This window comes from Burkholderia sp. AU28863 (assembly GCF_002223195.1).
Lineage (GTDB): Bacteria > Pseudomonadota > Gammaproteobacteria > Burkholderiales > Burkholderiaceae > Burkholderia > Burkholderia sola.
Genome location: NZ_NKFE01000005.1, coordinates 511801 through 569471, shown reverse-complemented (window position 1 = coordinate 569471; position 57671 = coordinate 511801). Strand labels below are relative to the sequence as shown.

General features: G+C 67.0%; 51 protein-coding genes and 1 tRNA gene (2 of these 52 only partly in view). 29 read left to right on the top strand and 23 right to left on the bottom strand.

All coding sequences use genetic code 11. The features are described from left to right. The 10 genes from CFB81_RS19065 to CFB81_RS19010 all read left to right on the top strand — a co-directional run. A protein-coding gene (locus CFB81_RS19065) for an MDR family MFS transporter (RefSeq protein ID WP_089436174.1) crosses the window boundary here: on the top strand, positions 1-92 show its end. The gene continues 1498 nt to the left of window position 1, outside the view; the window shows 92 of its 1590 coding nt (coding positions 1499-1590); its start codon lies beyond the left edge, outside the window; its stop codon occupies positions 90-92. Between the two features lie 13 nt (positions 93-105). Further along, positions 106-1593 (top strand): efflux transporter outer membrane subunit, encoded by a 1488-nt coding sequence (locus tag CFB81_RS19060; RefSeq protein ID WP_089436173.1) that lies wholly within the window; start codon positions 106-108, stop codon positions 1591-1593. Positions 1594-1827: 234 nt separating this feature from the next. After that, positions 1828-3363, top strand: a complete 1536-nt coding sequence (locus CFB81_RS19055; protein ID WP_089436172.1) for a catalase — start codon at positions 1828-1830, stop codon at positions 3361-3363. 78 nt (positions 3364-3441) lie between these two features. Continuing rightward, positions 3442-4053 (top strand): ankyrin repeat domain-containing protein, encoded by a 612-nt coding sequence (locus CFB81_RS19050; RefSeq protein ID WP_069618497.1) that lies wholly within the window; start codon positions 3442-3444, stop codon positions 4051-4053. A gap of 387 nt (positions 4054-4440) precedes the next feature. Beyond that, positions 4441-5601, top strand: a complete 1161-nt coding sequence (locus tag CFB81_RS19040) for an efflux RND transporter periplasmic adaptor subunit (protein ID WP_089436170.1) — start codon at positions 4441-4443, stop codon at positions 5599-5601. Between the two features lie 20 nt (positions 5602-5621). After that, positions 5622-8765, top strand: a complete 3144-nt coding sequence (locus CFB81_RS19035; RefSeq protein WP_089436169.1) for a multidrug efflux RND transporter permease subunit — start codon at positions 5622-5624, stop codon at positions 8763-8765. A gap of 4 nt (positions 8766-8769) precedes the next feature. Beyond that, positions 8770-10200 (top strand): efflux transporter outer membrane subunit, encoded by a 1431-nt coding sequence (locus tag CFB81_RS19030; protein ID WP_089436168.1) that lies wholly within the window; start codon positions 8770-8772, stop codon positions 10198-10200. A 102-nt stretch (positions 10201-10302) separates the two neighbouring features. Next, positions 10303-10995, top strand: a complete 693-nt coding sequence (locus CFB81_RS19025; RefSeq protein ID WP_089436167.1) for a response regulator — start codon at positions 10303-10305, stop codon at positions 10993-10995. Between the two features lie 63 nt (positions 10996-11058). After that, entirely contained in the window at positions 11059-11481 is a 423-nt protein-coding gene (locus tag CFB81_RS19020) for a hypothetical protein (protein WP_256976262.1), read from the top strand. Between the two features lie 627 nt (positions 11482-12108). Continuing rightward, entirely contained in the window at positions 12109-13944 is a 1836-nt protein-coding gene (locus CFB81_RS19010; RefSeq protein WP_089436166.1) for a protease pro-enzyme activation domain-containing protein, read from the top strand. A 152-nt stretch (positions 13945-14096) separates the two neighbouring features. Here the strand turns inward: CFB81_RS19010 and CFB81_RS19005 are convergent, their stop codons facing one another. Next, positions 14097-14747 (bottom strand): pyridoxamine 5'-phosphate oxidase family protein, encoded by a 651-nt coding sequence (locus tag CFB81_RS19005; protein WP_089436165.1) that lies wholly within the window; start codon positions 14745-14747, stop codon positions 14097-14099. Between the two features lie 237 nt (positions 14748-14984). Between CFB81_RS19005 and CFB81_RS19000 the strand changes: the two genes are divergently transcribed. Continuing rightward, positions 14985-16466, top strand: coding sequence for a PLP-dependent aminotransferase family protein (locus CFB81_RS19000; RefSeq protein ID WP_089436164.1), 1482 nt, complete (start codon positions 14985-14987; stop codon positions 16464-16466). Positions 16467-16473: 7 nt separating this feature from the next. Here the strand turns inward: CFB81_RS19000 and CFB81_RS18995 are convergent, their stop codons facing one another. From CFB81_RS18995 to CFB81_RS18965, 7 genes are all read right to left on the bottom strand, one after another. Beyond that, the gene (locus CFB81_RS18995; protein ID WP_089436163.1) at positions 16474-18024 is read right to left on the bottom strand and encodes a phospholipase D family protein; all 1551 of its coding nucleotides are present in this window, start codon (positions 18022-18024) and stop codon (positions 16474-16476) included. Between the two features lie 301 nt (positions 18025-18325). After that, a tRNA-Ile gene (locus CFB81_RS18990) sits at positions 18326-18404 on the bottom strand. A gap of 138 nt (positions 18405-18542) precedes the next feature. Beyond that, positions 18543-20960 carry an RNA polymerase sigma factor RpoD gene (rpoD, locus tag CFB81_RS18985; protein WP_081083182.1) on the bottom strand — a complete coding sequence of 806 codons (2418 nt, stop codon included), beginning with the start codon at positions 20958-20960 and terminating at the stop codon, positions 18543-18545. Between the two features lie 88 nt (positions 20961-21048). Then, positions 21049-22923, bottom strand: coding sequence for a DNA primase (gene dnaG / locus CFB81_RS18980; protein WP_089436162.1), 1875 nt, complete (start codon positions 22921-22923; stop codon positions 21049-21051). Positions 22924-22993: 70 nt separating this feature from the next. Then, complete coding sequence (locus CFB81_RS18975; RefSeq protein ID WP_050011331.1) at positions 22994-23440, bottom strand: GatB/YqeY domain-containing protein; 447 nt, start codon at positions 23438-23440, stop codon at positions 22994-22996. A gap of 194 nt (positions 23441-23634) precedes the next feature. Beyond that, positions 23635-23847, bottom strand: coding sequence for a 30S ribosomal protein S21 (gene rpsU, locus CFB81_RS18970; protein ID WP_006479415.1), 213 nt, complete (start codon positions 23845-23847; stop codon positions 23635-23637). Positions 23848-23951: 104 nt separating this feature from the next. Continuing rightward, positions 23952-25181 (bottom strand): NAD(P)/FAD-dependent oxidoreductase, encoded by a 1230-nt coding sequence (locus CFB81_RS18965; RefSeq protein WP_256976333.1) that lies wholly within the window; start codon positions 25179-25181, stop codon positions 23952-23954. Between the two features lie 121 nt (positions 25182-25302). On the opposite strand from CFB81_RS18965, the gene tsaD reads away from it, so the two are divergent. Beyond that, positions 25303-26343, top strand: a complete 1041-nt coding sequence (gene tsaD / locus CFB81_RS18960; protein WP_069618507.1) for a tRNA (adenosine(37)-N6)-threonylcarbamoyltransferase complex transferase subunit TsaD — start codon at positions 25303-25305, stop codon at positions 26341-26343. A 90-nt stretch (positions 26344-26433) separates the two neighbouring features. On the opposite strand, the gene folE2 is transcribed toward tsaD, so the two are convergent. The 4 genes from folE2 to CFB81_RS18940 all read right to left on the bottom strand — a co-directional run bounded on the left by folE2 (position 26434) and on the right by CFB81_RS18940 (position 30557). Continuing rightward, positions 26434-27243, bottom strand: coding sequence for a GTP cyclohydrolase FolE2 (folE2, locus tag CFB81_RS18955; RefSeq protein WP_069618508.1), 810 nt, complete (start codon positions 27241-27243; stop codon positions 26434-26436). A gap of 153 nt (positions 27244-27396) precedes the next feature. After that, the gene (gene dxs, locus CFB81_RS18950; protein ID WP_069618509.1) at positions 27397-29301 is read right to left on the bottom strand and encodes a 1-deoxy-D-xylulose-5-phosphate synthase; all 1905 of its coding nucleotides are present in this window, start codon (positions 29299-29301) and stop codon (positions 27397-27399) included. 81 nt (positions 29302-29382) lie between these two features. Then, positions 29383-30267 carry a polyprenyl synthetase family protein gene (locus tag CFB81_RS18945; RefSeq protein WP_050011336.1) on the bottom strand — a complete coding sequence of 295 codons (885 nt, stop codon included), beginning with the start codon at positions 30265-30267 and terminating at the stop codon, positions 29383-29385. Next, positions 30264-30557, bottom strand: coding sequence for an exodeoxyribonuclease VII small subunit (locus CFB81_RS18940; protein ID WP_006479428.1), 294 nt, complete (start codon positions 30555-30557; stop codon positions 30264-30266). Before CFB81_RS18940 ends, CFB81_RS18945 begins: the two co-directional genes overlap by 4 nt. A 269-nt stretch (positions 30558-30826) precedes the next feature. Between CFB81_RS18940 and CFB81_RS18935 the strand changes: the two genes are divergently transcribed. Together CFB81_RS18935 and CFB81_RS18930 are read left to right on the top strand one after the other, a co-directional pair. Further along, a complete protein-coding gene (locus CFB81_RS18935; protein ID WP_069618510.1) occupies positions 30827-31933 on the top strand; it encodes an aromatic ring-hydroxylating dioxygenase subunit alpha in 1107 nt (368 codons plus the stop codon). 117 nt (positions 31934-32050) lie between these two features. Then, positions 32051-32920: a sulfurtransferase gene (locus tag CFB81_RS18930; protein ID WP_089436160.1), complete on the top strand. Its 870-nt coding sequence runs from the start codon at positions 32051-32053 to the stop codon at positions 32918-32920. Between the two features lie 84 nt (positions 32921-33004). Here CFB81_RS18930 and CFB81_RS18925 read toward each other — a convergent pair whose 3' ends face one another. The 3 genes from CFB81_RS18925 to polA all read right to left on the bottom strand — a co-directional run bounded on the left by CFB81_RS18925 (position 33005) and on the right by polA (position 38568). Then, a complete protein-coding gene (locus tag CFB81_RS18925; RefSeq protein ID WP_069618512.1) occupies positions 33005-33880 on the bottom strand; it encodes a dienelactone hydrolase family protein in 876 nt (291 codons plus the stop codon). Positions 33881-34202: 322 nt separating this feature from the next. Next, positions 34203-35537: an NAD(P)/FAD-dependent oxidoreductase gene (locus tag CFB81_RS18920; protein WP_089436159.1), complete on the bottom strand. Its 1335-nt coding sequence runs from the start codon at positions 35535-35537 to the stop codon at positions 34203-34205. Between the two features lie 277 nt (positions 35538-35814). After that, positions 35815-38568 (bottom strand): DNA polymerase I, encoded by a 2754-nt coding sequence (polA, locus tag CFB81_RS18915; protein WP_089436158.1) that lies wholly within the window; start codon positions 38566-38568, stop codon positions 35815-35817. A 1-nt stretch (position 38569) separates the two neighbouring features. On the opposite strand from polA, the gene CFB81_RS18910 reads away from it, so the two are divergent. Together CFB81_RS18910 and CFB81_RS18905 are read left to right on the top strand one after the other, a co-directional pair. Then, complete coding sequence (locus tag CFB81_RS18910) at positions 38570-39328, top strand: TIGR00730 family Rossman fold protein (RefSeq protein ID WP_059237322.1); 759 nt, start codon at positions 38570-38572, stop codon at positions 39326-39328. A 381-nt stretch (positions 39329-39709) separates the two neighbouring features. Then, positions 39710-40000, top strand: coding sequence for a hypothetical protein (locus tag CFB81_RS18905; protein ID WP_069618515.1), 291 nt, complete (start codon positions 39710-39712; stop codon positions 39998-40000). Positions 40001-40185: 185 nt separating this feature from the next. Here CFB81_RS18905 and CFB81_RS36615 read toward each other — a convergent pair whose 3' ends face one another. The 3 genes from CFB81_RS36615 to CFB81_RS18890 all read right to left on the bottom strand — a co-directional run bounded on the left by CFB81_RS36615 (position 40186) and on the right by CFB81_RS18890 (position 42738). Continuing rightward, entirely contained in the window at positions 40186-40491 is a 306-nt protein-coding gene (locus tag CFB81_RS36615; protein WP_256976261.1) for a hypothetical protein, read from the bottom strand. A gap of 244 nt (positions 40492-40735) precedes the next feature. Further along, the gene (locus CFB81_RS36400) at positions 40736-40933 is read right to left on the bottom strand and encodes a hypothetical protein (RefSeq protein ID WP_124502739.1); all 198 of its coding nucleotides are present in this window, start codon (positions 40931-40933) and stop codon (positions 40736-40738) included. A 278-nt stretch (positions 40934-41211) separates the two neighbouring features. Next, entirely contained in the window at positions 41212-42738 is a 1527-nt protein-coding gene (locus tag CFB81_RS18890; protein ID WP_089437061.1) for an AMP nucleosidase, read from the bottom strand. A 129-nt stretch (positions 42739-42867) separates the two neighbouring features. Between CFB81_RS18890 and CFB81_RS18885 the strand changes: the two genes are divergently transcribed. The 5 genes from CFB81_RS18885 to CFB81_RS18865 all read left to right on the top strand — a co-directional run bounded on the left by CFB81_RS18885 (position 42868) and on the right by CFB81_RS18865 (position 46380). Then, positions 42868-43263, top strand: a complete 396-nt coding sequence (locus tag CFB81_RS18885; protein WP_006479446.1) for a hypothetical protein — start codon at positions 42868-42870, stop codon at positions 43261-43263. Positions 43264-43361: 98 nt separating this feature from the next. Then, complete coding sequence (locus tag CFB81_RS18880) at positions 43362-44360, top strand: homoserine kinase (protein ID WP_069618517.1); 999 nt, start codon at positions 43362-43364, stop codon at positions 44358-44360. Next, the gene (locus tag CFB81_RS18875; protein ID WP_069618518.1) at positions 44351-45160 is read left to right on the top strand and encodes a BPSS1780 family membrane protein; all 810 of its coding nucleotides are present in this window, start codon (positions 44351-44353) and stop codon (positions 45158-45160) included. The genes CFB81_RS18880 and CFB81_RS18875 overlap by 10 nt, the downstream gene beginning before the upstream one ends. A 191-nt stretch (positions 45161-45351) precedes the next feature. After that, complete coding sequence (locus CFB81_RS18870; protein ID WP_069618519.1) at positions 45352-45804, top strand: MarR family winged helix-turn-helix transcriptional regulator; 453 nt, start codon at positions 45352-45354, stop codon at positions 45802-45804. Between the two features lie 156 nt (positions 45805-45960). Then, positions 45961-46380, top strand: a complete 420-nt coding sequence (locus tag CFB81_RS18865; protein WP_069618520.1) for an organic hydroperoxide resistance protein — start codon at positions 45961-45963, stop codon at positions 46378-46380. A 115-nt stretch (positions 46381-46495) separates the two neighbouring features. On the opposite strand, the gene CFB81_RS18860 is transcribed toward CFB81_RS18865, so the two are convergent. Then, positions 46496-46672 carry a DUF3563 family protein gene (locus CFB81_RS18860; protein ID WP_069618521.1) on the bottom strand — a complete coding sequence of 59 codons (177 nt, stop codon included), beginning with the start codon at positions 46670-46672 and terminating at the stop codon, positions 46496-46498. Between the two features lie 80 nt (positions 46673-46752). Further along, a complete protein-coding gene (locus tag CFB81_RS18855) occupies positions 46753-47862 on the bottom strand; it encodes a PHB depolymerase family esterase (protein WP_089436157.1) in 1110 nt (369 codons plus the stop codon). 257 nt (positions 47863-48119) lie between these two features. On the opposite strand from CFB81_RS18855, the gene CFB81_RS18850 reads away from it, so the two are divergent. From CFB81_RS18850 to CFB81_RS18835, 4 genes are all read left to right on the top strand, one after another. After that, positions 48120-48818, top strand: coding sequence for a phosphatase PAP2 family protein (locus CFB81_RS18850; RefSeq protein WP_089436156.1), 699 nt, complete (start codon positions 48120-48122; stop codon positions 48816-48818). Positions 48819-48944: 126 nt separating this feature from the next. Further along, positions 48945-49739: a molybdate ABC transporter substrate-binding protein gene (gene modA, locus CFB81_RS18845; RefSeq protein WP_089436155.1), complete on the top strand. Its 795-nt coding sequence runs from the start codon at positions 48945-48947 to the stop codon at positions 49737-49739. 10 nt (positions 49740-49749) lie between these two features. After that, positions 49750-50427 (top strand): molybdate ABC transporter permease subunit, encoded by a 678-nt coding sequence (gene modB / locus CFB81_RS18840; protein WP_089436154.1) that lies wholly within the window; start codon positions 49750-49752, stop codon positions 50425-50427. 64 nt (positions 50428-50491) lie between these two features. Further along, a complete protein-coding gene (locus CFB81_RS18835) occupies positions 50492-51193 on the top strand; it encodes a sulfate/molybdate ABC transporter ATP-binding protein (RefSeq protein ID WP_069618526.1) in 702 nt (233 codons plus the stop codon). A 181-nt stretch (positions 51194-51374) separates the two neighbouring features. Here CFB81_RS18835 and CFB81_RS18830 read toward each other — a convergent pair whose 3' ends face one another. The 3 genes from CFB81_RS18830 to CFB81_RS18820 form a co-directional block, all read right to left on the bottom strand. Continuing rightward, complete coding sequence (locus tag CFB81_RS18830; RefSeq protein ID WP_089437060.1) at positions 51375-52211, bottom strand: TOBE domain-containing protein; 837 nt, start codon at positions 52209-52211, stop codon at positions 51375-51377. A gap of 54 nt (positions 52212-52265) precedes the next feature. After that, positions 52266-53882, bottom strand: a complete 1617-nt coding sequence (locus CFB81_RS18825) for a CHAD domain-containing protein (protein WP_089436153.1) — start codon at positions 53880-53882, stop codon at positions 52266-52268. 139 nt (positions 53883-54021) lie between these two features. Further along, positions 54022-54405 (bottom strand): tautomerase family protein, encoded by a 384-nt coding sequence (locus CFB81_RS18820; protein ID WP_069618528.1) that lies wholly within the window; start codon positions 54403-54405, stop codon positions 54022-54024. A gap of 113 nt (positions 54406-54518) precedes the next feature. On the opposite strand from CFB81_RS18820, the gene CFB81_RS18815 reads away from it, so the two are divergent. The 4 genes from CFB81_RS18815 to CFB81_RS18800 form a co-directional block, all read left to right on the top strand. Beyond that, positions 54519-55376 (top strand): LysR family transcriptional regulator, encoded by an 858-nt coding sequence (locus CFB81_RS18815; protein ID WP_069618529.1) that lies wholly within the window; start codon positions 54519-54521, stop codon positions 55374-55376. 37 nt (positions 55377-55413) lie between these two features. After that, positions 55414-56337 (top strand): DMT family transporter, encoded by a 924-nt coding sequence (locus tag CFB81_RS18810; protein WP_069618530.1) that lies wholly within the window; start codon positions 55414-55416, stop codon positions 56335-56337. 67 nt (positions 56338-56404) lie between these two features. Beyond that, entirely contained in the window at positions 56405-57184 is a 780-nt protein-coding gene (locus CFB81_RS18805) for a sensor histidine kinase KdpD (protein WP_089436152.1), read from the top strand. 76 nt (positions 57185-57260) lie between these two features. Further along, positions 57261-57671, top strand: the start of a protein-coding gene (locus tag CFB81_RS18800; protein WP_069618532.1) for a hemolysin family protein. The gene runs 933 nt beyond the window's last position; only the first 411 of its 1344 coding nucleotides appear in the window; it begins with the start codon at positions 57261-57263; its stop codon lies off the right edge, out of view.

The window sequence follows — 57671 nt, the reverse complement described above, 5'->3', positions numbered from 1 at the left end:
TGCTCGGCCTCGCGCTGCTCGCCTGCGTGCCGCTCGCGCTGCTGCTGAGAACGCCGCCGCGCGGCCCGCAACCGATGTCGTCCGGCCATTGACCCGTCATACGCGATGAAATCCTTCCCCCTGCCCCGCCGCCCCGCGCTCACGCTGTGCGCGGCCGCGTGCCTGCTCGCCGGCTGCACGGTCGGCCCCGACTATCGCGGCGCGCCCGCCGCGCCGGATGCGCCGACCTTCGTGCGTGCGCCGGCCACCGGCGTCGACACCGCCGCGCCGGCGCCGAGCGCCTGGTGGCACGCGTTGAACGATCGCCAGCTCGACGCGCTGATCGTTGCCGCGCTTGTATACAACCCCGATCTGCACGCCGCGCAGGCGCGCTTGCGCGCGGCACGCGCGCAGCTCTCGCAACAGCGCGCCGCGCAGATGCCGAAATCGTCGGCCACCGCCGCGGCCATCCGCATGCGCGAACCGGACGTCGGCGCGCTCGGCTCGCTGCTGCCGTCGAACGGCTCGGGCCAGTCGGGCGGCACGTCGCCGTCGCTCGGCGGCTCGGGCCCGCTGCAACTCTATTCCGCGGGCTTCGACGCGACGTGGGAAATCGACCTGTTCGGCGGCACGCGCCGCGCGGTCGAAGCCGCTTCCGCGCAGGCCGAAGCGGTCGACGCCGATCTCGCCGATACGCAGGTGTCGATCGCGGCCGAAGTCGCGAATGCGTATGTCGACCTGCGCGACCAGCAGCAACGGCTCGCGTTGTCGCGACGCACCGCGCAATTGCAGCAGCAGATGCTCGAACTCACGCAGCAGCGCCGCGCGCGCGGCGTCGCGGCCGATGCGGACATCGAGCGGCTGACGACCCAGGTCGAAAACACGCGCGCGTCGTTGATCCCGCTCGATGCCCAGGTGACCGAATCGCTCGACCGGCTCGCGATCCTGACGGGCCGCGCGCCGGGCGCGCTCGACGCCGCGCTGTCGACCCCGGACGCGGCATTGCCGACGCTGCCCGGCAGCGTCGCGATCGGCGATCCGGCCACGCTGCTGAAACAGCGCCCCGACATCCGCGCGGCCGAACGCCGGCTTGCGTCGAGCAATGCGCAGATCGGCGAGCATGTCGCCGATTATTTCCCGAAGGTGACGTTGCTCGGCGATCTCGGCTTCAGCGCGACCGACCCCGGCCACCTGTTCCGCAAGCAGAATTTCACCTGGGTAGGCGCGCCATACCTGCAATGGAACATTCTCGATTTCGGACGCACGCGCGGCGCGGTGCGCGCAGCCGAAGCGTCGCGCGACGAAGCGGAAGCGAATTATCAGAAGGCCGTGCTCGGCGCGTTGCAGGACGCCAATACCGCACTGCAGCGTTACGGGCATCAGCGCGAGCATGTCGTCGCATTGACGAAAGTGCAGACGTCGGCCGTGCATTCGCGCACGCTGATGGACCAGCGCTATCGTGCGGGCGTCGCGTCGATGATCGACCTGCTCGATACGCAACGCGAAGCGCTGTCCGCGCAGCAGAACGTGATCGCCGGGCAAGCCGAACTGATCAAGGACTATGTGTCGGTGCAGAAGAGCCTCGGGCTCGGATGGCAGGCAAGCGCCGGTTGACGGCGCGGCCGCAAATCATGCACGACCGTTGCATCATGCTCGCCGAAACAATCCGGCAACAACTCATTGCGCGCGCAACAATACGCTTCGTTTCCTGCGCAACGAACGGGCTCGCGCCGCATCGCCCCGCGGCTATCGAAAACATATCGAATATCAATTAGCCAATCGTCTGACGATCTCTTCTAATTCAGTCGGCTTCCCCACCACCGATCGGATTCAAGGAGTTCCATCGTCATGTCCTCATCTTCCCCTCGCGTGCTGCGGCACGCAGTCGCCGCGATCTGCGTCGCGCTCTCCGCCTCTCCGTACGCCGCCGAACTCACGCGCGACACCGGCGCGCCGGTCGGCGACAACCAGAATTCGCAGACGGCCGGCCCCGCCGGCCCGGTGCTGCTGCAGGACTCCGCGCTCATCGAGAAACTGCAGCGCTTCGATCGCGAACGCATTCCGGAACGCGTCGTGCATGCGCGCGGCACCGGCGCCTTCGGCGAGTTCGTGCCGAGCGCCGACATCTCCGACCTGACGAAAGCGAAAGTCTTCACGCCGGGCACCCGCACGCCGGTGTTCGTGCGCTTCTCCACCGTGATGGGCTATCGCGGCTCGCCGGAGCAGGCGCGCGACCCGCGCGGCTTCGCGGTGAAGTTCTATACGCAGCAGGGCAACTGGGACATGGTCGGCATCAATTGGCCGGTGTTCTTCATTCGCGACGGCATCAAGTTTCCCGACTTCGTGCACGCGAACAAACCGAGCGCCGTGACCGGCGTGCAGGACCCGAACCTCGCGTTCGACTTCTTCGCGCACACGCCCGAAGCGACCCACATGCTGACGCGACTGTACACGGACGAAGGCATGCCCGATTCGTATCGCCACATGGACGGCTTCGCGGTGCATGCGTTCAAGTTCGTCAATGCGCAAGGCGACGTGCACTACGTGAAGTTCCACTGGAAGAGCCAGCAAGGCGTGCACGGCCTGCGCCCGCAAGAAATCGCCGCATCGATCGGCCGCGACTGGAACCTGATGACGAACGACCTGTACGGCGCACTGAAACAGGGCGATTTCCCGAAGTGGGACCTGTACGTGCAGGTGCTCACGCCGAAGGACCTGAACCGTTTCGACTTCGACGCGCTCGACGACACGAAGGTGTGGACCGGCGTACCTGAACGCAAGATCGGCACGATGACGCTCAACCGCGTGCCCGACAACTACTTCCAGTCGACCGAGGAATCGGCGTTCGCGCCGTCCCGGCTCGTGCCGGGGATCGAGCCGTCCGAAGACCGGATGCTGCAGGATCGCCTGTTCGCATACGCCGACACGCAGCTGTACCGGCTCGGCGCGAACTACATGGATCTGCCGATCAACCGCCCGGTCGTGCCGGTCGTCAACAACAACCAGGACGGCGCGATGAATGCCGGCAGCCGCAAGGGTGAGGTGAATTACGAGCCGTCGACGCTGAACGAACTCGCGCAGGATCCTCAGTACAAGTCGGTCCGCATGGCGCTCAGCGGCACGACGCAGCAGGAGGCGATCCGCAAGAAGCTGCCGTTCCGTCAGGCGGGCGAGTACTACCGCAGCCTGTCGCCGCAGGACAAGGACGACCTCGTCACCGCGCTCTCCGGCGACCTCGGCCAGGTGAAGAACGCGCAGAACCAGTACGCGATGCTGTCGTACTTCTACAAGGCCGACGCGGACTACGGCACGCGCCTCGCCCAGGCCGTTCACGCGAACGTCCAGCAAGTGCAGTCGCTCGCGGCGAAGCTGAACGACAACTGATATCGCGACACCGGTCGCCGCCGACGTGTGCGCTCCCGCCGCGCACGTCGGCCCGATCCTTTCATCTGGACTTCCCCCATGCGATCCGAACGCTTCACCCACGCGATTCGCGCGGCCGCGGCGGCGCTCGCGCTGACCGCACTCGCCGGCTGCGCGCACCTGCCCGACCGGCCGGCGTACGGCAAGGCCGACCCTGCCGCGCTGCGCCGCTATGACGACGACTGGTTCGACGCCGCGCGCGTCGGCCGCGTCGATATCCTTCGCGCGTTGCACGACGCCGGCTATCCGGTCGACGCGACCGACAGCCACGGCTATACGGCCGTGATCCTCGCGTCGTACGACGGCCAGCCCGCGGCGCTCGAGTACCTGTTGTCGGCCGGCGCCGATGCGTGCGTCGGCGATCGTCACGGCAACACCGCGCTGATGGGCGCGCTGTTCAGGAACGAACCCGACATCGCGCGGCGCCTGATCGACACGCGCTGCCCGATCGACCAGACGAACGGCGCCGGCGAAACCGCGCTGGGGTTCGCGACGCTGTTCAACCGCTTCGAGCTGATTCCGCTGCTCGTCGCGCATGGCGCGAATCCGAACCACGTCGACCGGCGCGGCCAGTCGCTGCTTCAGCTCGCGCTGACGCACGACAATACGTATGCCGCGGACGCACTGCGGGATGCCGGCGCAAAACAGTAGCGCGGCTACGCGTCAAATGGCGCGCCCCATTCGCTGACCCGATCCGCGTCGCCATCGCGCGATGCCGGCGCCGCGTCGCGCCCGTTGTGCGCCAAGTGGCCCCGTCATGGCCAGCCAGCGCAGACGCGCCGCCTCGTCGGGCAGTTCGCCCAGCGACCCTGCCGGCTCGATCTTCAAACACCGGCGCGGGCCCACGCGCGCATCGAGCCGAAACACCGCGCGTGACACCGCGCCGCGCCCCTTCCTCCGAGCATTCCGCTGCGGCTCCCCCTCCTTTCGCCGCCTCCATCGAATCTCCATCTTTCCGCATGAAAGCCGCCAACTAATCCAAGCAAACTCCGCTCCGTCAAAGCAGGCAGTGGGCTGCCTGCGCTTCCTGGAGTTGCTATGAACAATCAGAAACGATGCTGCCACGGCGCCGTATGCGCGCTGATGGCGGCCATGCTGGCCGGTTGCGGGCGGTCCGGGCAGCAGGCCGCCGCACCGGCCACCCCGGTCGCGGCCATGACCGTGGCCGCCACGCGCGTCGACGTGGCCGAAGACCTGCCGGGCCGCGTCGCGGCCGTGCGGGTGGCCGAGATCCGGCCGCAGGTGAGCGGCATCGTGCAGCGCCGGCTGTTCGAACAAGGCACCGAAGTGCGCGTTGGCCAGCCGCTGTTCCAGATCAATCCGGCGCCGTTCAAGGCCGAGATGGACACGGCCGCCGCGTCGCTGCAGCGGGCGCAGGCCGCACTCGAGCGCGCGAAGGTGCAGACCGCACGCTTCAAGCCGCTCGTCGAGGCCGATGCGATCAGCCGCCAGGTATACGACGACGCCGTGTCGCAGCGCGACCAGGCCGCGGCCGACGTCGCACAGGCTCGCGCGACGCTCGCGCGCCGCCAGCTGGACCTGAAGTTCGCGACCGTGGAAGCGCCGATCGCCGGCCGCATCGACCAGGCGCTCGTGACGGAAGGCGCGCTGGTATCGAGCAGCGACAGCCAGCCGATGGCGCGCATCCAGCAGATCGACCAGGTGTACGTGGACGTGCGCCAGCCGGCCGCGTCGCTCGAAGCGCTGCGCGGCGCGCTCGCGTCGCAGCCGCAAGCGTCGGACAGCAACAGCCTGCCGGTCGACGTGCTGCGCGACGACGACACGCGCTACGACGTGAAGGGCCGCATGCTGTTCTCGGGCGTCAACGTCGATCCGGGCACCGGCGACGTGTTGCTGCGCGTGCTGGTCGACAACCCGAAGCGCCAGTTGCTGCCGGGCATGTACGTGCGTGCCCGGATTCCGCGCGCGCACTACGCGAACGCGGTGATGGTGCCGCAACAGGCGATCGTGCGCGCCGGCGGCAAGCCGCAGGTGTGGGTGCTCGACGCAAAGGGCACCGCGCACCTGAAGGCCGTCGAAGTCGGCGAGCTCGCGAATCGCAGCTACCGCATCAAGTCGGGCCTGCAGGCCGGCCAGAAGATCGTCGTCGAAGGCATGGAACGCCTGACCGACGGCGCGCCAGCCGCCGCGACCGACTGGAAGTCGCCTGACGCGGCCGCCACCGCGTCCGCGCACTGAGTCACGAGGAGCCTCCAGCCATGGCTGAATTCTTTATCCGACGCCCGGTGTTTGCGTGGGTGATCGCGCTCTTCATCATCCTGACGGGGCTGATCGCGATCCCGCAACTGCCGGTCGCGCGCTATCCGTCGGTCGCGCCGCCGTCCGTCACGATCACCGCAACCTATCCCGGCGCCACGCCCCAGACGATGAACGACGGCGTGCTGAGCCTCATCGAGCGCGAACTGTCCGGCGTCAAGAACCTGCTGTACTTCGAATCGTCGGCCGACACGTCCGGCGGCGCGCAGATCACCGTCACGTTCAAGCCCGGCACCCATCCGGAGATGGCGCAGGTCGACGTGCAGAACAAGATCAAGTCGATCGAGCCGCGCCTGCCTGCCGCGGTGCGCCAGAACGGGCTGATCGTCGAATCCGCGTCGTCCGGCTTCCTGATGCTGATCGGCCTGCGCTCCGACAACGGCCGCTTCGACGAAGGCGCGCTCGCCGACTACATGGCGCGCAGCGTGTCCGAAGAGTTGCGGCGCATCGACGGCGTCGGGCGTGTGCTGCAATTCGGCTCCGAGCGCGCGATGCGCATCTGGGTCGATCCGCAGAAGCTGATCAACTTCGGCCTGTCGATGAACGACCTGACGACCGCGATCGGCCAGCAGAACGTGCAGATCGCGCCGGGCAGCCTCGGCGCGCTGCCCGCGCTGCCGGGCCAGCGCGTGACCGTGCCGCTGACCGCGCAGGGCCAGCTCACGACGCCGGAGGAATTCGCGAAGGTCGTGCTGCGCGCGAACGTGGACGGCTCGAAGGTCGTGCTCGGCGACGTCGCGCGCGTCGAACTCGGCTCGCAGAACTACATGTTCGTGAGCCGCGAGAACAGCAAGCCGGCCACCCTCGCCGGCGTGCAGCTCGCACCGGGCGCCAATGCGGTGAAGACCGCGGACGCGATCCGCACGCGCATGGCCGAACTGAGCAAGTCGATGCCGTCGGGCATGAGCTATTCGATCCCGCTCGACACGTCGCCGTTCGTGAAGATCTCGATCGAGAAGGTGCTGGCCACGCTGTTCGAGGCGATGGTGCTCGTGTTCCTCGTGATGTACCTGTTCCTGCAGAACGTGCGCTATACGCTGATCCCGGCCATCGTCGCGCCGGTCGCGATGCTCGGCACCTTTGCGGTGATGCTGCTGACCGGCTTCTCGATCAACGTGCTGACGATGTTCGGCATGGTGCTCGCGATCGGCATCATCGTCGACGATGCGATCGTCGTCGTCGAGAACGTCGAGCGTCTGATGGCCGAGGCAGGGTTGTCGCCGAAGGACGCGACGTCGAAGGCGATGAAGGAAATCACCGGCGCGATCATCGGCATCACGCTGGTGCTGACCGCGGTGTTCCTGCCGATGGCGATGGCGAGCGGCTCGGTCGGCGTGATCTACAAGCAGTTCACGCTGTCGATGGCCGTGTCGATCCTGTTCTCCGCGCTGCTGGCGCTGACGCTCACGCCGGCCCTGTGCGCGACGATGCTCAAGCCGCTCGCACCGGGCCATCACGAGAAGCGCGGCTTCTTCGGCTGGTTCAACCGCCGCTTCGATCGCCTGACGACCTGGTACGAGACGCGCGTCGGCCGCCTGGTCGGCCGCACCGGCCGCGTGATGCTCGTGTTCGTCGCGATCGCGGGCGCGCTGGTGTTCGGTTTCCGCAGCCTGCCGTCGTCATTCCTGCCGGACGAGGACCAGGGCTACTTCATCACCAGCTTTCTGCTGCCCGCGGACGCTACCGCCGAGCGCACGCATGACGTGGTCAACACGCTGGAGAAGCATCTTGCTTCGCGTCCGGCAATCCAGTCGAGCATTTCCGTGATCGGCTACGGCTTCTCGGGCCAGGGTCCGAACGCGGCGATCAACTGGTCCGTGATGAAGGACTGGAAGAACCGCGGCGGCGCGTCGACGCTCGAGGAAGGCATGCTCGCGCAGCAGGCGATGGCCGGCGTGACCGAAGGCACGGTGATGAGCCTGCTGCCGCCCGCGATCGACGAACTCGGCAACAGCTCGGGCTTCTCGATGCGCCTGGAAGACCGCGCGAACCGGGGCACGGCCGCGCTCAAGGCAGCGGAAGTCAAGCTGCTCGAACTCGCCGCGCAAAGCAAGGTCGTGACCGGCGTGTACCCGGACAGCTTGCCGGCCGGCACGAGCATTCGCCTCGAGATCGACCGCGCGAAGGCGCAGGCGCTCGGCGTGTCGTTCACGACGCTCAGCGACACGCTGTCGACCGCGATGGGCTCGACCTACGTGAACGACTTCCCGAACGCCGGCCGCATGCAGCAGGTGATCATCCAGGCCGACGCGCCGGCGCGCATGCAGATCGACAACGTGATGAAGCTGTACGTGCGCAACGCGGCTGGCGGCATGGTGCCGCTGTCCGAAGTGGTGCGCCCGGTGTGGGCCGACACGCCGCTGCAGATGGTGCGCTTCAAGGGCTATCCGTCCGCGCGGATCTCGGGCACCGCGGCCCCCGGCCAGTCGAGCGGCGCGGCGATGGCCGAGATGGAACGGCTCGCCGCGCAACTGCCGCCGGGCTTCGCGGTCGAGTGGACCGGCCAGTCGCTGCAGGAACGCCAGTCGGCGTCGCAGGCGCCGATGCTGATGGCGCTGTCGATGATCGTCGTGTTCCTGGTGCTCGCCGCGCTGTACGAAAGCTGGTCGATTCCGCTGTCGGTGATGCTGGTGGTGCCGCTCGGCCTGATCGGCGCGATCGGCGCGGTGCTGCTGCGCGGCTTGCCGAACGACGTGTTCTTCAAGGTCGGGATGATCACGGTGATCGGCCTGTCCGCGAAAAACGCGATCCTGATCGTCGAGTTCGCGAAACAGTTGCGCGAGGAAGGCAACGGGTTGATCGAGGCCGCCGTGCAGGCGTCGAAGCTGCGCCTGCGCCCGATCCTGATGACCTCGCTCGCGTTCGGCCTCGGCGTCGTACCGCTGATGATCGCGACCGGCGCCAGCGCCGAGACGCAGCACGCGATCGGCACCGGCGTGTTCGGCGGCATGGTGACCGCGACGGTCCTGGCCATTTTCTTCGTCCCTGTTTTCTTTGTGTTCGTGACGAGCATCCAGGAGCGCATCGGCGCATGGCGGGCTTCCCGCAAGCAGCCGGCCGCCCCGACTCACGGACAGGAAGGTTGATGCCATGCGATCGCTTATTCTTCCCTTCGTCCTCGCGCTGTCGGCGTGCTCGCTGGCACCGACGCTGGTCAAACCCTCGATGCCGGTGCCGACGGCCTACACCGCCGCCGCTGCCGCCGACCGCGACGCGAACGCCGCCGACCTCGGCTGGCGCACGATGTTCGGCGACCGCCGCCTGCAGCGCCTGATCGAGCTCGCGCTCGACAACAACCGCGACCTGCGCGTGGCGGCGCTGAACGTCGAGGCCGCCGAAGCGCAGTACGGCATCCAGCGCGCCGCGCGTCTGCCTGCGATCGGCGCCGGCGCGGACTTCACGCGCCAGCGTACGTCGGACGACACGCAATCGAATCCGCCGTTGTTCGGCACGACGCAGAACCAGTACGGCGTGAACGTCGGCATCAGCGCGTTCGAGATCGACCTGTTCGGCCGCGTGAAGTCGCAGTCGGATGCCGCGTTCGCGCGCTACCTCGCGACCGATCACGGCCGCCGCGCGGTGCAGATCTCGCTCGTCGGCGGCGTGGCGGACGCGTACTTCGCGGAACGCCTCGCGCACGAGCAACGCCAGTTGGCCGAGCGCACGCTCGCCGATTGGCGGCAGTCGCTCGATCTCGCGCGCCGCCTGAAGGAAGCGCATCAGGCGAGCGGCGTCGACATCGCGCAGGCCGAAGGCCAGGTCGCGAGCGCGACGGCCGATCTCGAAGCACGCACGCGCGCCGTCGAGCGGGCGCGCAACGCGCTGCGCCTGCTGGTTGGCGCCGAGCTGCCGAAGGATCTGCCCGAGCCCCTGCCGCTGCAGCAGCAACCGGTGATGACGCAACTGCCGGCCGGCCTGCCGTCCGAACTGCTGTTCCGTCGCCCGGATATCCAGCAGGCCGAACAAAATCTCGTCGCCGCGAATGCGGACATCGGCGCCGCGCGCGCCGCGTTCTTTCCCCGCCTGTCGCTGACGTCGTCGATCGGCTTCCTCAGCCCCGCGATGGGCAGCCTGTTCGACGGCGGCCAGCGCGTGTGGAGCTTCGCGCCGCAGGTCACGGTGCCGATCTTCCAGGGCGGGCGGCTGCGCGCCGAGCTGCGTCTCGCGGAAGTGCGCAAGTCCGGAGCGGTCGCCGAATACGAACGCGCAATTCAGGCCGCGTTCCGCGAAGTGGCCGACGGCATCGCCGGACGCGAAACCTTCGGCCGCCAGATCGACGCGCAGACGCGCGTGGTCGGCTCGGCCGAACGCCGCACCGACCTGTCGAACCTGCGCTATCGCGCGGGGGTCGAGGGGCGGCTGGAGTTGCTCGATTCGCAGCGGCAGCTCTATGCGGCACGGCAGGCGTTGCTCGACCTGCGCCGCAGCGAGCTCGGCAACGCCGTTGCGCTGTACAAGGCGCTCGGCGGCGGCCTGACGGACCAGGACGTCGCACCGTCGACGCGCGTGGCGCAGAACTGAACGAACGGCGCCGTTTCGTCCTCCGCGGCAGCGTGGCGGAACGGCGCGCCCCGCGCCCGGCAACGGGCCGCCCCGATGGTTCGACATCGCACGGCACACTCCATGACGAATTCCCTGATACTGATTGCAGAAGACGAGCCCGACATCTCGGACATCCTCGATGCGTACCTGAAGCGCGACGGCTTTCGCACCTACCGCGTCGTCGACGGCCGAGCGGTGCTCGACATGCAGCCGCACCTGAAGCCCGACCTGATCCTGCTCGACGTGAAGATGCCGCATAAAAACGGCTGGGACGTGCTCGCCGAACTGCGACGGCGCGACAACACGCCCGTCGTCGTCGTCACCGCGTTCGACCGCGACCTCGACCGGCTGCAGGCGCTGCACGCCGGCGCGGACGACTACATCGTCAAGCCGTTCAACCCGGCCGAGGTCGTCGCGCGGTTGCGCGCGATCCTGCGCCGGTCCACCGCGCCGCCGAGCTTGCGCGTGCTGCGCGTCGGCGACCTGGAGATCGACACCGACAGCTATCTGGCCCGCGTCCGCACGGCGGGCGCCGAGGTGCCGATCACGCTGACGCTGACGGAGTTCCGGCTGCTCGCGCACATGGCGAGATCGCCGAGCCGCGTGTTTACGCGCGGCGAGTTGCTCGATGCGTGCATGGCCGACGTGAGCGCGCTGGAGCGCACGGTCGACAGCCACATCTGCAGGCTGCGCAAGAAACTCGAACAGGCCGGCGCACCGGGCATGCCGGAAGTGATGCGCGGCGTCGGCTACCGGCTGCGAGGCGTGCGGTGATGCTGGCGGCACGGCCCGGCCGGCAAACTCGGGCGAACGATCGGCCTCGTCGCGATCATCGCCGTGCTGCTCGCCTGCATCGCCGCCTTCTTCATCTACGCACTGCATGCGCCGGCCGCGTTGCCGCATGACGCGACCGGCGCGATGCTCCGCAGTGCGTCCACTTACCTGGTGCTCGCGACGGCGCTGTTCGCCTGCCAGCTGGCCGCCGCGTTCGAACTCGTCACGTTGATCCGCCGCATGCTCGCGATGCTCGACGCGACGGCGGATACCGCCGGCCGGATCGTCGCCGCCAGCAGTCGCGTCTCGCACACCCAGCTCGCTGAACTCGAAACCCGGCTCGACGCCATCAAGGTGCTCGCCACCGATGCGGACGCTGCCTCTCACAACGCGCTGCTTCAGCATGTCGACGCACTGTTCCGGTTCGTCGAAGATCTTCAGGCAGCCGAACGACAGGCGCCGGCGATTCGAACATTTCCTCGATAACGAACGGCCGTTTCAACACGCATCGGAAAGGATCGGCGAGTCGCTTTCGGCATTACCTGCTTTACCGGTTTCGAACATTACAAAATGCCGCCGATCTTTCAAAATCATTGCATCTTATTCGATTTAATTTTGTTTCATATAATCAGAAAAAGTTTGACACCGCGCTTTCGTTCTTGATACCGTCCGATGCAAGCAATCCGACGGATTGCCCGCCACGCAATCGATTCCGCTCTACGTTTTTCGCTTCCGCTGCACCGAAGTACGCGTCGCCGAATGATTCGTTCGTCCGCCGGCGCGTGCAGTATCCCGATGCATTTCACTGGACGGCTGCCATCCGGCAGCGGGCCGAAGGACCGAATCAAATGAGCAGGACAACGAAGCTGTTGCTCTAGCAATCCCGCCCGCGCCGACTCCGGCGCGACTGCCCCGCCCTGCGGCGCAGCCTTCCCGTTACCGCGTTTTCCGTATTTCGCCCCCGGAGAAAAACCGCTTTCCGGATCGGGCGAAAGGCCCTGTCGCGTCCGTGCCATCCGCCCGCATGCGACAGAAAACGGCGGTGCATGACCCGCACCGCTGTCGACCGTTGTTGTTCGTGCCGTTCGTTGTTCAACCGGAGGGGTAATTCAAATGAATCAGGTTGCAAACAAGAAACAAAAGCACATTCGCGCCGTCAATCTCGCACTCGCCGCCGCGGCCGCTGCCGCTTCGTTCGGCATGGCTGCCGCCCATGCCGCGCCTGCGGCCGGCTGGACGGAAACGCGCACCAAAGGGTTCCTGCCGCTCGTGCAGCAGAACGAAGCCGGCACGGCCGGCGCGCCCGCCGCAAGCACGGCAGCCGCTGCCGCGTCGGCCGTCGACATGGCGCCCGGCGAATCGGTGGACATCGTGCTCGGGCTGAACCTGCGCAACGAAGCCCAGCTCGACCAGTACCTGCGCGACCTGCACACGCCCGGCTCGCCGCACTACCGGCAGTTCCTCACGCCTGCGCAATTCGCCACGCAATACGCACCGACCGACCAGCAGGTCGCGTCCGTCGTCGCCCACCTGCGCAAGGCCGGCTTCGTGAATATCGTGGTCGCGCCGAACCGGCTGCTGGTCTCCGCGTCCGGCACCGCGGGGACCGTCCAGTCCGCATTCCGCACGACCCTCAAGCGCTTCACGCGCAACGGCCGCAGCGTCTATGCGAACACCGACGCCGCGCAAGTGCCGAACGCGATCGGCAACGTTGTCGGCGCGGTGCTCGGCCTGCAGAACGTCGAACTGATGCATACGGGCGCGGGCAGCAAGCCGCAAGGCGATACCAGCAACCTGACGATCCCGGCCGGCGCGTCGGCGGTGCCGCACAACCCGACCGAGTTCTCGTCGATCTACGGCGGCGACGGCACGCCGACGGCCTCGCAAACCACGGTCGGCATCATCTCCGAAGGCGACCTGTCGCAGACGGTGAGCGACCTCAATACGTTCGCCGCGAACAACGGCCTCGGCACGATCAACAGCAGCATCGTGAAGACGGGCCCGGCCGGCAGTTCGTACACCGACACCGACGGCACCGTCGAGTGGAACCTCGACAGCCAGTCGATCGTCGGCACGGCTGGCGGCAGCGTGAAGCAGGTCGTGTTCTACGTCGCGCCGTCGATGACACTCACCGCGATCACGGCCGCGTACAACAAGGCCGTGACCGACAACGTCGCGAAAGTGATCAACGTATCGCTCGGCGTATGCGAGTCGTCCGCGTACAGCACCGGCTCGCAGGCAACCGACGACACCATCTTCAAGCAGGCGGTCGCGCAAGGGCAGACCTTCTCGGTTTCCGCCGGCGATCACGGCGCGTACGAATGCGCGAGCGGCAAGCCGTCGCGCTCGACCTACACGGTGAGCGAGCCGGCCACGTCGCCGTACGTGATCGCCGTCGGCGGCACGACGCTGTTCACGAATACGTCGACCAATGCGTACAACAGCGAAATCGTCTGGAACGATCCGAGCTGGCAGTCGGGCACCGTGTGGTCGACGGGCGGCGGGTACAGCAAGTACGAGGCCGCGCCGACGTGGCAATCGTCGACTCTCACCGGATCGACCAAGCGCGCGCTGCCGGACATCGGCTTCGACGCCGATCTCCGCACGGGTGCGATTCTCGTCGTGAACGGCCAGACGTCCGACACGCTGTGGGGTTCGGGCTACCTGAACAACGAAGGCGGCACGAGCCTCGCCGCGCCGATCTTCACCGGCATCTGGGCGCGGCTGCAGTCGGCCAACAACAATGCGCTCGGGTTCCCCGCGTCGAGCATCTACAAGTACTTCCCGACCAACGCGGCGCTGCTGCACGACGTCACGTCCGGCAACAACGGCAGCGGCACCTACGGCTACAAGGCGAAGGCCGGCTGGGATGCGACGACGGGCTTCGGCAGCGTGAACATCTCGAAGTTGAACGCGTTCATCCAGAGCACGTCGGATTTCGCGCGCTGATAGGCCACTGACCGAACCGGGTGCGGGAGCGCGACGTATCGCACGCAACCGCGTCCAACAGCCCGCGAAGGCTGCGAAGCCGTCGCGGGTTTTCTGCATGCCGCGTGATCTCGCCTCCGCCGATGCGGCCCCGCCGCGCCGCACCGCACCGCTCAATCGGCCCAGTTCCGGACATAGTCCGGCATCGGCGCGTTGCCACCTGCATGAACCGGCGCGCCGCGTGTCGTCTTCAACGGCAGGATCCCGGTCCACACCGCCAGCCCGAGATCCTCTTCCTTGTCGGACGGCAGCGAATCGCTGATTTTCACGGCCGCTTCCGCCATCGAAATCCGCAGGACGCTGGTCGCATTGATTTCCTTCGAATTGCCCGGTCGCGCTTCGTGCTTGCGGCCCGGCGCGATCTTGTCCATCAACGCATCCAGCGCGGCGAGTTTTTCCACGCTGCCTTCGATCACGTCGAACTGCCCGTAGATCACCGCGGATCGATAATTCATCGAATGGTTGAAGGCGGACCTGGCCAGCACGAGACCGTCCAGCAGCGTCATCGCGACGCTAGCTTGCACGCCGGCCGACAGCGCCTTGATCATCCGACTGCCGTTGGACCCGTGGATATAGAGCGCGTCGCCCCTCCTCCAGTGCGCGGTCGGGATGCAGTGCGTGTTCTGTCCGTCGCCGAATGCGACGTGACAGACGTACGCGTCGTCCACGACGCGGTAGAGCATCGTGCGATCGTGACACGCCAGTTCAGGCAGGCGGCGAATGGTCGTGCGCGGCGTGGAAGAGAGAGTGGTCTGTTCGCTCATATATATCTGGACTACGAAGTGAATTGCATCGGCATCATGCCGTATCCGTGTCTCAGCGCGTGGTTGCCCCGCCGATCGACAATCGCGCGCCGAATCGAGCAAAATACGCGCACATCGCAAGTCGCGCCGATCGCTCGCCATGTGCGCGAACCTGCCTGCGCCGCGAAAGCATGAACGATACGATGCGCGCCGCGTCTTCGAAAGAACCAGCACAAGGAAAATTTCTGGAACCAGCCCATGGATCTCGCGCTGCTCATCTCATCGCTTGCCAGACAGGACGGCGCGACAACGCATAGTCAGCAGGAAGCGCTCTACCGGAGCCTGCGTGACATGCTGCTGGACGGGCAGCTTCCGCCCGGCACGCGGCTCGCGTCGACGCGCGTGCTCGCGGCGGAGCTGGGCATCGCGCGCAATTCCGCGGTCTATGCGTACGAGCGCCTTGCCGAGGAAGGCTTCGTGGCGGCCACGCGCAACGGCACGATCACGCTATGGGACGGATGCCGCCGGCCGGACGCCGGAAAGGAAGACGGCTCCGCACCGGTTCACCTGTCGGCGCGCGTGCACGGGCTGGAGAACGCCGATCCCGAGCCCGAACGCATGCTGCCGTTCGTTCCCGGCCTCCCGTCTCTCGACGAATTCCCGGTTGCCCAGTGGCGCCGCTGCATCGAGCGCGCATGGAAGACCATCACGCCCGCCCGGCTGGCGTACGGTCCGGTCGAAGGACTGCCCGAATTGCGGCGCGCGGTGGCCGCGTACATTCGCGTGTCGCGCGGCGTGCGCTGCGACATGGAGCAGGTATTCATCACCGACGGCACGCAGGGCAGCCTCGAACTGTGCGCGCGGATGCTGGCGAATCCCGGCGAATACGGCTGGCTCGAGAACCCTTGTTACAACGGCGCGAGGACCGCGTTCCGCTCGACCGGCCTGAATCCCGTGCCGATCGAGGTCGATCGCGAGGGGATGGCGCCGACCGACGCGCAGTGGCGCACCCACCCGCCCCGGCTGATCTATACGACCCCGTCGCACCAGTACCCGCTCGGCGCACTGATGAGCCCACGGCGGCGCGCGGCGCTCATCGAACATGCCCGTGCATGCGGCGCGTGGATCCTCGAGGACGACTACGACAGCGAGTTCCGTCACGGCGGCCAGCCGCTGCCCGCGATCCAGGGTCTGCAAGCGGACGCGCCGGTATGCTATCTCGGCACGTTCAGCAAGACGATGTTCCCGGCCCTTCGGCTCGGTTTCATGGTGGTACCGCCGGTGCTGGTCGAACGCTTCACGCGCACGCTGCGCGAACTCGTCCATCGCGGTCATTCGGCCGACCAGCTGGCGATGGCGGAATTCATCGATACCGGCCTGTTTGCGCGGCACCTGCGCAGAATGCGGGCGCTTTATGCGGACCGGCGCAGGAGCCTCGAAGCGGCGCTCGCCCGCCATCTCGGCACGTCGCTGAGCGTGCGGGAAAGCCCGGGAGGCATGCATCTTTCCGCGGATCTCGCGGCGCCGCTGCACGATACCGACGTCGCGCGCACCGCCGCCGCCCATGGCTTGCTGCTGCAACCGCTGAGCAGCTACTGCATCGGCGACGGCCGCCGCGGCAACGGCCGCCGCTACAACGGTTTCGTGCTCGGCTATTCCGGGCTGAGCGACGCGACGATCGAGACAGCAGCGATGCAGTTCGCGGCCGTCATCGACGAGCACCGCCGCGCACGGCGCTGAGCGTCGCTCACAGTTGCGATTCGATCGGAAACAGCCCGAGGAACCACACTTCCATCCGCCGCCCGGCGGACACTTCCGGCTCGTGATCGATCTCGGTGACCTTTCCGTCCGCGTCGGTCTGAACCCACTTGAGTCGCCCTTTGCCGGCCGCGTCGGTTCTCGCTTCCACGCGCCATGCGATCTGGTCGAGCCGCGCTTCCAGATCGTTGGCCACCTGGGAGGCGATCGCCGGACTCTCGCAGTAAAGGCCGATCTCCGTATTGAGGTTCAGCGAACGTGGATCGAGATTCATCGACCCGATGAAAATGCTCGTGTGATCGAACACGTAGGTCTTCGCATGCAGCGATGCACGCGACGAGCCGATGATGACCTGCTTCGAAATGCTCTTGTCGCCCGACGGCCGGCGCTCGTAAAGCCGCACGCCCGCATTCACCAGCTCGCTTCGATAGCGGCGGTAGCCGGCATGCACGGCCGCCACGTCGGTCGACGCGAGCGAATTGGTCAGCACCGTCACGCGCACGCCGCGCGCCACGAGCACGCGCAGCCGCTCGACGGCATCCTTGCCCGGCACGAAATACGGCGACACGATCAGCAGGTCGTGCTGCGGCTGCAACGCGAGCGCACGCAACTGCGGCATCAGGTGCCCGTCGCGGTCCTTCGGCGGGTGCGCGATCTTCGACGGATCGTCGTACAGCACCGTCGCATGCCCCCACGACAATTCGGTGCCCTGCCCGTGGACGATCCGGTCGAGCCGCTGCCGGGCCTCGAGCACGTATGGATTGTCTTCCATCGCCCTCAGGTAGTCGCGCAACCGTTCGCGCTCGCGGTCGAGCCCGCCCGGCGCCGCATCGTGTCCAACCAGCGTATCGATCGGATACGCATACGGCGAATTCCAGAACGTATCGAATTCGGTCGAGATATCCTTCACGACCGGGCCGTGAACGACGACGTCGAGATCGCCGAATTCCAGCATCGACGATGCGCCGAAGTATTCGTCGCCGATATTGCGGCCGCCGACGATCGCCGCCTGGTTGTCCGCGATCATCGCCTTGTTGTGCATGCGCCGGTTGACGCGCGAGAACTCGAACACGGTGCCGATCTTCTTGAACCGGCGCGTGGCCACCGGATTGAACAGCCGGATCTCGATGTTCGGATGCGCGCTGATCTCGAGCAGCTTGCGGTCGTCCGCGTTGGTGCCGAGATCGTCGAGCAGCGCGCGCACGCGCACGCCGCGATCGGCCGCGCGCATGATCGCGTCGGCGAGTTCGTGCCCGGTCAGGTCGTCGTGCCAGATGTAGTATTGAAGGTCCAGCGAGCGGTCGGCGCGGTCGGCGAGCAGCACGCGCGCGTCCAGCGCGTCGACCGGATCGGTCAGCAAATGAAACGCGTCCTGCCCGGGATGGGCGGCTGCCTGCTGGCGAAATGCCGCGCCGAGGCGCGTATTGCCGGTATCGGTAAATGCATGCGTCGGCGCGCGCTCGGCCTGCGGCGGCAGGCTCGCGCACGCGACAAGCATCAGCAACGACAGAATCGCACCCCACGAACGCAGCATGATCATGTTGGCCGCCCCCACTGTCGGGCGAAGTCGGATTGTGTTTGTTCTGGCTGGCTGCCGGACGGAGCGCGGCGCTGGTCCTCGGTGTGCGCGCGACAAAGCAGCGTGCGACCGGATCGCGCCACAGCATACTTCGATTGATATCGGGGCCGCACGCTTTCCGTGTTTCCGCGGTGGCGAAGATGCGACAGCCGGCGCCGACGCGAACGCGTTCAATACGGTCGACCGCGCCCAAAGAAAAACCCGCGACGCCTTGCGGCATCGCGGGTTTCGCGGCTTCCCCGGATAACCCTGGGAGCGAATCTGGTGGGCCCCCCGGGAGTCGAACCCGGCACCAACGAATTATGAGTTCGCTGCTCTAACCAAGCATGAGCTAGGGGCCCAGACGAGAAGCAAAGCGTGCTACACGCTCTCCCGGCAACGAGGCCGGGCCGGCATTGTAACAACAAAGACGACAGAGGGAACAAACGCCACCGGCATCATGCGGATACCGGCGGCGTTCGTAGAAGAGACGCTGGAAATCAGTTCCCTTCGAGGAACGACTTCAGCTTGTCGGAACGGCTCGGGTGACGCAGCTTGCGCAGCGCCTTGGCCTCGATCTGACGGATCCGCTCGCGCGTGACGTCGAACTGCTTGCCGACTTCCTCGAGCGTGTGATCGGTGCTCATCTCGATACCGAAACGCATCCGCAGCACCTTCGCCTCGCGCGGCGTCAGCGAATCGAGCACGTCCTTCACGACGTCGCGCATGCTGGCATGCAGCGCGGCATCCGCCGGCGCGACCGTGTTGGTGTCCTCGATGAAGTCGCCGAGATGGGAATCGTCGTCGTCGCCGATCGGCGTTTCCATCGAGATCGGCTCCTTCGCGATCTTCATGATCTTGCGGATCTTGTCTTCCGGCATCTCCATCTTCTCGGCGAGCGTTGCCGGATCCGGCTCGAGACCGGTTTCCTGCAGGATCTGCCGCGAGATGCGGTTCATCTTGTTGATCGTTTCGATCATGTGAACCGGAATACGGATCGTGCGCGCCTGGTCCGCGATCGAGCGCGTGATGGCCTGACGGATCCACCACGTCGCATAGGTCGAGAACTTGTAGCCACGACGGTATTCGAACTTGTCCACCGCCTTCATCAGGCCGATGTTGCCTTCCTGGATCAGGTCGAGGAACTGCAGGCCGCGGTTCGTGTACTTCTTCGCGATCGAGATCACGAGACGCAGGTTCGCCTCGGTCATTTCGCGCTTCGCCTGACGCGCCTTCAGTTCGCCGGCCGCCATCTGGCGGTTGGTTTCCTTCAGGTCCTTCAGCGGCAGCACGACGCGCGCCTGCAGGTCGAGCAGGCGCTGCTGCTGTTCGCGGATCGCCGGGACGTTACGCGACAGCACCGCGCTGTACGGATGGCCTTCCGCAGTGATCTTCTCCGCCCAGTCGAGATCCGTCTCGTTGCCCGGGAAGCGCGCGATGAATTCCGAACGCGGCATGCCGCACTTGTCGACGACGATGTGCAGGATCTGACGCTCGACCTGACGCACTTCGTCCACCTGCGCACGCAGCGTGTCGCACAGGCGTTCGACGGTACGCGCGGTGAAGCGGATCGTCATCAGCTCGCTCTGGATCGTTTCCTGCGCCTTCAGGTAGGCCTTCGACTTGTAGCCTTCCTTCTCGAACGCACGGCGCATCTTGTCGAACCACTCGCTGATCTGCGAGAACTTTTCGAGCGACGCGCGCTTGAGGGCTTCGAGTTGGGCGGCATTCGCCGATGCCTGCGCGGCACCGTCGTCTTCCTCCTCTTCCTCTTCTTCCTCTTCCTCTTCGGCTTCCTCGTCCTCGTTCTCGATGGCTTCCGCTTCCTTCGCGGAGAAGCCGTCCGTATCGGCCGCGTCCGCGGCATTCGGATCAAGCAGGCCGTCGACGAGCTCGTCGACGCGGATCTCTTCGTTCGCGACGCGTTCGGCCATCGCGAGGATGTCGGCAATCGTCGTCGGGCACGCGGAGATGGCCATCACCATGTGGCGCAGGCCGTCCTCGATCCGCTTCGCGATCTCGATTTCGCCTTCGCGCGTGAGCAGCTCGACCGTGCCCATTTCGCGCATGTACATCCGGACCGGATCGGTCGTGCGGCCGAATTCCGAATCGACGGTGGACAGCGCGACTTCCGCCTCCTCTTCGACTTCATCGTCCGACGACGCGGCGGGCGCGTTGTCGTTCAGGAGCAGCGTTTCCGCGTCCGGCGCCTGCTCGTAAACCGCCACGCCCATGTCGTTGAACGTGCCGATGATGCCCTCGAGGGCCTCGGTCTCGGTGAAGTTGTCCGGCAGGTGGTCGTTGATTTCGGCGTACGTGAGGAAGCCGCGCTCCTTGCCGAGCTTGATCAGCGCGCGCAGTTTCACGCGGCGCTCTTCGAGCTCCTCGGCCGTGCCCGGCGTGCTCGTCGCGAACGCTTCCTTCAGCAGCGCCTTTTCCTTGGCGCGACGATCGCGCACCTTGGACTTGCCCGGTGCAGCCGCCGCTGCGGGCTGCTCGTCGCTCTGATTTGCGTCGTCTTCGACGGATACTTCGTTCAGCTTTTTGGTCATGGAGTTCGCCGTACCGGCTATATCGACTCGCGGCTGCTGGACGACAGCCGGTTGAACCGTGGGTGCATGAGTAGTACGTACTGCCGTTTCGTCCGCGTCGGCAGTCGTGTCCCTTGCGCTTTTCGCACTTGCCCGCTTCGCCGCCGGCTTGGCCGGCCCGGAGTCGGGTCTGGCGGCAGCCCGTGTTCTGGCTGCCGGCGCCGGCGCAGCCTGAGCAGTGCCGGCCGCGGTTTTCTTTCCTGCAGGGGCTGACGTGGCTGAAGACGTTGTCCTGGTGGAAGAAGCAGACTTGGCCGCTGTGACCTTCTTGGTCGGCTCCGTCGAGCCCTTGCCTGTTGCTTTCTTTCCGCCTGTCGTCTTTGCCATCGCGATTCTCGCCTCTGCTTGGAAAACAAACCGCTGGAAACCTTATATTATAGCACGCTGGGAAGCCCTCTCTAAGCGCCCCGGCCGCCTACAGCCCGAGCCGACGCTTCATGTCGGTTCGCTGCTGGTTCAATTCCGTCAATTCAGCCAATTCCTCGGGGGTGAAGGTGGATTGCCGCGCCAGCCTGTCCAGCCGGTCGCAGCAGGCGTCATAGCGCATCTTGAGCACCGCTGCCTGCAGCTCCTCCCCCGCAATCCGCTCCTGCTCACGCTGCCGCTCGGGCACCGTCTCGTCTTCCGGATTCTGTAACAGCAAATCGCGGACGTTTTCATCATAGTCCAGAATTTCGCGGAAGATTTCCTCGTAAGTCGCCCCGTTCGAGGACGTCCTCAGGACATCCGACAACAGCCGGAACTCCGCGCCGTCGCCCAGCGCACGCGCATGATCGACGACTTCCGCGAACAGCTCGCCGATGCGCGGCAGCGCGCGCAGGGTCGCAATCTGTTCGTCGTCGAGTTGCGATGCGACGCGCGGATGCATCACCAGCGTGCGCAATGCGCGCTTTTCGCTGTCCGTCACGCGGCGCCGCTCGCTGCGCGCGGGCGCCTGCCGCGGCGGCGCCGCGATGCGCGTATCGACGTCGGAAAGCGCCGCGACCTCTTCGAACGGGATATCGAGACGATCGGCGAACATGTGCATGATCTGCGCGCGCAACGCGTTCGCGGGTAGCGCCTGCAACAGCGGCTTCGCATCGAACAGCGCTTTCGCGCGGCCTTCCGGCTGATCGAGCGCCTTGCCGGCAATTGCTTCGTTCAACAGAAATTGCGACAGCGGCATCGCGCGTTCGACCTGCTCGGAGAACGCGTCCGCTCCGAACTCGCGCACGTAGCTGTCCGGATCGTGCTCGGTCGGCAGAAAAAGGAACCGGATCGTACGGTTGTCGCCCGCATGCGGCAGGCAGGCCTCGAGCGCGCGCCGGGCCGCGCGCCGCCCGGCCGAATCGCCGTCGAAACTGAAAATCACGGTGTCGGTCTGACGCAGCAGCTTCTGTACGTGAATCGGCGTGCACGCGGTGCCGAGCGTCGCGACCGCGTTCGGAAAGCCGAGCTGCGCGAGCGCGACGACGTCCATGTAGCCTTCGACGACCAGCACGTACTTGCGCTCGCGAATCGCGAGGCGCGCCTCGAACAGGCCGTACAGCTCGCTGCCCTTGTTGAACAACGGCGTTTCCGGCGAGTTCAGGTACTTCGGCTCGCCGCTGCCGAGCACGCGGCCGCCGAAACCGATCACCTGCCCCTTCACGTTGCGGATCGGGAACATGATCCGTTCCCGGAACCGGTCGTAGCGGCGCGCGACGCCCTGCGCGTCGGTTTTCTCGCTGACGATCACGAGCCCCGCCTCGACGAGCGACTCGTCGCGATAGTCGGGAAACGCGGCTTCGAGGTTCTGCCAGCCGTCCGGCGCATAGCCGAGACCGAAGCGCGCGGCGATCTCGCCGGTCAGGCCCCGGTTCTTCAGGTACTGGATCGCGACGGTCGCGCCGCGCAACTGCTTGCGGTAGTAGTCGCACGCCGCCGTCATCGCATCGGACAGCGCCGTCGCCACCGATTTCGACACGGGCGCCGGATAGTCGCCGCCACCGCCTCCGCCCCCACCGCCGCGCATCGACGGCTCGTGCGGCACGGTCAGCCCGACGGATTGCGCGAGTTCCTGCACGGCTTCCGGGAACGTGAGCCCCGCGTGCTCCATCAGAAAGCCGATCGCCGTGCCGTGCGCGCCGCAACCGAAGCAGTGATAGAACTGCTTGGTCGGGCTGACGGTAAACGACGGGCTCTTCTCGTTGTGGAACGGGCACAGCCCCATGAAGTTGGCGCCGCCCTTCTTGAGCTGCACGTACCGGCCCACCACGTCGACGATATCGACGCGGTTCAGCAAATCCTGCAGGAACGAATGCGGAATCACCGTGGGATCGAGCGAAAAAAGACAATACGACGCCCGGCGCACGCATCGCTGGGCGCGCCGGGAACGGGTTTTACTTCGTGAGCGCGGCCTTGACCTGCGCGGAAACGGCCGTCATGTCGGCACGGCCGGCGAGCTTGCCCTTCAGCACGCCCATCACCTTGCCCATGTCCTGCGGGCCGGCTGCGCCGGTTTGCGCGACCGCCGCCTGGACCTCGGCCGCCACTTCGGCGTCCGACAGTTGCGCGGGCATGTAACCGCCCAGCACGGCCAGCTCGGCCTGCTCCTTCGCGACGAGATCGTCACGGCCGGCCGCCTGGAACTGGCTGATCGAATCCTTGCGCTGCTTGATCATCTTGTCGATCACGGCCGTGATGCCCGCGTCGTCGAGCGTGACCCGGTCATCGACTTCGCGCTGCTTGATCGCGGCCATCAGCAGGCGAATCGTTGCCAGGCGCTCGCTTTCCTTCGCGCGCATCGCGGCCTTCATGTCTTCGCTGATCTGCTCTTTCAAACTCATCTTTCACCCGGGATGGAAACGTGAATCCGACGCCCGCGAACGGGCGTCAACACAAAAACCCGCTTGGGACATTGTCTCAAGCGGGTTGCTCGAATCCGGCATCGGCGACTCGCCGCCTGATCGGCTGCGCGACCGCACCCGATCGCACGGAGTCGCCGGTGCGCCGCTCAGCGAACCGCGCGGCGCCCAATCGTTCAGTACAGCTTCTTCGGCAGCGTCTGGCTGCGAATACGCTTGTAATGACGCTTCACCGCAGCGGCCTTCTTGCGCTTGCGTTCTGCGGTCGGCTTCTCGTAAAACTCGCGCGCACGAAGCTCGGTCAACAGACCGTTCTTCTCGATCGTGCGCTTGAAGCGACGCATTGCAACTTCGAACGGCTCGTTCTCTTTAACGCGAATGATCGTCATGATCCGACACGAATAAAGGTTTGCAGGGAAAGACTACCGAGTATAGCAGAGCGATTGCTCGAAGGCACGGACCCCAGCCCGCCGGAACGGCGCCGGCCGGCGCGTCAGGCGCCGCGCGCGTACTCGGCCGCGGCCTGCCCGGCCGCCGTGCCGGACGCCCACGCCCACTGGAAGTTGTAGCCGCCGAGCCAGCCCGTCACGTCCACCGCCTCGCCGACGAAGAACAGCCCGGGCACGCGCGCGCTCATCATCGTCGCCGACGACAGCTCCCGCGTATCGACCCCGCCCTTCGTCACTTCGGCCTTCTTGTAGCCTTCGGTGCCGTTCGGCGTCAGCGTCCAGCCGGACAGCGCGTCGCCGATCTGCCGCAGCGTCTTGTCGGGCAGGTCCGCGAGCCGCGCGTCGGCCGCGACGCGATGCGCGTCGAGCCACGCATGCGCGAGGCGCGACGGCACCCAGTCGGCGAGCAGCGAACCGATCTGGCGCTTCGACGTGCGTTTCGCGTCGAGCAGATCGGCCACGGTCTCGCGCTGCGGCAGCAGGTCGACGCGGATCGGGTCCCCTGGCTGCCAGTAGCTCGAAATCTGCAGGATGCCCGGCCCGGACAGCCCGCGATGGGTCAACAGCAGGTCCTCGACGAATTCGCCGCCGCGCTTTTTGTCGCCGGTCGATACGCGTACTTCGAGCGACACGCCGGACAGCGGCGCGAACGGCGCCCAGTCCTGCGGCGCGAACGTCAGCGGCACGAGCGCGGGCCGCGTATCGACGAGCTTGTGGCCGAACTGCTTCGCGAGCCGGTAGCCGAAGTCGGTCGCGCCGATCTTCGGGATCGACAGGCCGCCGGTCGCGACGATCAGCGCGCGCGCGCCGATCCGGCCGGCCTGCTGCGTGTCGAGCGTGAAGCCGTCGGCCGGCGCATGGCGCACCGCGTCGACGACGACGGGCCGGCGCCACGCGATGCCGCCCGCGTCGCACTCGTGCTTCAGCACGTCGATGATCGCATCGCTGCCGTGGTCGCAAAAGAGCTGCCCCTTGTGCTTTTCGTGCCAGGTCACGTGATGGCGCTTGAGCAGCCCGAGGAAGTCGCGCGGCGTATAGCGCGCCAGCGCCGAACGCGCGAAATGCGGATTCGACGACAGGTAGTTGTCGGGTCCGGCGTACAGGTTCGTGAAGTTGCAGCGGCCGCCGCCCGAGATGCGGATTTTCTCGGCGAGCCGCGGCGCGTGATCGATCAGCACGACGCGACGGCCGAGCTGCCCGGCAACCGCGGCGCTCATCATGCCGGCGGCGCCCGCGCCGATCACGGCGATGTCATAAGTTTCCATGGCGCGGATTGTACCTGCCTGGCCTCGCGCCCGGGCCGCCCGCGGCGGCGGCGAGCCCCTGCCTGCTATAATTTCAGGTTACGTCGACCTACCCGCGGCGCGTCCGAAACGGCGCGCCCTGCCCTCACCCATGCTCGTTCTCGGCATCGAAAGCTCCTGCGACGAAACCGGCCTCGCGCTTTACGACACGCAGCGCGGCCTGCTCGCGCACGCGCTCCATTCGCAGATCGCGATGCACCGCGACTACGGCGGCGTCGTGCCCGAGCTCGCGTCGCGCGACCACATCCGTCGCGCGCTGCCGCTGCTCGAGGAAGTGATGGCGCAAAGCGGCACGCGCCGCGACGACATCGACGCGATCGCGTTCACGCAGGGCCCCGGCCTCGCCGGCGCGCTGCTGGTCGGCGCGAGCATCGCGAATGCGCTCGCGCTCGCGTGGAACAAGCCGACCGTCGGCATCCATCACCTTGAAGGCCACCTGCTGTCGCCGTTGCTGGTCGACGAGCCGCCGCCGTTCCCGTTCGTGGCGCTGCTGGTTTCCGGCGGCCATACGCAACTGATGCGCGTGACCGACGTCGGCGTGTACGAGACGCTCGGCGAAACGCTCGACGACGCGGCCGGCGAAGCGTTCGACAAGACGGCGAAGCTGATCGGTCTCGGCTATCCGGGCGGCCCCGAAGTATCGAAGCTCGCCGAAACGGGCACGCCGGGCGCGGTCGTGCTGCCGCGTCCGATGCTGCATTCGGGCGATCTCGACTTCAGCTTCAGCGGCCTGAAGACGGCCGTGCTCACGCAGATGAAGAAATTCGAAGCGGCGAAGCTCGAGGGCGACGCACTCGAACGCGCGAAGGCCGACCTTGCGCGCGGCTTCGTCGATGCGGCCGTCGACGTGCTCGTCGCGAAGTCGCTCGCCGCGCTGAAACAGACGAAGCTCAAGCGCCTCGTGGTCGCGGGCGGCGTCGGCGCGAACCGCCAGTTGCGCGCCGCATTGTCGGCGGCCGCGGCCAGGCGCGGCTTCGACGTGCACTACCCCGATCTCGCGCTGTGCACCGACAACGGCGCGATGATCGCGCTCGCGGGCGCGCTGCGGCTCGGCCGCTGGCCCGAACAGGCGAATGCCGATTACGCGTTCACGGTGAAGCCGCGCTGGGATCTCGCGTCGCTCGCAAGCTGAATCGCGCCACGCGATGCCTCGAGCAGGAAAACAAAAAGGCCGCTCGGTTCCGAGCGGCCTTCGTCATTGGCGGAACAAAACGCCGCGGCGTTATGCAGCCAGCCGCTTGTCGCGCTCAATCAGCGCATACGCGCTGTGATTGTGGATCGACTCGAAGTTCTCGGCCTCGAGCACGTACGCGATCACCCGCTCGTCCGCATCGAGACGCTGCGCGACGTCACGCACGAGATCCTCGACGAACTTCGGGTTCTCGTATGCACGCTCGGTGACGAACTTCTCGTCCGGACGCTTCAGCAGCCCCCACAGTTCGCACGACGCCTCCTCTTCCGCGATGCGGATCAGCGCCTCGACCGGCAGATCGGCGGCCAGCTCCGCATCGATCGTCACGTGCGAGCGCTGGTTGTGCGCGCCGTACTGCGAGATCTTCTTCGAGCACGGGCACAGGCTCGTCACCGGCACGAGCACTTTCAGGAACAGGCGCGTGTCGCCGTTGCGGCTTTCGCCCGCGAGCGTCACTTCATAGTCGAGCAGGCTCTGCACGCCGGACACCGGCGCCGTCTTGTTCACGAAATACGGGAACGTGACCTCGATGCGGCCGGCCTCGGCTTCGAGCTTCACGAGCATCGACGCGAGCATCGCGCGGAAGCGCTCGACCGTCAGCGGCGCGCGATTCTCTTCGAGCAGCGCGACGAAGCGCGACATGTGCGTGCCTTTCTGGTCGGCCGGCAGATGGACGTCGAGGTTCCAGACACCGACGGTCGGTTGCACGTCGCCGCTCTCGGTACACACCGTCAACGGATGCCGAACCGCCTTCACGCCCACGCGCTGAATCGGGATCTGACGGGTATCCACCGTGCTCTGCACGTCGGGCATCACGAAGGCGGGATTCATCTGGTTCATTTGTTCAATCCTTGTAAGCCGCGCGTCCGACGACGCGCACGCCGCATCATGCGGCGGCCGGAAAAGCAACATGGGCCCGCAGGCCCATGTTTTCCGCATCAATGAAGACCGGTTGCACCAGTCGCACCGACGCCGCCCGCGGGCGGCGTCGGCTTATGCGACGCGCTTCGCCTGACCGGCGACATCAGCCGCCGGATTCAGAAAGCGTTCGCGAATCGATTTCGCGATGCCCGCGCCGTCGAGGCCGCATTGCGACAGCAGCTTCGCGGGGTCGCCGTGATCGATGAACAGGTCAGGGAGGCCCAATTGTAGTACGGGTCGGATAACCCCACTCTCCATCAGGGCTTCGACGCACGCCGAGCCCGCGCCACCCATCACGCAGCCTTCCTCGACCGTGACGACGTAGTCGTGCGTTTCGGCGAGCTCGCGCACGAGCGCCGCGTCGATCGGCTTCACGAAGCGCATGTTCGCGACCGTTGCATCGAGTTCCTCGGCGGCGGCAAGCGACGGCGCCACCATCGTGCCGAACGCGAGGATCGCGACGCGCTTGCCTTCCGGCTGCGACGTGCGGCGCCGCACTTCGCCCTTGCCGACCGGGATCTCGGTGAATTCCTTCACCGTCGCCACGCCCGTGCCCGCGCCGCGCGGATAGCGCACCGCGGTCGGGTTCGGTTGCTGCAGCGCCGTATGCAGCATCTGGCGGCACTCGTTCTCGTCGGATGCGGCCATGATCGTCATGTTCGGGATGCAGCGCATGAACGCGAGATCGTACGCACCCGCATGCGTCGCGCCGTCCGCGCCGACGAGGCCCGCGCGGTCGATCGCGAACACGACCGGCAGATTCTGCAGCGCCACGTCGTGGATCAGCTGGTCGTACGCACGTTGCAGGAACGTCGAGTAGATCGCGACGACGGGCTTCAGCCCTTCGGTCGCGAGACCGCCCGCGAACGTCACCGCGTGCTGCTCGGCGATGCCGACGTCGTAGTAGCGATCCTTGAAGCGCTTCTCGAATTCGACCATGCCGGAGCCTTCGCGCATCGCGGGCGTGATGCCGACCACGCGCGTATCGCGCTCGGCTTCGTCGCACAGCCACTCGCCGAACACCTGCGTGTAAGTCTTCTTCGCAGGGGTGGTCGACGGCTTGATGCCTTCGGCCGGATTGAACTTGCCGGGGCCGTGATAGAGCACGGGATCCGCTTCGGCGAGCTTGTAGCCCTGGCCTTTCTTCGTCACCACGTGCAGGAACTGCGGGCCGCGCAGTTCGCGGATGTTCTGCAGCGTCGGGATCAGCGAATCGAGATCGTGACCGTCGATCGGGCCGATGTAGTTGAAGCCGAACTCCTCGAACAGCGTGGCCGGCACGACCATGCCCTTCGCGTGCTCCTCGAGCTTGCGCGCAAGTTCGAGCACCGGCGGCGCCACGCTCAGCACGCGCTCGACACCCGCGCGCGCAGCCGCATAGAAGCGGCCCGACATCAAGCGGGCGAGATGGCGATTCAGCGCGCCGACCGGCGGCGAGATCGACATGTCGTTGTCGTTCAGGATCACGAGCACTTTCGCATCTTCCGACACGCCCGCGTTGTTCATCGCCTCGAACGCCATGCCGGCCGTCATCGCGCCGTCGCCGATCACGGCGATCGAAAAGCGGTCGTCGCCGTTCAGCTGGCTGCCGATCGCCATCCCGAGCGCGGCCGAGATCGACGTGCTCGAGTGCGCGGTGCCGAACGTGTCGTATTCCGACTCCGAACGGCGCGGGAAACCCGAGATGCCGTCCTGCTGACGCAGCGAGTGCATCTGGTCGCGGCGGCCCGTCAGGATCTTGTGCGGGTAGGTCTGGTGACCCACGTCCCAGACGATGCGATCGTTCGGCGTGTCGAACACGTAGTGCAACGCGATCGTCAGCTCGACCGTCCCGAGGTTGGACGACAAATGGCCGCCCGTCTTCGACACGCTGTCGAGCACGAACGCGCGCAGTTCATCCGCGAGCGGTTGCAGTTGGCGACGATCGAGGCGGCGCAAATCCGCCGGGTCGTCGATGGTTTTCAGCAAGTCGTACATCGTCGTTCCATTGTAGGAAATCAAACGCGCCCGCATTCTTTTGCACGCACCGTAGCATGTGCGCGGCGGCGGGCTTTCGCGTCAGCTGACCCGGTTCACTACCAGGTCGGCAAGTTCGGCGAGACGCTGTGCGCGTGCGCCGAACGGTTTCAGCGCGTCGTGCGCTTCGGCGCGCAGCTGCGCTGCCAGCTCGCGCGACGCCTCGAGACCGAGGATCGATACATAGGTCGGCTTGTCGTTCGCCGCGTCCTTGCCGGCCGTCTTGCCGAGCGTCGCCGAATCGGTCGTGACGTCGAGAATGTCGTCGACGACCTGGAAGGCCAGACCCACGGCGCCCGCGTAAACATCCAGCGCGGCCATCGTTTCCGCCGACGGCGTCTCGCCGGCCAGCGCGCCCATCCGCACGGCCGCGCGCAGCAATGCGCCCGTCTTCATCCGGTGCATCGTCTCGAGCTGTTCGCGCGTCAGCTTCAGGCCGACGCTCGCCAGGTCGATCGCCTGCCCGCCGGCCATGCCGATCGAGCCGCTCGCGAGCGCCAGCTCGCGCACGAGCGCCGCCTGCTGCACCGGCGACAGCGCATCGGCGTCGGTCAACGCGACGAACGCCTGCGACTGCAGCGCGTCGCCGACCAGCAGCGCCGTCGGCTCGTCGTACTGCACGTGCACGGTCGGTTTGCCGCGACGCAGCGCGTCGTCGTCCATGCACGGCATGTCGTCGTGCACGAGCGAGTAGACGTGGATCATCTCCAGCGCCGCCGCCGCCGCGTTGCGCGCCGCTTCCGTCGCGCCGGTCAGTTCGCCTGCTGCATGGCACAGCAGCGGGCGAACGCGTTTGCCGCCACCGAGGACCGCATAGCGCATCGCCTCGTGAAGTTTCGCGGGCGTCGCGGTTTCGGCCGGCAGATAGTGGCCGAGTGCGTCCTCGACACGGTCAAGCACGGACCGCATCCATTGTTCGAATGTCATAGATCGTCGTCTTCGCCGTCCGTGGCGGCCGTTCCGGACGAAAGCGGCTTCAGCGTCGCGCCGTCGAGCACGCGAACCTGCTGCTCCACTTTCTCGAGCTGCTGTTGGCAAAACGCAACGAGGGTCGCACCGCGGCGATACGCCGCCAGCGAATCCTCGAGGCTCAACGCGCCGCCTTCCATCCGGGCAACCAGCGTCTCGAGTTCCGCCAGCGCCATCTCGTAATTGTCCGGCAACGGTTCGGTGCCATTGCCGGGCGGCGTGGCGCCTGGGGATGCGGTTTTCGCCATGGACGAGGTGTCAAATTTCAAAACAAGTCGGACATTCTACGGCAAAAGAGAATTTTCCGACCTGCCGTGTTGGGCGCCCGCGCACAATTCCGGCCCCATCTACGACGCACAGTGTGCGCCTTTGGACGGCCGCCCGACAAAAAATTGACACAAATCAGGCACTTAATCCTAGCCTTGCGGGGCGAACCGGGTATAATTCTCCGTTTCCCTAAATCGATTTTTCGATGGTTGGGTTGTTCACTGCTTTCACGCTAACACCGGGAGTGGGAATGTCCAATCTGAGCGATGCGCTTCAGTTGAAGTCGGCCCACAGCCAGCTTCCAGTCACTGCATATTTCGATGAGGCGCTGCTTGAGCGCGAGATCGAAACCCTCTTCAAGAAAGGTCCTCGTTACGTCGGGCACGAGCTGATGGTGCCCGAGGCGGGAGACTATTTTGCGCTGCCGTCCGAGAAGGAAGGCCGCGTGCTGGTCCGTAACCAGACGAACCGGATCGAACTGCTGTCGAACGTGTGCCGCCACCGGCAGGCGATCATGCTCAACGGGCGCGGCCATGCACAGAACATCGTGTGTCCGCTGCACCGCTGGACGTACGACCTCGATGGCCAACTGCTCGGCGCGCCGCACTTCCCCGACAAGCCGTGCCTGAACCTCGGCAAGAGCCCGCTGCAGAACTGGCAGGGGCTGCTGTTCGAGGCCGAGGGCCGCAATGTCGCGCGCGATCTCGCGAACCTCGGCACGAAGCATCACTTCGACTTCTCCGAGTACCAGTTCGATCACGTCGAAGTGCACGAGTGCGATTACAACTGGAAGACGTTCATCGAGGTCTACCTCGAGGATTACCACGTCGTCCCGTTCCACCCGGGCCTCGGCAGCTTCGTGTCGTGCGACGATCTCAAATGGGAGTTCGGCGACTGGTACAGCGTGCAGACGGTCGGCGTGCACAACGCCCTCGCGAAACCGGGCAGCACGACTTACCAGAAATGGCACGAACAGGTGCTGAAGTTCCGCAACGGCGTGCCGCCGGAGTTCGGCGCGATCTGGATGGTGTACTACCCGGGCCTGATGATCGAGTGGTATCCGCACGTGCTGGTGGTGTCGTGGCTGATTCCGCGCGGGCCGCAGAAGACGACCAACATCGTCGAGTTCTATTACCCCGAGGAAATCGCGCTGTTCGAACGCGAATTCGTCGAGGCCGAGCGTGCCGCCTATATGGAAACGGCCGTCGAGGACGACGAGATCGCGATGCGGATGGACGCGGGCCGCCGTGCGCTGATGGCCCGCGGCGAGTCGCAGGTCGGCCCGTACCAAAGCCCGATGGAAGACGGGATGCAGCACTTCCACGAGTTCCTGCGCCGCCACCTCGGCGACCTCTGACAGCGGCTGCGGCGCGTTGACGCCGCGCGGCATCCGGCAGACGAAAAGACGGGCTTCGGCCCGTCTTTTTTTGTTTAGACTTGGAGTGTCAGGCCATTTGCACTCCAGGGAGTCGTCATGTCGCACACTCATTACACCACGCTCATCTCCGCCGCCAATCTCGCCGAGCGCCTGGCCGCGGCGCCCGGCAGCGTCGCGCTGTTCGACTGCCGCTTCGATCTCGCCGATCCCGGCGCCGGCGAAGCCGCCTACGCAGCCGGTCACCTTCCCGGCGCGCACTATCTTCATCTCGACCGCGACCTGTCGGGCCGCAAGACGGGCACCAACGGCCGCCATCCGCTGCCGACCCGCGACGCGCTCGCGACGCTGCTCGCCAGCCGCGGCCTCAAGCAGGGTCAGCAGGTCGTCGCGTACGACGCGCAAGGCGGCGCCTATGCGGCGCGCCTGTGGTGGCTGCTGCGCTGGCTCGGCCACGATTCGGTTGCCGTGCTCGATGGCGGCCTCCAGGCCTGGGAAGCGGCCGGCCAGCCGCTGACGACCGACGTACCGCACCCGGCCGCCGGCGACTTCCGCTCGGCCACGCCGCTCGAATCGACGGTCGATGCAGCGACCGTGCTGGCGAACGTGTCATCGCCCGCGCGCGTCGTGATCGATGCACGCGCACCGGATCGCTATCGCGGCGAAAACGAAACGATCGATCGGGTGGGCGGCCACATTCCGGGCGCGCGCAACCGCTTCTTCAAGGACAACCTGACCGCCGACGGCCGCTTCAAGACCGGTCATGAACTGCGTGAGGCATTCACCGCCGTGCTGGGCGGCACCGAGCCGAACCGCGTGATCCTGCAATGCGGCTCCGGCGTCACCGCATGCCACAACGCGCTGGCGCTGGAAGTGGCCGGCCTGCACGGCGCGTCGCTGTATCCGGGCTCGTGGAGCGAATGGAGCGCCGATCCGTCGCGGCCGATCGCGACCGGCCCGAATCCTTGAGCGCCCGCGCGGCGCGACGACGATGATGCGGCGGCCGGTGCCGCGGCGGCCGATGTCGCGGCGGCACCGGCCGCCGCTCGTCGTTTACATCACGCCGTACTTTTGGAACCACTCGATCGCGCGCTTCCAGCCGTCCTCGGCATCGCCCTTCACGTAACTCGGCCGGTAGTCGGCGAAGAACGCGTGACCGGCATCCGGATACACGACGATCTCCGATTCGCGCGCGCGCTTCGAATCGCTCGCCTGGATCGCCTTGCGCATGTCCGCGAGCGACGCCTGCGTGATGTTCTGATCCTTCTCGCCATACAGCCCGAGCACCGGCACCTTCAGCAACGACGCATGGTCGACCGGATTGAACGGCGTCATCTCGTCGGTCTTGCCTTCGACGAAGCCGTACCACGCCACGGCGGCCAGCACGTGCGGATTGTGCTCCGCATACAGCCACGCCTGGCGACCGCCCCAGCAAAACCCCGTCACGCCAAGACGCGACAGGTCGCCGCCGTTCTTGCCGGCCCACGCGACGGTCGCATCGAGATCCTCCGTCACCTGCCGGTCCGGCACCTTGCTGATGATGTGGTCGTACAGCTCCTTCATCGTCGGATACTTCGCCGCATTGCCCTGCCGGGCGAACAGGTCGGGCGCGATCGCGAGATAGCCGAGCTTCGCGAAGCGCCGGCACACATCGGCGATATGCGCGTGCACGCCGAAGATCTCGTGGATCACGATGACGACCGGCAGGTTCGTCTTGTCGACCGGCTGTGCGCGATACGCCGGAATACTCGCATCGCCCGAGCGGATCTCGATGGTGTCGACGTCCAGCCCGGCGCTGTCGGTCGTGACCGTCTGCGCCGACACGGGCAGCACGGCCGCCGCGAAGGTGCCGCCGAGCGCAGCCTGCATGAACTTGCGGCGCGAGAACGGGACGTGGGGGACCAGGCTGTCGACTTCGGGTTTCAACATGAATGCACTCCTCGATTGGGCGCCGCCGTCACGATCGCCGATACGGCATGACGGGGCATCGCACCGGCGCGCGGCGCGGAAGTCGCGGCGGTTGGCACGCCGCCGCAAACGAAAACCCGGACAAGATGCCCAATAATCCGTTGTCGCGTCAACTGTCGGATGTGTAAGACTCGATTACGACACGTGGCGGCGCCGAATCGATCGTCGCGCGGCGGCACGTATCGCGCTTCGTCGCGCGAACCCTGGCGAATCGAAAAGAAAAACGGGCGGCGAACACGCACGACATGCGCATTCCCCGCCCGCTCCGCGCGCGACGACGCGATCAGTGCAGCTTGACGCGCGGCAGCGTCGTGCGCCGCAGCCAGTGCGCGACCGTGTCGAGCATCATCCGCGGATAACCGTGCAGCGCCGCGATGTGCAGCCGGTACAGCGACATGTACATGAAGCGCGCGAACAGCCCTTCGATCAGCATGTTGCCGCCGATCAGCCCGCCCATCAGGTTGCCGACCGCGCTGAAGTGGCCGAGCGACACGAGCGAGCCGAAATCGCGGTACGTGAACTCCGGCAGCGAGCGGCCTTCGAGCCGGCAGCCGATCGCCTTGAGCAGGAAACTCGCCTGCTGGTGCGCCGCCTGGGCGCGCGGCGGCACGTTGCGTTCGTTACCCGGCCATGCGCAGGCCGCACAATCGCCGAGTGCGAACACGTTGTCGTCGGTGAAGGTCTGCAGCGTGCGGCGCACGTCGAGCTGACCGAGCTTATTGACCTGAAGGCCGTCGAGGTGCGACAGCACGGACGGCGCCTTGATGCCGGCCGCCCAGACCGTCAGGTCCGCGCGCACCGCCTTGCCGCTCGCGGTATGCACGAACCCGGGCGCCACCTCGGTCACGCGCTCGCTGAGCATCAGCCGCACGCCGAGCTTTTCGAGCAGTTCGGCCGTCGCCGTCGACACGCGCTCCTGCAGTGCCGGCAGGATCCGCGGCCCCGATTCGATCAGCACGATGCCGACGTCATGGCGCGGATCGAGCTTGTGCAGCCCGTACACGGACAGCACCTGCGCGGTATTGCGCAGCTCCGCGGACAACTCGACGCCCGTCGCGCCTCCGCCGACGATCACGACCTGGATACGCGGCTCGGCCGACTCGCCGGGCACGGTAGGCGCCGGCGCCTGGTGCTCGGCGCGCATGCATGCCGCGATCAGCCGCTTGCGGAAACGTTCGGCCTCCCCGACCGTGTCGAGTGCGATCGCGTTTTCCGGCGCGCCCTGCACGCCGAAGAAGTGGGTCGTGCTGCCGATCGCGATCACCAGCGTGTCGTATTCCAGCTCGCGCGCCGGCAGCAGTTCCTCGCCGTCGCTGTCGTTGAGCGGCGACAGCGTGACGCGCTTCGCCGCGCGGTCGAGCCCGGTCAGCTCGCCCTGCTGGAACTCGAAGCCGTGCCAGCGCGCCTGCGCTGCATATTCGAGTTCCTGCGTGAACGGGTCCATGCTGCCGGCCGCGACCTCGTGCAGCAGCGGTTTCCAGATGTGAGTCGGATTGCGGTCGACGAGCGTGACGAGCGCACGCGCGGGACGATTGCCGCGCGCGCCGTAACGGTCGCCGAGCCGCGTCGCCAGTTCCAGGCCACCCGCGCCTCCGCCTACGATGATGATCCGATGCATCTGATTCCCCCTTTGCGAGTCGAAATGCTGCCGCCGGATGAAGCAAACGCGATGCACGCGCGCCGCCCGGTGGATTAACCGGTTCGGACATCATCGATGTGCAGTTCGAAGCACGACGATGCGGCCGATCCGGCACGCGGGGCGCGCCGCCCCGCTTCAATGACATGCCTGACATGCATTGTCCGGGAGCTTGCGCGTTGACCACAAGCAAACCATCTCGATATTTGGCATCCCTGCAACAATATGCCGCGGGAAGCGGGGAATCGCACGGGGTGCGTCAGTGTGCCTCTTCCCAGTTCGCGCCGGCGCCCACTTCGGCGACCAGCGGCACCTTCAGCTTCGCGACGCCGCACATCATTTCCGGCAGTTTCTCGCGCACGAGCGACAGCTCGCTTTCGGGCACCTCGAGCACCAGTTCGTCGTGCACCTGCATGATCATTCGCGACGCAAGCCGGTCGCGCGTGAGCCAGTCGTCCACCGCGATCATCGACAGCTTGATCAGGTCGGCCGCCGTGCCCTGCATCGGTGCATTGATGGCCGCGCGCTCGGCCGCCTGGCGGCGCGGACCGTTGCCGCCGTTGATCTCCGGCAGCCACAGGCGGCGACCGAAAACGGTTTCGACGTAGCCCTTCTCCTTCGCCGCCGCGCGCGTGTCTTCCATGTACTGCGCGACGCCCGGATAGCGCGCGAAATAGCGGTCGATATAGAGCTTCGCCGCGTCGCGCGTGATGCCGAGATTCGATGCGAGCCCGAACGCGCTCATCCCGTAGATGAGCCCGAAGTTGATTACCTTCGCGATCCGGCGCTGGTCGGAATTGACCTCCAGCGGCGTCACGCCGAACACCTCGGCGGCCGTCGCGCGGTGGATGTCCTCGCCCTGCGAGAACGCACGCAGCAGCGACGCGTCGCCCGAGATGTGCGCCATGATCCGCAGTTCGATCTGCGAATAGTCGGCCGACACGATCCGGTGGCCCGGCGAGGCGATGAACGCTTCGCGGATACGCCGGCCTTCGGCCGTGCGCACCGGAATGTTCTGAAGATTGGGATCGTTCGACGCAAGGCGGCCCGTCACCGCGACGGCCTGCGCATAATTCGTGTGCACGCGTCCGGTGGCGGGGTTCACCATCCGCGGCAGCTTGTCGGTATAGGTCGACTTCAGCTTCGACAGCCCGCGATGCTCGAGCAGCAGCTTCGGCAGCGGGTAGTCCTCGGCCAGCTTCTGCAGCACTTCCTCGTCCGTCGACGGCGCGCCGCTCGGCGTCTTCTTCACGACCGGCAACTGCAGCTTCTCGAAGAAGATCTGCCCGATCTGCTTCGGCGAGCCGAGATTGAATTCGCCGCCCGCCAGTTCGTATGCCTCGCCCTCGAGTTCGATCAGGCGCGTCGCGATTTCGGTGCTCTGCGCGTGCAGGCGCGCATCGTCGATCAGCACGCCGGTGCGCTCCATCTTGCGCAGCACGAGCGACACCGGCATCTCGATCTCGCGATACACGCGCTCGAGGCCCGGCTCGCGCGCGACCTGCGGATACAGCGCGTGATGAAGCTGCAGCGTGATGTCGGCGTCTTCGGCCGCGTATTCGGCGGCCTGCGCGAGCGCCACTTCATCGAAACCGATCTGTTTCGCGCCCTTGCCGGCCACGTCCTCGTACTTGATCGTCTTGACGCCCAGATGACGCAGCGCGAGGCTGTCCATGTCGTGCGTGCGGTGCGATTCGAGCACGTACGATTCGAGCAGCGTGTCGTGCTCGATACCGTTCAACGCGATGTCGTAGTTCGCGAGCACCTGTGCGTCGTACTTCAGGTGCTGGCCGACCTTCTTGCGATCGGCCGATTCGAGCCACGGCTTCAGGCGCGCGAGCACTTCGTCGAGCGGAAGCTGCTCGGGCATGTCGGGGCCGCGGTGCGCGACCGGCAGGTAGGCCGCCTTGCCCGGCTCGATCGAGAACGACAGGCCGACGAGCCGCGCGAGCATCGGATCGAGCGCGGTCGTCTCGGTGTCGAACGCGGTCAGCGCGGCCGCGTCGATCTTCGCGAACCACGCATCGAACTGTTCCCAGGTCTGGATCGTGTCGTATTCGCGCACGACGTCGGCTGCGATCACCGGGGCCGGCTCGCCTTCCGGCGCATCGGCGCCGCCGCCTTCGGCCGGTGCGCTCTCGACTTCACGCAGCCAGGTCTTGAAGCCATAGCGCGCGAAAATGTCGCGCAACAGGTCGCGCGCCTCGCCGTCGCTCTTCAGCGAAGCTTCGATCGAGTCGAGATGCGGCGCGAGATCGCAGGCCGTGTCGACCGTCACGAGCCGGCGGCCGAGCGGCAGGAAGTCGAGCGCGCGGCGCAGGTTGTCGCCGACCACGCCCTTGATCTCGGCCGCGTGTTCGATGACGCCGTCGAGGCTGTCGTATTGCGACAGCCATTTCACGGCCGTCTTCGGCCCGCATTTCTCGACGCCCGGCACGTTGTCGACGGTGTCGCCGATCAGCGCGAGGTAGTCGATGATGCGCTCGGGCGGCACGCCGAACTTCGCAAGCACGCCGTCGCGGTCGAGCGTCTCGTTGGTCATCGTGTTGACGAGCGTGACGCGGTCGGTCACGAGCTGCGCGAGATCCTTGTCGCCCGTCGACACGATCACGTTCATCCCGTGCCGTTCGGCTTCGCGCGCGAGCGTGCCGATCACGTCGTCGGCCTCGACGCCTTCGACCATCAGCAGCGGCCAGCCGAGCGCGCGCACCGCGCCGTGGATCGGCTCGACCTGCAACGCGAGGTCGGGCGGCATCGACGGACGGTTTGCCTTATAGTCGGCATAGAGGTCGTCGCGGAACGTCTTGCCCTTTGCATCGAACACGCAAGCGCTATACTCTGCACTGACTTCCTTGCGCATACGGCGCAGCATGTTGATGATTCCGTAGAGCGCTCCGGTCGGCTCCCCGCCAGGGCCACGCAAATCAGGCATCGCATGGTAAGCCCGATACAGATAGCTCGAACCGTCAACCAATAGCAGGGTCTTACCTTCCAGATTTCGTTCTTCAGGCATTATGAACAAGAGAAAAGTGATTCCGAGTCTGCGTTCGCTCGCAGATCAAGAGCGCGCGACGGCCAAGAAGGCGCGCGCATCGTGGCAGATGTTCACGATTATGGCAGAGTTTATCGAGGCGACCGAGTACCTGTCGGAGATCCGCCCGGCTGTCAGCATCTACGGTTCTGCCCGCCTCAAACCCGACACGCCGCACTACAAGCTCGCCGCGCAGATCGCGCGCAAGCTGTCGGACGCCGGCTTCGCGGTGATCTCCGGCGGCGGCCCCGGCATCATGGAAGCCGCGAACAAGGGCGCGCACGCCGGCAAGGCGCCGTCGGTCGGCCTGAACATCGAGCTGCCGCACGAACAGGCCGGCAACCACTATCAGGACATCTCGCTGCGCTTCCGCCACTTCTTCACGCGCAAGGTCACGTTCGTGAAGAATTCGGATGCGGTGATCGTGATGCCGGGCGGCTTCGGCACGCTCGACGAACTGTCCGAAGTGCTCACGCTGATCCAGACGAAAAAATCGCGCCTCGTGCCGATCATTCTCGTCGGCAGCGAATTCTGGCAGGGGCTGCTGCAATGGTTCCGCGATCAACTGATTCCGATGGGCCTGATCAATCCGGAAGACATGGATCTGATGCAGGTGATCGACGATCCCGACCAGGTGCTCGACGCGGTGCTCGCGTTCTACGAGGACAGCGGCGAGGAAGAAGGTTCGGACGACGACGATCATCCGCCGCGCCCGGAAGAAGACCGGATGTTCTATCTGTAACTATTCGGTGACGACAGCCGGCCCGATGGCCGGTTGTCGTGCTTCGCACGCGACCGACATCGCGGGCCGGCGGCGCGCTGGGCACGACTTTGTAACGCGCTGTTAATACCGTTCACCGCCGCGCGCGGTCGAATGTCAAATCCCCGCAGTCGGCGCTGCGTCATGCGACGGGCTCAGCCGCACCGGCGGCCCGCCACTGTCAAATGGATGGCCCTTCGCGCGCCTGCGCGCCGCCAATCCTCCGTAATAATCATGACTCGCCTTTTCCGTCGCGCGGCAGCACACTGCATTGTGTCGACGCGGCGTTCCCCCGGTGGAACGGTCCCCCTCGCTTCCATCGCGTCGCGTCGGCCCATTCATCACGACACCACGGAAAAGAACATGCAACGCTCGCTGATCGCCCTCGCTTTCGCCGGCCTCGGCCTTTCGCTGTCCGGCCTCGCTCACGCCGTCAACGTCGACGTCAACATCGGCACGCCCGCGCCGGTCGTCGTCGCACCCGCGCCCGTCGTGGTCGCCCCGGCACCGGCGGTAATCGTCGGCTGGCACGGCGACCGCTACTGGGACGGCCGCCGCTACTGGGAACGCCGCGAATGGGAAGATCATCAGCGTCATCGCGGTCATGGCGGCTATCACTGCCCGCCGGGACACGCAAAGAAGGGTGAGTGCTGAGCCCCCGGCCTTGCCGCTTTGAGCCGCCTGCACCGCGAATCGGCGATCTGCCGACGCAGGCGCGCCCTTCTATCGAGCCGCCCTGACCGGGCCGAAAGAACGTCGACCGACGCCCCCCCCACCCTCGGCAGTCACACACGTCACGCCCGCGCTTGTGATGGCGCAAATACGCCTGCGCCGCGCAATCAGCCCGCTGTCGGGAGATTGCCGGTTCGCGCCGCGATATCGATCCGATGCTCGACGATATCGGCCATGTCGTCGCTGACGATCGACTCGGCCGTCACGCCGGCTGCCAGTCGCAGAATTCGCCGAGCAACGGCGCGAGAAAACGACGGGCAAGCGAATACGGCGCCGCAACACGGAAAGATGCTCACGTTCCGGCGACAACACGGCCTCGCCCGGTTCGTGTCGATGCAGAGCCGGTACAGCCTGGTCTGCCGCGACGACGAGCGCGACATGCTGCCGTCGGTGACACTGGCGAATACCGTCATCGCATTCAATCGATTCCCCGTACCGGGCACGCCTTCATGGCACTGCTCAGAGCGGAGACCGTAGCGATCACAATGACGAGAAAAAGCCTACGGCCGATGAACGATGAGATCTCGAGGCTACCGGCGCCTCCCCCGGCTTGCGCAGTAGAGGCCGCTCCGTCGCGCCATCGATGCGTTCCCTTCTCTGTCACGCTTGAACCTGCGAACGAGGCGCACCCAAGGATGGACGCGCCTCTTTCACGGCTTAATTAACGAGGTAGCACCAACACGGTTTGGGTTTGCTCGGGCCGACTACTGCGACGGGTTTGCAAGGATCGGAGGGGCCGAGCACCGCTTCTCTTTCGCAAGGCGGCTTCGGCTTGGATGGACCGATCACCGCTTGGGCCATGGCCGACAGCGAAGCAGTGAGCATCAGGGAAGCCAGCAGGATTTTGATTTTCATCGGATATGTCTACTCTCAATATTATAAGAATCAATTGGATCGGCTGTTCGCCGTTCCTTCGTGCGGGCGTCGGACAACGCCACGCAGGAGAGCATACTTTCGATGACAAGGACAAAACTATAGGACAACTTCCAAATTGGAGAATATGGTCACGTCCGAGTACGAAGGCCGCATTGCGGCCACGACGAGTGTCCGGACGACCGGAGGGGTGACGCAGGCGCGCGCCCGCCGCCGCGAAGCCGGGCAGGGCATCGCCCTCCCCCTGCCAGTCATGCGCGTTACTGGAACGCCACTTCCGCGAAGCTCCGCAGCTTCCGGCTATGCAGCTTGTCGAGCCCGTTCGTGCGAAGGATCTCCATCGCCTTCACGCCGATCTGCAGATGCTGGTCGACCTGCCCGCGATAGAACGTGTCGGCCATGCCCGGCAGTTTCAGCTCGCCATGCAGCGGCTTGTCCGACACGCACAGCAGCGTGCCGTACGGCACGCGGAAGCGGAAACCGTTGGCGGCGATCGTCGCGCTTTCCATGTCGAGCGCGATCGCGCGGCTCTGCGACAGCCGCTGCACGGGCTCGCGATGGTCGCGCAGCTCCCAGTTGCGGTTGTCGACGCTCGCGACCGTGCCCGTGCGCATCACGCGCTTCAGCTCCACGCCCTCGAGCCGCGTGACCTCGGCCACGCCGCGCTCGAGCGCGAGCTGCACTTCGGCCAGCGCCGGGATCGGCACCCACAGCGGCAGGTCGGCGTCGAGCACATGATCTTCCCGCACGTAACCGTGCGCGAGCACGTAGTCGCCGAGACGCTGCGTGTTGCGCAGCCCCGCGCAGTGACCGAGCATCACCCACGCGTGCGGACGCAGCACCGCGATGTGATCGGTGATCGTCTTCGCGTTCGACGGACCGACGCCGATGTTGACCATCGTGATCCCGCTGCCGTCCGCGCGCTTCAGGTGATACGCGGGCATCTGCGGCAGGCGCGGCGGCGCGGTGCCCTCGGCCGGCTCGCCGCCGAGGTTCGCGTTGTACGTGACGACGTCGCCCGGCTCGACGAACGCGCTGTACTCGCTGCGGTACGCGCGCACCTCGGGATCGTCGCTTTCCGTCATCATCGTGCGGCCGAGCTTCACGAACTCGTCGATGTAGAACTGGTAGTTCGTGTAGAGCACATAGTTCTGGAAATGCGTGGGCGACGTCGCCGTGTAGTGGCGCAGCCGATGCAGCGAGAAGTCGACGCGCGCGGCGGTGAACAGCGCGAGCGGATGCGGCTCGCCCGGCGCCGGCTCGAACGTGCCGTTGACGATGCGGTCGTCGAGATACGACAGGTCGGGCGTGTCGAAGATGTCGCGCATCGCGAGCAGCCGGTCGCGATCGAGTTCGCCCTCGAGATGGATGCCTTCCGGAAACGCGAAATGGATCGGAATCGGCTGCGACGACACGCCGATCTCGATCTTGACATGGTGGTTCTTCGCCAGCAGGCGCAGTTGCTCGCGGTAGTAGTTCGCGAAGAGATCGGGACGCGTGACCGTCGTCTCGAACACGCCCGGCCCCGCGACGAAGCCGTACGAGCGGCGCGAATCGACGTGCGTGTTGACGTCGGTACGGATCCGCACGAACGGATAGCACGCGCGCACGTGCTCGGTGATCGCTTCGTGGCGGCGATAGCGCGCGAACGCATCGCGCAGGAAACCCGTATTCGTGTCGTAAATGGCGGACAGCCGCGCGACGGCAGCGATCGGATCGTCGAAAGCCTCGGTCGACGGGCTTTCGGGCGACAGCACACGGTGCCGGCGGCTCAAATCGTTCTTCATTTTCATCACCTCGTCTGATCCGACGACATTACCACGGAACCCGGTCGCCCTTATGGTCGCCCCTGCGCACGCGGGGGCCGGATGGCGCGCAGTATTTGCTAAAATCGGTAGGTTCACTGGAGACTCATCATGAAGCCGCTCATTTTCGTCGCCGCTGCCGTCGCGTTTGCCGCCGCCAGCGTCGCCCACGCCGCCGGCGGCACGCCTGACGCCGACGCGCAGGCCCGGGCCGAGGCCAACGAAGCCGCCGGCCTGCCCGATCTCCGCAAGATCAACCGGCCGGGCGCCGAAGTCACGTCGAAAGTGGACTTCGCCGACATCCGCCGCACGCCGAGCTTCCACGAAAAGAGCAAGAACGGCACCGAAGTCACCGAGTACCGCGACCGCGGCAAGCCGGTCGAGATCGACGTGAAGTCGAACTTTGGCACGCGCTACCAGATGAGCTCGACGCCCGACACGTCGCCGAAGCCGCACGACGCGGGCATCCCGATCACGCGCCTGCCGTCGCTGAACCTGCGCTACTGATTCCGTGGCGCCGCGCACCGACCGCGCCGCGCCCCCCCTTCACCTGCTGTCGCGCTGCACGCCGCCCGCGTGCCGACACCCTGACCTGACGCATCCGCATGGCCGTTTTCACCGCTGTTTCCGACTCCGATCTCGCGCAATGGATGCGCCACTACGAACTGGGCGACGTGCTTGCGTTCCGCGGCATTCCGTCCGGTATCGAAAACAGCAATTTCTTCCTGACGACGACGCGCGGCGAATACGTCCTCACGATCTTCGAAAAGCTCACGGCGCAGCAGTTGCCGTTCTACCTCGACCTGATGCGCCACCTGGCCGCCCACGGCGTGCCGGTGCCGGACCCGGTCCCGCGCGACGACGGCGCGCTGTTCGGCGAGCTGCACGGCAAGCCGGCCGCGATCGTCACGAAGCTCGACGGCGCGGCCGAACTCGCGCCCGGCGTCGAACACTGCATCGAGGTCGGGCAGATGCTCGCGCGCCTGCACCTCGCGGGGCGCGACTATCCGCGCAGCCAGCCGAACCTGCGCAGCCTGCCGTGGTGGCAGGAGAACGTGCCGGCGATCGTGCCGTTCATCACGGACGCGCAACGCACGCTGCTCGAAAGCGAGCTCGCGCACCAGGCCGGTTTCTTCGCGTCGGACGACTATGCGGCGCTGCCGGCCGGCCCATGCCATTGCGATCTGTTCCGCGACAACGTGCTGTTCGCGCACGCGGCGCCCGGCACCGGCCACGACGTGCGGCTCGGCGGCTTCTTCGACTTCTATTTCGCGGGCTGCGACAAGTGGCTGTTCGACGTCGCGGTTACCGTCAACGACTGGTGCGTCGACCTTGCGACCGGCGTGCTCGACGTCGCGCGCGCCGATGCGCTGCTGCGCGCGTACCAGACGGTCCGGCCGTTCACGGCCGAGGAACGCCGCCACTGGAGCGACATGCTGCGCGCCGGCGCGTACCGCTTCTGGGTGTCGCGCCTGTACGACTTCTACCTGCCGCGCGCGGCCGAGATGCTCAAGCCGCACGACCCCGGCCATTTCGAACGCATTCTGCGTGAGCGTATCGCGCATACGCCCGCGCTTCCCGAGATCCAAACCGCATGCAACTGATCGAAGTGCCCGCGAAAACGGGCTATGTCTGGTTCCGTCAAGGCATCTGGCTGTTCCGCCGGAATCCGCTCGCATTCATCACGCTGTTCTTCACATACCTGCTCGCGATCACGCTGGTGTCGATGGTGCCCGTGATCGGCTCCGCGCTGCCGCTGGTGTTCATTCCCGGCATCGCGGTCGGCTTCATGGCCGCGTGCCGCGACACGGTGGCCGGCAAGACCGTGATGCCGACGATCCTCGTCGACGGCTTTCGCTCGTACGGCACCGTCGCGACCCAGCGGCTGCTCGTGCTCGGCGTGATCTACGTCGTGTCGATGGTGCTGGTGTTCGCGGCATCGTCGCTCGTGGACGGCGGCGCGCTGTTCCACGTGATGATGGGCGCGGCCGACGAAGCGAACACGACGCCCGAGACGCTCGCCGCGCAAGGCACGCTGGGCGCGCTGTTCTTCGCGACGCTACTCTATCTGCCGGTCGCGATGCTGTTCTGGTTCGCGCCGGTGCTGGTCGCGTGGCATGACGTTCCGCCCGCGAAGGCGCTGTTCTTCAGCGTCGTCAGTTGCTGGCGCAATCGCGGCGCGTTCGTCGTGTACGGCGTGCTGTGGTTTGGCGTCGCGCTCGGCACGTCGCTCGCGCTGTCGCTGCTGCTGCAGGCGCTCGGCGCCGGCGCGTATGCGCTGACGATCATGATGCCGGTGACGATCATCATCGTCACGATGCTGTACTGCTCGTTCTACGCGACCTATCGCGGCTGCTTCGGCGTGCAGGAACCGGGCGCAACGACGACGATGTCGGGCCGCTGACCCTTCTCCCGGCCGGCGCATGTCGCCGGCCGTCACGCTGTTTCCCGCGCCGGGTGGCCGCCCGGCGCGCTTCCGATCTCTCCCCTTTTCCGGTATCGACCGTCTCTGGTCGCCCCCTGTTCAACCTGAACTTTTGCGCGCAAAATAATTTGTGTACAAATCGTTCGCGCATCCGACGCGCTTCCCGAATCATGGATCGCCTGCCTCCGCTGCCCCAGACGCTCGACGAGCAACTCTGCTTCGCGCTTTACTCGACTTCGCACGCGATGACGAAGGCGTACAAGCCGCTGCTCGACAAGCTGTCGCTGACCTATCCCCAATATCTCGCGATGCTCGTGCTGTGGGAGCGCGACGACCTGGCCGTGAAGGACATCGCAGCACGGCTCGACCTCGATCCGGCCACGGTCACGCCGCTGCTCAAGCGGCTGGAAGCGCTCGGCTACGTCGAGCGCGTGCGCAGCGCGACTGACGAACGCGTCGTCAACGTGCGCGTGACGCCGGAAGGCCGTGCGCTGAAGGACCGCGCGCGCTCGGTGCCCGCCGATCTCTTTTGCGCGATGCAACAGACGCCCGACTTCCTGATCAGGCTGCGCGCCGATCTCCAGCAGTTGCGCGACGCGTTGTCGGTAGCCAACGAACGCTGACACTTCGCGCGCGAAGCCACCCGCCCGGCGCGGGCGGGTTTTTCTTCAAAATTTCATTTGCACACTAATCATTTGTGTTCTATATTTCACTCATGGCCGGCGACATCCCGTCCGACCGGACCGCTTTCCCCCTCTCTTCCCGACAGGAGTTGCACGATGAACATTCTGTACAAGACCAGCGCCACGAGCACGGGCGGCCGCGACGGCCGCGCGGTATCCGCCGACCACAAGCTGGAAGTGAAGCTGGCCGCGCCGCGCGAACTCGGCGGCACGGGCGCGGAAGGCACGAATCCGGAGCAGCTGTTTGCCGCAGGTTACTCGGCCTGTTTCCTGAGCGCGATGAAATTCGTCGCGGGCCAGAACAAGCAGACGCTGCCGGCCGATACGCAAGTGACGGCGGAAGTGGGCATCGGCCCGAACGATGCGGGCGGCTTCGGGCTCGACATCGAACTGCGCGTGTCGCTGCCGGGGCTCGACAAGAACGACGCGCAAGCGCTGGTCGACAAGGCGCACCACGTGTGCCCGTATTCGAACGCCACGCGCAACAACGTGCCGGTGCGCCTGACGGTCGTCTGACGCGACCAGGTTCGGGCTTCGACAGAATACGAAAAGGGCGCGTGCAGCTCGATGCCGCACGCGCCCTTTTGCGCGATTCGTCGAAATGGCGGGCCGGCGGGCCCGCGTGCGCCGCTTAGCGCGCGCCGATCGAATACGGACGGTTCATTGCCGCGTCGCGATCGATCTTGCGCATGCGGAATTCGAGATCGTAGATGTCGGTGGCTTCGGCCAGATACGCGTCGGCGCGCTCTTTCGCGGCCTTTTCGGCGTTCTTGGTCAGCATCAGGAACAGGTGGCTCAGCAGGTACATGGTCGATCTCGCTATTCAAAGGTTCTGGACTAGGGTTTTCCCGAATTATAGGGAAAACCCTAGGCTTTGACCAGCGTCGATCAAACCGTGCGTCGTTCGGTCGCCACAGTGCGGCGATGGGTTTCGAAAAAAGCCCAGATCATCGCGCTTGCGTCGGGGCCGACCGCCGCGTGAAACGGCACAGCTTCGTCGCCGCCCGCCCACGCGTGATCGAGCCCTTTCACGTGACACAGCCGCACGACCGGCTCGCCGTCGCGGCACACGTCGGTAATCTGGACGCCCGTTTTGCGCGTCTCGACGCGCTCGCCGCCACGCAGCGCGCCCCGGCTGTCGGCGAGCCCGTTCAGGCGCATGAACTGGACGGTCAGCTGGTCGGCATTCTTCGGCGCCACGACATGGTCGCCGTCGCCCTGGACGATCAGCGCGGGCATGCCTGGATATGCGCTGGCGTCCACCAGCGCGTCGACCACCGCGGCCGGGTTCTGCCGCAGCCCGCGGCGCATCACGTCCATCGCGGTGATGCCGGAATTCGCCTCGCCGAGCGCGGGGCCCGAGTGCAACGCGACCGCCGCGAAACGGTCCGGATGGTGCAGCGCCAGCAGCGATGCGAGCCCCGCGCCGGCCGACAGCCCCGCGACGTAGACGCGCGACGCGTCGAAACCCTGCTCGTCGACCAGCGCGTCGACCAGCGCCGCCACCGTGTCCGCCTCGCCGCGCCCCGCGCGGTCGGTGTCTTCATACCAGTGCCAGCACCCATGCGCGTGCGCGCGCGGCGACTGTTCCGGATACAGCACCGCGAAGCCGTGCTTGTCGGCCAGCAGATTCATCCGCGTGCCCTGCGCGAATTCGTCGACGGACTGCTGGCACCCGTGCAGCATCACGACGAGCGGCATCGCGCCACGCCGGCGGCCGGGCGGCACGTAAAGCCCGTATGCGAGATGCTGGACGAGGCGTCCGAGCGCGGGCGCCATCGGATGTTCGCCGCGCGTCCACTCGCCCGCCGCCCACGCGGCCGCGCGCGGCCGCACGCGCGATTCGCGAGGCGGGGACGGATCGGACACGGCAGGAGAGGCCGCGGCCTCGAGTGCGTCGCGCGCGATGCGCTGCGCATCGCGCGCCGCGCGCTTGGCGACCGGGGACAGCATGCGTTTCATGCCGCCCAGCCACACCTTGGTCAGACTTTTGGTCATCGATCGGGCTCGCAGTCAGGAAAAATAGGGGCGCGGTGAAGCCGCCGCAACGGATGCATCGTTTGACTTTGTGCAATGCACCATAACATTGTTTCCAGGATTTTTCCTGCTCGCCGAGCGTTCCCGGCGGCGCAAAAGCGGGCCCCATACGGACACGGCGCTATACTGGGGTTTCGTCGCTTGTATCCGTTGTAGTCGTTCTTCCCGGCTCGCGCGTTGATTTAAGCATTGTCCCGCCTTCGTTCGTCCCCTTCCCGATGTTCGACCTGCCCGCTCACCTGTGGATCACGATCACCGCGTTCGGCGGCGCCGGTCTGACCTTGCCGCTCGCGATCACGATAGCCGTCTGGCTCATGCTCGGCTACTCATGGCAGCGCGCGGCCGCGTGGCTCGGCGTGCTAGCGGCCGCAATCGGCGTGGTCGCGCTCACGAAGATCGCGTTCCTCGGCTGGGGCATCGGCATCCGCGCGTGGGATTTCACCGGCTTCAGCGGCCATGCGATGCTGTCGACGTCGGTGTATCCGGTCGCGATTTTCCTCGCGCTGATCCGCACGCGCACGCCGGTGCGGATCGCCGGCATCGCGCTCGGACTGGCGGCCGGCGTCGCGGTCGGCGTGTCGCGGGTCGCGCTCGACGCGCATTCGCCGTCCGAATCGATCACAGGCTGCATCGTCGGCGCGATCGCCGCGCTCGCGTTCATCGCCGGCTCGTGGCGCGCGGCGCCGCACCGCTGGTCGGTGCCGGCGGTCGTCGCGAGCCTCGCGCTCGTCACCGTGGCGCTCCACGGCCTCACGGTGCCGTCGCATCGCTGGGTCACCAAAGTCGCGCTGGAACTGTCGGGCCACGAGCGCCCCTTCGTCCGCGCGCGCTGGAAGGCCAATCCGAACTACCATCCCGCGTCGCAGCCGTCGTCGCTGCAGCGCACCGAATCGGCGCCGCCTGCGCTTCATGCGTGACCGGCCGCCCGGCCGCCCGTTTTCATGTCTGACCATTTCATGCGCACCGTCGCATGCGCAGTATGTCGAGCGTTATAACCCGCCCTATATTACGATGACGGTTTCCACCCATTCACAACGAAACCCATGCGCTCAACCGCCCGTCCGCTTCGCCGCGCCCTGCTTCGCCTGCTGCCGATCGCCACGCTTGCCGCCGGGGTCGCGCTCAGCGCACCCGCTTGCGCCGCCGACGAACTCGTCGTGTCGGCAGCAGCCAGCCTGACGAACGCGTTCAAGGCCGTCGGCGACGCGTACGAGAAGCAGCATCCGGACACCAAGGTGCTGTTCAACTTCGGCGCATCGGACGTGCTGATGCAGCAGATCGCCAAGGGCGCGCCGGCCGACGTATTCGCGTCGGCCGACCAGAAGGCGATGGATCGCGCGGTGAACGAGAAGGTGATCGTGCCCGGCACGCGCCGCGACTTCGCGGCGAACTCGCTCGTGCTGATCGTGCCGGCGGACAGCCGCGCGGCCGCGCCGGTGTCGCTAAACGACCTGACCGCGCCGGGCGTGAAGCGCATCGCGTACGGCGACCCGGCCTCGGTGCCGGTCGGCCGCTACACCGAGGGCGCGCTGCGCACGGCCGGCGTGTGGGATGCGGTCAGCGCGAAGGGCGTGCTGGCCGCCAACGTACGCCAGAGCCTCGACTACGTCGCGCGCGGCGAGGTCGACGCGGGCTTCGTGTTCGGCACCGACGCCGCGATCATGCCGGGCCGCGTGAAAGTCGCGCTGACGGTGCCGACCCGGACGGCCATCACCTACCCGATCGCCGTGGTCAAGGACAGCCGCCACGCCGCGCAGGCGCAGTCGTTCATCGATTTCGTCGCGTCGCCGCAGGGGCAGGCCGTACTGTCGACGTTCGGCTTCAAGCCCGCCAAGTGAGCGAATCGCGATGCAAGACGCCTGGGTCCCGCTGCTGCTGTCGCTGAAGGTTGCCGGCTGGGCGACCGCACTCGACATCGTGCTCGGCGTCGCGGCCGCGTTCGTGCTCGCGCGCTGGCGCTCGCCGCTGCGCGACGTCGTCGATTCCGTGCTGACGCTGCCGCTCGTGCTGCCGCCGACGGTGCTCGGCTATTACCTGCTCGTGCTGCTCGGCCGGCGCGGCGTGTTCGGCGCGTGGCTCGACAAGTTCGGCATCGAACTGGTGTTCACGTGGCAAGGCGCGGTGATCGCGTCGATGGTCGTCGCGTTTCCGCTGATCCTGAAATCGGCGCGCGCGGCGTTCGAAGGCGTCGATCCGCATCTCGAACGCGCCGCGCGCACGCTCGGGCTCGGCGAAGTTGCGGTGTTCTTCCGCGTGACGCTGCCGCTCGCTACGCGCGGGATCCTCGCCGGAGCGCTGCTCGCGTTCGCGCGCGCGCTCGGCGAATTCGGCGCGACGCTGATGATCGCCGGCAACCTGCCCGGCCGCACGCAGACGCTGTCGGTTGCAATCTACGCGGCCGTGCAGGCCGGCGACGACAACACGGCCAACTTCCTCGTGCTGGTGACGTCGATCACCTGCGTGCTCGTGCTGCTCGCGACCGGCTGGCTCGTGCCGTCGCGCGCCCGGCGGAGCCAGTTGACATGAAGCGGCCGTCCTGTCCGTATCAGTGGCGCCGCCCGGCGGCCGGCCCGCTTCGGCGGAGGCTCGCATGAGCGTCGTCGTCGACATCCGCAAGACCTACGCGAACGCCGAGCGCCGCTTCACGCTCGACGTGTCGTTCACGGCGACGACGCAGCGCGTCGTGCTGTTCGGGCCGTCTGGCGCAGGCAAGAGCATGACGCTGCAGGCGATCGCCGGGCTGCTGACGCCCGACGAAGGCGCGATCACGCTGAACGGCGAGCCGCTGTTCGACGCCGCGCGCCGCATCGACGTGCCGACCCGCGAACGCCGTGTCGCGTACCTGTTCCAGGACTATGCGCTGTTCCCGCATCTGAACGTGCGGCAGAACATCGCGTTCGGGCTCACGGCCGGCCTGCGCAACCCGCGCGCGAAGACGGCGCCGCCGGAGGTCGCGTACTGGCTGCGCGCGTTCGATCTCGAATCGCTCGCGGGGCAATATCCGTCGCAACTGTCGGGCGGGCAGAAGCAGCGCGTGGCGCTCGCCCGTGCGCTGGTCGCGCAGCCGCGCATCCTGCTGCTCGACGAACCGTTCGCGGCGCTCGACGGCGCGATGCGCCAGCGGATGCGCCATGAGCTCGCCGAACTGCAGGCGCGGCTCGACATCCCGATGGTGCTGATCTCGCACGACCCCGACGACGTCGCCGCATTCGGCGACCAGGTCGTGCAGTTGAGCGAAGGACGCGTGCAGGCGAGTTCGCCGCACGCCGAGTGGCCGACGCGCGTCACCTGAACGCGCGACGCCGTGGTCGTGAGCGTGGCGCCCGCCGCCACGCTGGAGCCTGAGAGCAGCCGCGTCGCGGCACATGCTGAAAGCGGAAACGAAGCCGGTGCGATGCGCACGCATGCGGCACCGGCTTCACGCCGCCCCGAACGACGGCCCCAGGCCAACGGAAGCCACGCTGCCGGCCGGGTCAGCCGGTCACCGCCAGAATCACGCTCGACGCCTTGAACAGCGCGATCGCGCGCCGGCCGGCGTCGAGCTGCAACGCATCGACGCTGTCGTTGGTCACGACGGCCGTCAGCGTCCCGCCGCCGTCGAGCGCCAGCGTCACCTCGCTGTTCACCGCGCCCGCCGTGACGGCTTCGACGCTGCCGTGCAGCCGGTTGCGCGCGGACACCTTCAGGTCGGGCCCGCCATCGTCGACCGCGAGCACGACCCACGACGCCTTCACCAGCGCGCACGCGCTCGCGCCTTCCCGCAGCCCGAGCGCTTCGGCGCTTTCGTGCGTCAGCACGGCGACGACGGCTTGCCCGCCCGGCAGCGCAAGCGTGACCTCGTCGTTGACGGTGCCGCGCACGATCGACGCGACCTTGCCGAACAACTGGTTGCGCGCGCTCGTCTTCATCCCGATCCGGCCGATCAGCGCCCAGTCGACGTCGAAGCCGGCAACGGCCGCGCTCGCGGCCTCGATGAAACGGCGATGCTCGCGCTCGATCGTGCGGAACGCGGCGATCAGCGACGTCGCGCGCGGCGTCAGCGTCGTGCCGCCGCCGCCCTTGCCGCCCGTCGAACGCGCGACGAGCGGCTCGCCGGCGAGATTGTTCATCGTGTCGACCGCCTCCCAAGCGGCCTTGTAGCTGAGGCCGACGGCCTTCGCCGCGCGCGTGATCGAACCGGTGTCGCCGATCGCCGCGAGCAGCGCGATGCGCGTCGCGCCGCCGAGCGTCTGTTCGCCGGCACGCAGCCACAGCTCGCCACCCAGTTCGAGCGGCCCGGCGGACGAGGAAGAATGCGGTGCGTCGGTCATCATCGGCATGCGAGCAGGAAACGGGCGGCCATTATAGGGCCCGGCGCGCGGCGCTCAGCCCGGCTTGCCGTCGAGCTTCGGCGGCCGCAGGCTGGCCAGCAGCGTCTCGGCGTCGCGCGCGGCCCGCTGTTCGAGCGCGGCGCCGTAGCCGCGCACGAAACCGAGCTGATACGGCGGCGCCGCCAGTTGTTCGAGATGGTGCAGCGCGACCATCGCGTCGTTCGCTTCGCCGAGCACGCTCTGAACGCGCGCCAGCGTCTTGACCGTCTCGGTGCGCGTGCGGCGCGACGCCAGCGACGCGAAGAATTCGAGGGCGTAGCGCAGCCGCTTCGCATCGATCCGCACCTGGTGGCGCGCCGCCGTGTCGAGCGACGTGAGCGACGGCGAGCCGTACAGATGACCGAACAGCCGCCGCACGCGCTTGGTCGCGTGACGCCGCAGCGACGGCGCGTCGTCGTCGCCGGCCGCCGGCAGCGCGAGCGCGCTCAGCCATTCGAGCCAGCCGAGCGTCAGCCGCGCATAGCGGGCCGAATGCAGCGCCTGCCGCAGTTCGACGCGCGCGGCCATCGACTGCGCGCGGGCGGCGTCGAGCGTGCCATCCCACGCACTGCCGCCGCCGTCGGCCGCGATCAGCGCGGGCAGGCTCTCGGTCGCGAACACGTCCCAGTCGCGCACGGTGCCGAGCAGCGCGGCGAGCCAGCGCAGGTCGACACCGAGCGTGTCCTTCCATTGACGGTCGGTGAAGCGCGGGAAGAAGCGCATCAGCGTGCGCAGGCGGCGCAGCGCGACGCGCATCTGGTGCACGAACTCGGGATCGTCGCGATCGAGCACGCCGCACTCGTTGCCGAGCCATTGCGCGGTGATGTCGCCGGACAGCGCGAACAGCGCGGCGCGCTGCGTGCGGATGCCGGTCAGGTCGACGGGCTGCGCCTTGACCAGCGCGGCGGCTACCGGCCCGCCCGCACAGGCGCGGTCGATCACGCTCGTCAGTTGCACGAAGGCGGGCCACGCACCGGTCAGTTCGCGCGCCGCGGCAAACAGCGCGTGCAGCGCGGCCGTGCGCGCGGCAACGGTTTCCCAGTCGGGCGCGGCCAGTCGCAACTCCACGTAGCGGCGCGGCGGCTCGCCGCCGCCGTGCAGCGTGATGTCGTCGAGCGTCATCTCGACCACGACGCCGCTGTCATCGGCCCAGCGCCCGCGCCGCCGTTCGCTGACGATGCGCAGCGCCGACGCCTGGGATCGCGCTTCGTCGGTGTCCGATGCAACGCCGTCGATCTCGGCGGCCGGCGCGTCGGCATCGGCCGCGGCACGTGCCGCAGGTGCCGGCGACGTCGCGACGACGATGCCCGCGTGCTCCGCGTCGAACAATTCGCGCTGCGTGACGCCGGGCGCGAACGTCTCGGTGCGCGACGCGACGACCCGTGTGCCATGCGCGTTCGCTTCGACCCAGGTCCACCAGCTCGCGCCCGGGCTCCGCTCGGCCTCCTCGATCTGGCACGGCTCGATCGTCACGCGCTCGTGGCCGCGCCGCATCCGGACCTGCGGGCAGATCCGCCACGCGCGCACGAGTTCTGCGCCGAAGTCGCGCTGCGCGCCACGGGCGCGGCTTGCGCCCTTTCCCGGCCACCCTTCCAGCGACAACGACAACACGATTTCCAGCACACGCGACATGGAGGCTCCTGCACAAGAAGGATCGCCGGCGCATCGACCGCGCCGGCGTCGCTCGTGAAGCAACTTCCATAGTACACGCCCCAAAAGAGCGCAGCCGACGATCCGGCCCTGTCTCCCTGTGGCACGTCAAACCGGCACGTCAGACGGCGTATTGCGCGATGCCGTTGCCGAACGACCAGTTCTCCTTCAGCACCTCGACGAGACCGATGAATACGTCTTCCTGCCGCACACCGGGCTGCTGCGACAGGTTGTCGGCGATCGTCCGGTACAGCGCCCGCTTCTGCTCGAGCGTGCGCGTGTTGTTCGCGGTGATCTGGATGATCACGAGATCGTCGCTGCGTTCGATATCGAGGTAATGACGGCCGAACACGAAATTCTCGGCCGCGTGCTCGGTGACGACCATGAAGATGTCGTCCTCGGGCACGTTGAACGTCTGTATCAGCGCGCGTTGCACACCGTCGACGAGGGCCTTGCGGTAGGCGGCCGGTTTGCCTTCGCGTACGGCGATACGGGTGAATGGCATGGTGCTGCTCCTGTCGGTGAGTGACGTTGAAGATCGAAAACACAGCGTCAGGTTAAGCGCGGCAACCTATAATGAACAGTCATTGATGAATATTTCATTCATTTTCAACCGAAATGAAAGTACTCGATCTCGATGCGGTACGCGCGTTCGTGCTGGTCGCCGACCTCGCCAGCTTCACGCGCGCAGCCGATGCGCTCGGCACCACGCAGTCGGCCGTCAGCCTGAAGCTGAAGCGGCTGGAGGCCCATCTCGGCAAGCCGCTGCTGGCGCGCACGCCGCGCGTCGTCAAGCTGGCCGCCGACGGCGAGACTTTCCTGCCGGCCGCCCGCGCGCTGCTCGACGCGCACGAGCACGCGCTCGGCGCGATCTCGACCGGCACGGTGCGCCTGTCGCTCGGCGTCAGCGAGCACGTCGCGGTGCCCGACCTGCCGGCCGTGCTGACGAGCCTGCACCGGCAGGATCCCGGGCTGTCGCTGGAAATGCATCTCGGAGCGTCGACGAGCCTGCTTCCGCAATACGACGAACGGCGGTTCGACGCGGTGATCGTCCGGCACGAGCCCGGCGAGGATCCGCCGCGCGACGACGCCACGCCGCTGTTTACCGAGCCGCTGGCGTGGCTCGCCGCGCCCGACTGGGCGCCGCGCGCAGGCGAGCCGCTGCCGCTCGCTGTGCTGGCCGGCCCCTGCGGGGTGCGGGCCGCCGCGCTGCGCGCGCTCGACCGTGCGGGGCTGCCATGGCGCGAGCGCTTCACGGGCGGCGGGGTCGCGGCGGTCACGGCCGCCGCCGCGGCGGGGCTGGCCGTCTGCCCGCTCGCGCGGCGCGTCGCCCCGCGCACGCTGGTCGACGTCGGCGCGAAATTCGGGCTGCCGGCGCTGCCGCGATCGCAGGTGGTGCTGTATTCGCGCGTCCGCGACGCCCGCGCCGCCGCCGCGCTGCGCAGGTTCGCCGACAGTCTTGCAATCTCGGCGTAAACTAGCGGGCTCCTCCGTAATCTCCAGACGAATTCCCATGAAGCCCGACGCCCGCAAGCACCTCCGCGCCAACCTGCTGATGCTGGGCGCCGCCGCGATCTGGGGCTCCGCTTTCGTCGCGCAACGCCTGAGTCTCGACGTGATCGGCCCGTTCCTGTTCACCGGGCTGCGCTTCCTGCTCGGCGCGCTCGTGCTGGTGCCGCTGCTGATGCTGAATCCGGCGTCGCGCACGCAACTCGCGGCGATTCGCCGCGAACCGGCGCTGCTGCTGCCCGGCCTCGCGCTCGGCGGGCTGCTCGCCGTGTCGATCTCGCTGCAGCAGGTCGGCCTGCAATACACGCGGATCGCGAACGCCGGCTTCATCAGCTCGCTGTACGTCGTGATCGTGCCGCTGATGGGCGTGTTCGCGCGCCACCGGATCGGCGCTGGCACGTGGTTCGGCGCGTTGCTGGCCGCGATCGGCCTGTATTTCCTCAGCATCGACGAGCACTTCTCGGTGCTCTACGGCGACTGGTTCCAGCTCGCGGGCGCCGTCATCATCGCCGCGCACGTGATGGCGGTCGGCCATCTCGCGAAGCGCCACGATCCGCTCGTGCTCGCGTTCCTGCAGTTCGCCGTGTGCGGCGTCGCGTGTCTCGCGGCCGGCCTGGCCGTCGAACCGGTCAGCGTCGCGATGCTGCGCGGCGCGCTGCCGACGCTGCTGTACGGCGGGCTGCTGTCGGTCGGGGTCGGCTATACGCTGCAGGTCGTCGCGCAACGCGACGCGGCGCCCGCGCACGCGGCGGTGATCTTCAGCATGGAAGGCGTATTCGCGGCGATCGCCGGCTGGGCCGCGCTCGGCGAAACGCTGACGCTGCGCGCGCTCGTCGGCTGCGCGCTGATGCTGGCCGGCCTGCTCGCGTGCCAGTTGCTGCCGAACGGCGACGCGCGGAAAAAGGACGAGGACGCGCTGCCGGCGTGACGCCCACCGTCCCTATAATGGCGATTCGCGTGACTTCCACGCCAACCGCTTCCGACAGGCCAGCTCCGTGACGTCCACTTCCGTCGATCCCGCCGCCGACCTGCTGCGCGAACGCGCAGCGCACTACGCCGCCCAGGCGGCGCTGTTCCTGCGCGACCAGGCGCTCTCCACCGCGTCGCACGACCTGCGCAGCCCGCTGAATGCGATGCACAGCTGGGCCTACGTGCTCGAGCGCCAGCTCGCCAATGCCGATCCGAACCTGCAGCGCGCGCTCGCGGGCATCCGCACGGGCATCGACCAGCAGGTCGCGCTGATCGATGGCGTGCTCGACGCGCCGCGCGCGGAAACCCGCACGCTCGCGCTCGCGCCGCGGCCGTTCGCGCTGCGCGCGCTGCTCGACGAAACGATCGCGCTCGTGCGTTTCACGCTCGCCGACACCCGCCAGGTCGCGCTCGACACGACGCTGCCGGATGGCGAGCCGTCGCTCACCGCCGATCGCGAACGCGTCGCGCAGGCGCTCTGGACCCTGCTGACGACGGCCGTCGAGGCCAGCGCCGCGGGCAGCCGCGTCGTGTTCGCCTGCACGCGCGACGGCGCACAGTTCACCGCGCGCGCCACCTGCACCGTGAACACCGGCGTGCTCGTCGATCCCGCGCAGCCACACGCGTTCGAATCGTTCGCCCGGCACGAGATGCTGCGCGAGCGCGACGCGAAACGCAGCGCATGGGCGCTCGCGCTGTGCCAGCGCGTCGCCCTCGCGCACGGCGGCACGTTCGCGCACGACGTGTTCGTCGACGGCGCACCCGCCACCCTCACGTTCTCGATTCCGTGCGAGGCGCCGGTGTAAGCAAGCGGCCGTCCGATACATTACAAAATCCTTTCCGGCTCTATACTGACGGGCCTTTCATAACCGGAGCGATTCTTTGTTACAGATCTTCGCGCTCATCGGCGCGTTGTTCCTGGTGGCCCTGAACGGGTTCTTCGTTGCGGCCGAATTCGGCCTCGTCAAACTCCGCGCGACGCGCGTTAAGACCCTCGCCCGCAAGCACGGCCTGCGCGGGCGCATCCTCGCCATCGTGCACGGCCGGCTCGACGCGTATCTTTCCGCGTGCCAGCTCGGCATCACGCTCGCGTCGCTCGGCCTCGGCTGGGTCGGCGAACCGGCGTTCGCGGAACTGATCGGCCCGCTGCTCGACCTGATCGGCGTCGAGTCCGAACGCGTCGTGCACCTGATCTCGCTCGTGTTCGCGTTCTCGCTGATCTCGTTCCTGCACATCGTCGTCGGCGAACTGGCGCCGAAATCGATGGCGATCCGCCAGCCGGAGAAGGTCGGC

Coding starts and splice junctions, on each gene's coding strand:
- CFB81_RS18865 (WP_069618520.1), top strand. CDS start 45,961: ATGAACATTCTGTACAAGACCAGCGCCACGAGCACGGGCGGCCGCGAC.
- CFB81_RS19010 (WP_089436166.1), top strand. CDS start 12,109: ATGAATCAGGTTGCAAACAAGAAACAAAAGCACATTCGCGCCGTCAAT.
- CFB81_RS18870 (WP_069618519.1), top strand. CDS start 45,352: ATGGATCGCCTGCCTCCGCTGCCCCAGACGCTCGACGAGCAACTCTGC.
- CFB81_RS36400 (WP_124502739.1), bottom strand. CDS start 40,933: ATGAAAATCAAAATCCTGCTGGCTTCCCTGATGCTCACTGCTTCGCTG.
- CFB81_RS18940 (WP_006479428.1), bottom strand. CDS start 30,557: ATGGCGAAAACCGCATCCCCAGGCGCCACGCCGCCCGGCAATGGCACC.
- CFB81_RS18815 (WP_069618529.1), top strand. CDS start 54,519: ATGAAAGTACTCGATCTCGATGCGGTACGCGCGTTCGTGCTGGTCGCC.
- modB (WP_089436154.1), top strand. CDS start 49,750: ATGCAAGACGCCTGGGTCCCGCTGCTGCTGTCGCTGAAGGTTGCCGGC.
- CFB81_RS18835 (WP_069618526.1), top strand. CDS start 50,492: ATGAGCGTCGTCGTCGACATCCGCAAGACCTACGCGAACGCCGAGCGC.
- rpsU (WP_006479415.1), bottom strand. CDS start 23,847: ATGACGATCATTCGCGTTAAAGAGAACGAGCCGTTCGAAGTTGCAATG.
- CFB81_RS18855 (WP_089436157.1), bottom strand. CDS start 47,862: ATGACCAAAAGTCTGACCAAGGTGTGGCTGGGCGGCATGAAACGCATG.
- CFB81_RS18925 (WP_069618512.1), bottom strand. CDS start 33,880: ATGTTGAAACCCGAAGTCGACAGCCTGGTCCCCCACGTCCCGTTCTCG.
- CFB81_RS18825 (WP_089436153.1), bottom strand. CDS start 53,882: ATGTCGCGTGTGCTGGAAATCGTGTTGTCGTTGTCGCTGGAAGGGTGG.
- CFB81_RS18945 (WP_050011336.1), bottom strand. CDS start 30,267: ATGACATTCGAACAATGGATGCGGTCCGTGCTTGACCGTGTCGAGGAC.
- CFB81_RS19005 (WP_089436165.1), bottom strand. CDS start 14,747: ATGAGCGAACAGACCACTCTCTCTTCCACGCCGCGCACGACCATTCGC.
- CFB81_RS19035 (WP_089436169.1), top strand. CDS start 5,622: ATGGCTGAATTCTTTATCCGACGCCCGGTGTTTGCGTGGGTGATCGCG.
- polA (WP_089436158.1), bottom strand. CDS start 38,568: ATGCCTGAAGAACGAAATCTGGAAGGTAAGACCCTGCTATTGGTTGAC.
- CFB81_RS18920 (WP_089436159.1), bottom strand. CDS start 35,537: ATGCATCGGATCATCATCGTAGGCGGAGGCGCGGGTGGCCTGGAACTG.
- CFB81_RS19040 (WP_089436170.1), top strand. CDS start 4,441: ATGAACAATCAGAAACGATGCTGCCACGGCGCCGTATGCGCGCTGATG.
- tsaD (WP_069618507.1), top strand. CDS start 25,303: ATGCTCGTTCTCGGCATCGAAAGCTCCTGCGACGAAACCGGCCTCGCG.
- CFB81_RS18935 (WP_069618510.1), top strand. CDS start 30,827: ATGTCCAATCTGAGCGATGCGCTTCAGTTGAAGTCGGCCCACAGCCAG.
- CFB81_RS19055 (WP_089436172.1), top strand. CDS start 1,828: ATGTCCTCATCTTCCCCTCGCGTGCTGCGGCACGCAGTCGCCGCGATC.
- CFB81_RS18975 (WP_050011331.1), bottom strand. CDS start 23,440: ATGAGTTTGAAAGAGCAGATCAGCGAAGACATGAAGGCCGCGATGCGC.
- CFB81_RS19030 (WP_089436168.1), top strand. CDS start 8,770: ATGCGATCGCTTATTCTTCCCTTCGTCCTCGCGCTGTCGGCGTGCTCG.
- CFB81_RS19050 (WP_069618497.1), top strand. CDS start 3,442: ATGCGATCCGAACGCTTCACCCACGCGATTCGCGCGGCCGCGGCGGCG.
- CFB81_RS18875 (WP_069618518.1), top strand. CDS start 44,351: ATGCAACTGATCGAAGTGCCCGCGAAAACGGGCTATGTCTGGTTCCGT.
- CFB81_RS18850 (WP_089436156.1), top strand. CDS start 48,120: ATGTTCGACCTGCCCGCTCACCTGTGGATCACGATCACCGCGTTCGGC.
- CFB81_RS19025 (WP_089436167.1), top strand. CDS start 10,303: ATGACGAATTCCCTGATACTGATTGCAGAAGACGAGCCCGACATCTCG.
- CFB81_RS18890 (WP_089437061.1), bottom strand. CDS start 42,738: ATGAAGAACGATTTGAGCCGCCGGCACCGTGTGCTGTCGCCCGAAAGC.
- CFB81_RS18885 (WP_006479446.1), top strand. CDS start 42,868: ATGAAGCCGCTCATTTTCGTCGCCGCTGCCGTCGCGTTTGCCGCCGCC.
- CFB81_RS18820 (WP_069618528.1), bottom strand. CDS start 54,405: ATGCCATTCACCCGTATCGCCGTACGCGAAGGCAAACCGGCCGCCTAC.
- folE2 (WP_069618508.1), bottom strand. CDS start 27,243: ATGAACCAGATGAATCCCGCCTTCGTGATGCCCGACGTGCAGAGCACG.
- CFB81_RS18830 (WP_089437060.1), bottom strand. CDS start 52,211: ATGACCGACGCACCGCATTCTTCCTCGTCCGCCGGGCCGCTCGAACTG.
- CFB81_RS18905 (WP_069618515.1), top strand. CDS start 39,710: ATGCAACGCTCGCTGATCGCCCTCGCTTTCGCCGGCCTCGGCCTTTCG.
- CFB81_RS18930 (WP_089436160.1), top strand. CDS start 32,051: ATGTCGCACACTCATTACACCACGCTCATCTCCGCCGCCAATCTCGCC.
- CFB81_RS18810 (WP_069618530.1), top strand. CDS start 55,414: ATGAAGCCCGACGCCCGCAAGCACCTCCGCGCCAACCTGCTGATGCTG.
- CFB81_RS36615 (WP_256976261.1), bottom strand. CDS start 40,491: ATGACGGTATTCGCCAGTGTCACCGACGGCAGCATGTCGCGCTCGTCG.
- CFB81_RS19000 (WP_089436164.1), top strand. CDS start 14,985: ATGGATCTCGCGCTGCTCATCTCATCGCTTGCCAGACAGGACGGCGCG.
- CFB81_RS18995 (WP_089436163.1), bottom strand. CDS start 18,024: ATGATCATGCTGCGTTCGTGGGGTGCGATTCTGTCGTTGCTGATGCTT.
- dxs (WP_069618509.1), bottom strand. CDS start 29,301: ATGTACGACTTGCTGAAAACCATCGACGACCCGGCGGATTTGCGCCGC.
- CFB81_RS18860 (WP_069618521.1), bottom strand. CDS start 46,672: ATGTACCTGCTGAGCCACCTGTTCCTGATGCTGACCAAGAACGCCGAA.
- CFB81_RS19060 (WP_089436173.1), top strand. CDS start 106: ATGAAATCCTTCCCCCTGCCCCGCCGCCCCGCGCTCACGCTGTGCGCG.
- CFB81_RS18910 (WP_059237322.1), top strand. CDS start 38,570: ATGAACAAGAGAAAAGTGATTCCGAGTCTGCGTTCGCTCGCAGATCAA.
- modA (WP_089436155.1), top strand. CDS start 48,945: ATGCGCTCAACCGCCCGTCCGCTTCGCCGCGCCCTGCTTCGCCTGCTG.
- rpoD (WP_081083182.1), bottom strand. CDS start 20,960: ATGGCAAAGACGACAGGCGGAAAGAAAGCAACAGGCAAGGGCTCGACG.
- CFB81_RS18880 (WP_069618517.1), top strand. CDS start 43,362: ATGGCCGTTTTCACCGCTGTTTCCGACTCCGATCTCGCGCAATGGATG.